Source organism: Sphingomicrobium arenosum (genome assembly GCF_026157085.1).
Classification (GTDB): Bacteria; Pseudomonadota; Alphaproteobacteria; order Sphingomonadales; family Sphingomonadaceae; genus Sphingomicrobium; species Sphingomicrobium arenosum.
Genome location: NZ_JANPVN010000001.1, coordinates 2,122,577 through 2,178,136 on the forward strand (window position 1 = coordinate 2,122,577; position 55,560 = coordinate 2,178,136).

General features: G+C 66.3%; 52 protein-coding genes and 1 pseudogene (2 of these 53 only partly in view). 32 read left to right on the forward strand and 21 right to left on the reverse strand.

What is annotated here, in order from left to right:
• Positions 1–807: the 3' end of a ferrous iron transporter B gene (gene feoB / locus NUW51_RS10675; protein ID WP_265587506.1), read on the forward strand. 1,047 nt of this gene lie to the left of the window's left edge; 807 of the gene's 1,854 nt are visible here — the last part of the coding sequence; its start codon lies beyond the left edge, outside the window; it ends in the stop codon at positions 805–807.
• Here feoB and NUW51_RS10680 read toward each other — a convergent pair.
• The gene (locus tag NUW51_RS10680) at positions 804–2,885 is read right to left on the reverse strand and encodes a TonB-dependent receptor plug domain-containing protein (protein ID WP_265587507.1); all 2,082 of its coding nucleotides are present in this window, start codon (positions 2,883–2,885) and stop codon (positions 804–806) included. The two genes, feoB and NUW51_RS10680, sit on opposite strands and share 4 nt — an antisense overlap.
• Positions 2,886–3,092: 207 nt before the next feature.
• Here NUW51_RS10680 and ssb point away from each other — a divergent pair, with 207 nt between their 5' ends.
• The gene (ssb, locus tag NUW51_RS10685) at positions 3,093–3,584 is read left to right on the forward strand and encodes a single-stranded DNA-binding protein (protein WP_265587508.1); all 492 of its coding nucleotides are present in this window, start codon (positions 3,093–3,095) and stop codon (positions 3,582–3,584) included.
• 3 nt (positions 3,585–3,587) lie between these two features.
• On the opposite strand, the gene NUW51_RS10690 is transcribed toward ssb, so the two are convergent.
• Both NUW51_RS10690 and NUW51_RS10695 read right to left on the reverse strand, forming a co-directional pair.
• Entirely contained in the window at positions 3,588–4,118 is a 531-nt protein-coding gene (locus NUW51_RS10690; RefSeq protein WP_265587509.1) for a YceD family protein, read from the reverse strand.
• Complete coding sequence (locus tag NUW51_RS10695; protein ID WP_265587510.1) at positions 4,115–4,633, reverse strand: ubiquinol-cytochrome C chaperone family protein; 519 nt, start codon at positions 4,631–4,633, stop codon at positions 4,115–4,117. Before NUW51_RS10695 ends, NUW51_RS10690 begins: the two co-directional genes overlap by 4 nt.
• 134 nt (positions 4,634–4,767) lie before the next feature.
• On the opposite strand from NUW51_RS10695, the gene NUW51_RS10700 reads away from it, so the two are divergent.
• From NUW51_RS10700 to NUW51_RS10710, 3 genes are all read left to right on the forward strand, one after another.
• Positions 4,768–5,232 (forward strand): outer membrane protein assembly factor BamE, encoded by a 465-nt coding sequence (locus NUW51_RS10700; RefSeq protein WP_265587511.1) that lies wholly within the window; start codon positions 4,768–4,770, stop codon positions 5,230–5,232.
• Between the two features lie 71 nt (positions 5,233–5,303).
• On the forward strand, positions 5,304–6,065 hold the full coding sequence (locus NUW51_RS10705; RefSeq protein ID WP_265587512.1) for a tryptophan 2,3-dioxygenase: 762 nt from the start codon (positions 5,304–5,306) through the stop codon (positions 6,063–6,065).
• The gene (locus NUW51_RS10710; RefSeq protein ID WP_265587513.1) at positions 6,062–7,228 is read left to right on the forward strand and encodes a kynureninase/PvdN C-terminal domain-containing protein; all 1,167 of its coding nucleotides are present in this window, start codon (positions 6,062–6,064) and stop codon (positions 7,226–7,228) included. The genes NUW51_RS10705 and NUW51_RS10710 overlap by 4 nt, the downstream gene beginning before the upstream one ends.
• On the opposite strand, the gene NUW51_RS10715 is transcribed toward NUW51_RS10710, so the two are convergent.
• Positions 7,225–7,845 (reverse strand): TetR/AcrR family transcriptional regulator, encoded by a 621-nt coding sequence (locus tag NUW51_RS10715; protein ID WP_265587514.1) that lies wholly within the window; start codon positions 7,843–7,845, stop codon positions 7,225–7,227. The two genes, NUW51_RS10710 and NUW51_RS10715, sit on opposite strands and share 4 nt — an antisense overlap.
• A gap of 124 nt (positions 7,846–7,969) precedes the next feature.
• Here NUW51_RS10715 and NUW51_RS10720 point away from each other — a divergent pair, with 124 nt between their 5' ends.
• The 7 genes from NUW51_RS10720 to recF all read left to right on the forward strand — a co-directional run bounded on the left by NUW51_RS10720 (position 7,970) and on the right by recF (position 19,415).
• On the forward strand, positions 7,970–10,282 hold the full coding sequence (locus NUW51_RS10720) for a TonB-dependent receptor (protein WP_265587515.1): 2,313 nt from the start codon (positions 7,970–7,972) through the stop codon (positions 10,280–10,282).
• 73 nt (positions 10,283–10,355) lie between these two features.
• On the forward strand, positions 10,356–11,639 hold the full coding sequence (locus tag NUW51_RS10725; RefSeq protein WP_265587516.1) for a spinster family MFS transporter: 1,284 nt from the start codon (positions 10,356–10,358) through the stop codon (positions 11,637–11,639).
• A 56-nt stretch (positions 11,640–11,695) separates the two neighbouring features.
• Complete coding sequence (locus NUW51_RS10730; protein ID WP_265587517.1) at positions 11,696–12,712, forward strand: hypothetical protein; 1,017 nt, start codon at positions 11,696–11,698, stop codon at positions 12,710–12,712.
• Positions 12,712–13,230 (forward strand): fasciclin domain-containing protein, encoded by a 519-nt coding sequence (locus NUW51_RS10735; protein WP_265587518.1) that lies wholly within the window; start codon positions 12,712–12,714, stop codon positions 13,228–13,230. The genes NUW51_RS10730 and NUW51_RS10735 overlap by 1 nt, the downstream gene beginning before the upstream one ends.
• Positions 13,231–13,391: 161 nt before the next feature.
• The gene (locus NUW51_RS10740) at positions 13,392–16,652 is read left to right on the forward strand and encodes an ATP-binding protein (protein ID WP_265587519.1); all 3,261 of its coding nucleotides are present in this window, start codon (positions 13,392–13,394) and stop codon (positions 16,650–16,652) included.
• Positions 16,653–16,900: 248 nt separating this feature from the next.
• Complete coding sequence (dnaN, locus tag NUW51_RS10745) at positions 16,901–18,001, forward strand: DNA polymerase III subunit beta (protein WP_265587520.1); 1,101 nt, start codon at positions 16,901–16,903, stop codon at positions 17,999–18,001.
• A 358-nt stretch (positions 18,002–18,359) separates the two neighbouring features.
• A complete protein-coding gene (recF, locus tag NUW51_RS10750; RefSeq protein WP_265587521.1) occupies positions 18,360–19,415 on the forward strand; it encodes a DNA replication/repair protein RecF in 1,056 nt (351 codons plus the stop codon).
• On the opposite strand, the gene NUW51_RS10755 is transcribed toward recF, so the two are convergent.
• Positions 19,378–20,670, reverse strand: coding sequence for a DUF2254 domain-containing protein (locus tag NUW51_RS10755; protein ID WP_265587522.1), 1,293 nt, complete (start codon positions 20,668–20,670; stop codon positions 19,378–19,380). The two genes, recF and NUW51_RS10755, sit on opposite strands and share 38 nt — an antisense overlap.
• 119 nt (positions 20,671–20,789) lie before the next feature.
• Between NUW51_RS10755 and NUW51_RS10760 the strand changes: the two genes are divergently transcribed.
• From NUW51_RS10760 to NUW51_RS10770, 3 genes are all read left to right on the forward strand, one after another.
• Positions 20,790–22,211: a S41 family peptidase gene (locus tag NUW51_RS10760; protein ID WP_265587523.1), complete on the forward strand. Its 1,422-nt coding sequence runs from the start codon at positions 20,790–20,792 to the stop codon at positions 22,209–22,211.
• A 181-nt stretch (positions 22,212–22,392) separates the two neighbouring features.
• Positions 22,393–24,816, forward strand: a complete 2,424-nt coding sequence (gene gyrB, locus NUW51_RS10765) for a DNA topoisomerase (ATP-hydrolyzing) subunit B (protein ID WP_265587524.1) — start codon at positions 22,393–22,395, stop codon at positions 24,814–24,816.
• Positions 24,816–25,298, forward strand: a complete 483-nt coding sequence (locus tag NUW51_RS10770; protein ID WP_265587525.1) for a hypothetical protein — start codon at positions 24,816–24,818, stop codon at positions 25,296–25,298. Before gyrB ends, NUW51_RS10770 begins: the two co-directional genes overlap by 1 nt.
• 13 nt (positions 25,299–25,311) lie before the next feature.
• On the opposite strand, the gene pulA is transcribed toward NUW51_RS10770, so the two are convergent.
• Positions 25,312–27,915: a pullulanase-type alpha-1,6-glucosidase gene (gene pulA / locus NUW51_RS10775; protein WP_265587526.1), complete on the reverse strand. Its 2,604-nt coding sequence runs from the start codon at positions 27,913–27,915 to the stop codon at positions 25,312–25,314.
• A 92-nt stretch (positions 27,916–28,007) separates the two neighbouring features.
• Between pulA and NUW51_RS10780 the strand changes: the two genes are divergently transcribed.
• On the forward strand, positions 28,008–28,790 hold the full coding sequence (locus NUW51_RS10780) for an endonuclease/exonuclease/phosphatase family protein (RefSeq protein WP_265587527.1): 783 nt from the start codon (positions 28,008–28,010) through the stop codon (positions 28,788–28,790).
• On the opposite strand, the gene rpoN is transcribed toward NUW51_RS10780, so the two are convergent.
• Genes rpoN through NUW51_RS10805 form a run of 5 tightly spaced genes read right to left on the reverse strand, consistent with a single transcriptional unit; the run spans position 28,787 to position 32,809 of the window.
• Positions 28,787–30,220, reverse strand: coding sequence for an RNA polymerase factor sigma-54 (gene rpoN / locus NUW51_RS10785; protein ID WP_265587528.1), 1,434 nt, complete (start codon positions 30,218–30,220; stop codon positions 28,787–28,789). The genes NUW51_RS10780 and rpoN overlap by 4 nt on opposite strands.
• An 11-nt stretch (positions 30,221–30,231) precedes the next feature.
• The gene (gene lptB, locus NUW51_RS10790; protein WP_265587529.1) at positions 30,232–31,014 is read right to left on the reverse strand and encodes an LPS export ABC transporter ATP-binding protein; all 783 of its coding nucleotides are present in this window, start codon (positions 31,012–31,014) and stop codon (positions 30,232–30,234) included.
• On the reverse strand, positions 31,014–31,544 hold the full coding sequence (locus tag NUW51_RS10795) for an LptA/OstA family protein (RefSeq protein WP_265587530.1): 531 nt from the start codon (positions 31,542–31,544) through the stop codon (positions 31,014–31,016). Before NUW51_RS10795 ends, lptB begins: the two co-directional genes overlap by 1 nt.
• Entirely contained in the window at positions 31,541–32,179 is a 639-nt protein-coding gene (gene lptC / locus NUW51_RS10800) for an LPS export ABC transporter periplasmic protein LptC (protein WP_265587531.1), read from the reverse strand. The genes NUW51_RS10795 and lptC overlap by 4 nt, the downstream gene beginning before the upstream one ends.
• A 9-nt stretch (positions 32,180–32,188) precedes the next feature.
• Positions 32,189–32,809 (reverse strand): ribonuclease D, encoded by a 621-nt coding sequence (locus tag NUW51_RS10805; RefSeq protein WP_265587532.1) that lies wholly within the window; start codon positions 32,807–32,809, stop codon positions 32,189–32,191.
• Between the two features lie 242 nt (positions 32,810–33,051).
• Here NUW51_RS10805 and NUW51_RS12850 point away from each other — a divergent pair, with 242 nt between their 5' ends.
• Together NUW51_RS12850 and NUW51_RS10820 are read left to right on the forward strand one after the other, a co-directional pair.
• On the forward strand, positions 33,052–33,915 hold the full coding sequence (locus tag NUW51_RS12850) for a cold-shock protein (protein ID WP_322597089.1): 864 nt from the start codon (positions 33,052–33,054) through the stop codon (positions 33,913–33,915).
• A 201-nt stretch (positions 33,916–34,116) separates the two neighbouring features.
• Positions 34,117–34,440: a hypothetical protein gene (locus tag NUW51_RS10820; RefSeq protein ID WP_265587533.1), complete on the forward strand. Its 324-nt coding sequence runs from the start codon at positions 34,117–34,119 to the stop codon at positions 34,438–34,440.
• Positions 34,441–34,446: 6 nt separating this feature from the next.
• Here the strand turns inward: NUW51_RS10820 and NUW51_RS10825 are convergent, their stop codons facing one another.
• Positions 34,447–36,033, reverse strand: a complete 1,587-nt coding sequence (locus NUW51_RS10825; RefSeq protein ID WP_265587534.1) for a cisplatin damage response ATP-dependent DNA ligase — start codon at positions 36,031–36,033, stop codon at positions 34,447–34,449.
• A 33-nt stretch (positions 36,034–36,066) separates the two neighbouring features.
• The gene (locus NUW51_RS10830; protein ID WP_265587535.1) at positions 36,067–36,558 is read right to left on the reverse strand and encodes a Dps family protein; all 492 of its coding nucleotides are present in this window, start codon (positions 36,556–36,558) and stop codon (positions 36,067–36,069) included.
• 193 nt (positions 36,559–36,751) lie between these two features.
• On the opposite strand from NUW51_RS10830, the gene rpmG reads away from it, so the two are divergent.
• Positions 36,752–36,919 (forward strand): 50S ribosomal protein L33, encoded by a 168-nt coding sequence (rpmG, locus tag NUW51_RS10835; RefSeq protein WP_265587536.1) that lies wholly within the window; start codon positions 36,752–36,754, stop codon positions 36,917–36,919.
• A gap of 161 nt (positions 36,920–37,080) precedes the next feature.
• On the opposite strand, the pseudogene NUW51_RS10840 reads toward rpmG, so the two are convergent.
• Positions 37,081–37,437 (reverse strand): annotated as a pseudogene (locus NUW51_RS10840) (response regulator); the annotation flags it as partial.
• Between the two features lie 52 nt (positions 37,438–37,489).
• Between NUW51_RS10840 and NUW51_RS10845 the strand changes: the two are divergent.
• The 6 genes from NUW51_RS10845 to NUW51_RS10870 all read left to right on the forward strand — a co-directional run bounded on the left by NUW51_RS10845 (position 37,490) and on the right by NUW51_RS10870 (position 41,441).
• Positions 37,490–37,756, forward strand: coding sequence for a DUF3572 family protein (locus NUW51_RS10845; protein WP_265587537.1), 267 nt, complete (start codon positions 37,490–37,492; stop codon positions 37,754–37,756).
• A gap of 68 nt (positions 37,757–37,824) precedes the next feature.
• A complete protein-coding gene (locus NUW51_RS10850) occupies positions 37,825–38,391 on the forward strand; it encodes an HAD family hydrolase (RefSeq protein WP_265587538.1) in 567 nt (188 codons plus the stop codon).
• Positions 38,388–39,137, forward strand: coding sequence for an SDR family NAD(P)-dependent oxidoreductase (locus tag NUW51_RS10855; RefSeq protein ID WP_265587539.1), 750 nt, complete (start codon positions 38,388–38,390; stop codon positions 39,135–39,137). The genes NUW51_RS10850 and NUW51_RS10855 overlap by 4 nt, the downstream gene beginning before the upstream one ends.
• A gap of 31 nt (positions 39,138–39,168) precedes the next feature.
• A complete protein-coding gene (locus NUW51_RS10860; protein WP_265587540.1) occupies positions 39,169–39,630 on the forward strand; it encodes a RidA family protein in 462 nt (153 codons plus the stop codon).
• Positions 39,605–40,333: a glycerophosphodiester phosphodiesterase family protein gene (locus NUW51_RS10865; RefSeq protein WP_265587541.1), complete on the forward strand. Its 729-nt coding sequence runs from the start codon at positions 39,605–39,607 to the stop codon at positions 40,331–40,333. The genes NUW51_RS10860 and NUW51_RS10865 overlap by 26 nt, the downstream gene beginning before the upstream one ends.
• Positions 40,308–41,441 (forward strand): GNAT family N-acetyltransferase, encoded by a 1,134-nt coding sequence (locus tag NUW51_RS10870; protein WP_265587542.1) that lies wholly within the window; start codon positions 40,308–40,310, stop codon positions 41,439–41,441. The genes NUW51_RS10865 and NUW51_RS10870 overlap by 26 nt, the downstream gene beginning before the upstream one ends.
• A 3-nt stretch (positions 41,442–41,444) precedes the next feature.
• On the opposite strand, the gene NUW51_RS10875 is transcribed toward NUW51_RS10870, so the two are convergent.
• Complete coding sequence (locus NUW51_RS10875; RefSeq protein ID WP_265587543.1) at positions 41,445–42,359, reverse strand: isoaspartyl peptidase/L-asparaginase family protein; 915 nt, start codon at positions 42,357–42,359, stop codon at positions 41,445–41,447.
• A gap of 106 nt (positions 42,360–42,465) precedes the next feature.
• On the opposite strand from NUW51_RS10875, the gene NUW51_RS10880 reads away from it, so the two are divergent.
• Together NUW51_RS10880 and NUW51_RS10885 are read left to right on the forward strand one after the other, a co-directional pair.
• Complete coding sequence (locus tag NUW51_RS10880) at positions 42,466–42,666, forward strand: toxin-antitoxin system HicB family antitoxin (RefSeq protein WP_265587544.1); 201 nt, start codon at positions 42,466–42,468, stop codon at positions 42,664–42,666.
• Positions 42,666–42,932: a hypothetical protein gene (locus NUW51_RS10885; protein ID WP_265587545.1), complete on the forward strand. Its 267-nt coding sequence runs from the start codon at positions 42,666–42,668 to the stop codon at positions 42,930–42,932. The genes NUW51_RS10880 and NUW51_RS10885 overlap by 1 nt, the downstream gene beginning before the upstream one ends.
• Positions 42,933–42,935: 3 nt before the next feature.
• On the opposite strand, the gene NUW51_RS10890 is transcribed toward NUW51_RS10885, so the two are convergent.
• From NUW51_RS10890 to NUW51_RS10910, 5 genes are all read right to left on the reverse strand, one after another.
• Positions 42,936–43,952, reverse strand: a complete 1,017-nt coding sequence (locus tag NUW51_RS10890; RefSeq protein ID WP_265587546.1) for a DUF6624 domain-containing protein — start codon at positions 43,950–43,952, stop codon at positions 42,936–42,938.
• Positions 43,953–44,023: 71 nt separating this feature from the next.
• A complete protein-coding gene (locus NUW51_RS10895) occupies positions 44,024–44,905 on the reverse strand; it encodes a S1/P1 nuclease (protein ID WP_265587547.1) in 882 nt (293 codons plus the stop codon).
• Positions 44,902–45,978: an isoaspartyl peptidase/L-asparaginase family protein gene (locus NUW51_RS10900; RefSeq protein WP_265587548.1), complete on the reverse strand. Its 1,077-nt coding sequence runs from the start codon at positions 45,976–45,978 to the stop codon at positions 44,902–44,904. The genes NUW51_RS10895 and NUW51_RS10900 overlap by 4 nt, the downstream gene beginning before the upstream one ends.
• Before the next feature lie 29 nt (positions 45,979–46,007).
• A complete protein-coding gene (locus NUW51_RS10905) occupies positions 46,008–46,673 on the reverse strand; it encodes an SDR family oxidoreductase (protein WP_265587549.1) in 666 nt (221 codons plus the stop codon).
• 65 nt (positions 46,674–46,738) lie between these two features.
• Positions 46,739–47,752, reverse strand: coding sequence for a CorA family divalent cation transporter (locus NUW51_RS10910; RefSeq protein WP_265587550.1), 1,014 nt, complete (start codon positions 47,750–47,752; stop codon positions 46,739–46,741).
• A gap of 79 nt (positions 47,753–47,831) precedes the next feature.
• Here NUW51_RS10910 and ispG point away from each other — a divergent pair, with 79 nt between their 5' ends.
• The 4 genes from ispG to NUW51_RS10930 are packed head-to-tail and all read left to right on the forward strand — an operon-like array spanning position 47,832 to position 51,384.
• Complete coding sequence (gene ispG / locus NUW51_RS10915) at positions 47,832–48,956, forward strand: flavodoxin-dependent (E)-4-hydroxy-3-methylbut-2-enyl-diphosphate synthase (RefSeq protein ID WP_265587551.1); 1,125 nt, start codon at positions 47,832–47,834, stop codon at positions 48,954–48,956.
• Positions 48,957–48,985: 29 nt separating this feature from the next.
• A complete protein-coding gene (locus tag NUW51_RS10920; RefSeq protein WP_322597103.1) occupies positions 48,986–49,888 on the forward strand; it encodes a histone deacetylase family protein in 903 nt (300 codons plus the stop codon).
• Positions 49,889–49,912: 24 nt separating this feature from the next.
• Complete coding sequence (locus tag NUW51_RS10925) at positions 49,913–50,428, forward strand: retropepsin-like aspartic protease family protein (protein WP_265587553.1); 516 nt, start codon at positions 49,913–49,915, stop codon at positions 50,426–50,428.
• Positions 50,429–50,481: 53 nt separating this feature from the next.
• On the forward strand, positions 50,482–51,384 hold the full coding sequence (locus NUW51_RS10930; RefSeq protein ID WP_265587554.1) for a DMT family transporter: 903 nt from the start codon (positions 50,482–50,484) through the stop codon (positions 51,382–51,384).
• Here the strand turns inward: NUW51_RS10930 and NUW51_RS10935 are convergent.
• Positions 51,381–52,913: an amidase gene (locus NUW51_RS10935; RefSeq protein ID WP_265587555.1), complete on the reverse strand. Its 1,533-nt coding sequence runs from the start codon at positions 52,911–52,913 to the stop codon at positions 51,381–51,383. The two genes, NUW51_RS10930 and NUW51_RS10935, sit on opposite strands and share 4 nt — an antisense overlap.
• Before the next feature lie 114 nt (positions 52,914–53,027).
• Here NUW51_RS10935 and NUW51_RS10940 point away from each other — a divergent pair, with 114 nt between their 5' ends.
• Positions 53,028–55,560: the 5' portion of a TonB-dependent receptor plug domain-containing protein gene (locus NUW51_RS10940; RefSeq protein WP_265587556.1), read on the forward strand. The gene runs 125 nt beyond the window's last position; only the first 2,533 of its 2,658 coding nucleotides appear in the window; its start codon is at positions 53,028–53,030; its stop codon lies off the right edge, out of view.

Consider the following 55,560-nt stretch of genomic DNA (forward strand, 5'->3'; position numbering starts at 1 on the left):
ATCGATGATCCCAAGGACCGGCTGGTGACGATCCTCATCGCGCCGCTGATGACCTGTTCGGCTCGGCTTCCGGTCTATACGCTGATCATCGCCGCCTTCATCCCCAACTTGACCGTGCTGCCCGGCGTGGGTCTGCAAGGTCTGGTGCTGTTCGGCCTTTATGTCGCGGGCATCCTCGGCGCGGTGGTGCTGGGCTCGCTCATCCGGTCGAAGGTGGTGAAGGGCGGCGGCGCGGCCTTCATGATGGAAATGCCCAAATATCAGCTGCCGCGGCTGGGCGATGTCGCGATCGGCCTGTGGCAGCGGGCGTGGATCTTCCTCAAGCGCGCAGGGACGATCATCGCGGCCGCAACGGTGATCCTGTGGGCGCTGGCCTCCTATCCCAAGGCGGGGCCGGGCGAGTTGCAATCCGAAGTCTCCATCGCCGGCAAGATCGGCGATGCCATCCATGTCGTGGTCGAACCGATCGGCTTCAATCGCGACGTGTCGATGGCGCTCCTGCCCGCGATGGCGGCGCGTGAAGTGGCAGTAGCCGCGATCGGCACCGTCTATGCGCTCGATGCCGAGGACGAGGAAGGACTGGAAACGCTGGAGAAGCGCATCGCCGGGCGCTGGAGCCTGGCCACCGCATTGGCCTTCCTCGCCTGGTTCGTTTTCGCACCGCAGTGCATCAGCACCATCGCGGTGACGCGGCGCGAGACCAACGGCTGGAAATGGCCCGCCTTTATGACCGCCTACCTCTTTGTCGTCGCCTACCTTGCGGCAGGCGCGACCTATTGGACGGCGGTGGCGTTCGGTTTGGGCTAGAAGCTGCCGGTCAGCGTGATCGCGACGATGCGCCCATAGCCACGTTTTCGCGTCTCGACATAGTCGATCGGCCCGTCGCGGCGATCAACGTAGACGATGCGCTCATAGTCGTCGCGATTGTCGAGCAAATTCCATAGCCCGACCGTGGCCTGCATCCCGAACACGTCCTTGTGCTGGACCCACATTTCGAGGTCGGGGCGCGGCTTGTCCGAGCGCCCTTGCTGGTCGAGACGGTAATTATAGCCGAACTCGAACCAGTTGATCGAACCGCCCCAGGCCAGCTGGCTGTCGGGAATGTCGTGGCGCAACGACAGGCGGACATGCTCGAACTCGTTGCCGTTCAATTCGCGGCGGGTCAGCAGCAGCGGATCGACGAAGCTGGAATCGCCGCGGTGCGCGTGGATATCGAGCCGCGCGCCCTTCACCCCGAGCGGCGCAAATAGCAGTGTGCCGTCGAGCCCGTAGACGATGGCGGAGGCGTTGCCCGCATTGCCGAGCGCTTCCTCGGTAGGGCTGATGGGAATGGACTCGATTACATTCTCGATGCGGTCGAGTTGGACATAGGGGGTGATATTGCCCCACGCGCCGAGCTTGGTGACCGCCTCGAGACGGCCGCGCCAGCGTTCCTGCGGCACGATGCTGTTGTTGCTTTCGCGATCGCTGCCGTCGACCACGTCGACCGCGGCGAGGAAGCTGAAGAAGTTGAGCTGGTCGACGATGCGTTCGACCTTGGCATTGACGGTGAGGTCAGGGCTCTGGCGCCAGCTCATGGCCGCCGAGCCTTTGGGCCGGAAATAGGCGCGCGAGTCGACGCCGGTCGCGCTGATGCGGCTATATTCGGCGCCGCCATTGAGCTGGAGCGAGAGCGCGTCCGACAAGGGGCGCGAGAGGCTGAGGATGGCTTCGCTGCGTAGTTCCTCGATATCGTTGCCAGGCAGATCGGTGCGGACCGTGTCGAGCGTGTCGAACACGTCGAGCGTGGCGCTCGAGCCGAGGCTGTTATAGGCCCCCTCGAGACTGACTTCCCAGTCGGCCGAGCCGCGTTTCCAGCCATATTCGCCGCGCAGGATGCTCTCGTTTTCATCGACCACCTGCTCGTAGCGGCTGCCGCCCTCGCCGATGACGCGAAAGTCGCTGTAGGTCGGCGAATGTTCGTTGCGCTGGAGCGCGATCAGGCGCAGGCGCCCGCCGCCGAGGTCGAAGGCATAATCGCCGCCGAGCTCGAGGTTCCATTCGTCCTCGCCGCTGCGATAACGCTCCTCGAACGGTTCCTCTCCGACCGGGGAGACGAGGCCATCGGTCTTGTTGCGCGCAAAATAGAGTTCGCCCGCGCCATTGAGATTGAGCTCGTTGCCGTTGGCGAAGGTCTTGGAATAGCTGCCCGCGATGCGCGGGCGGTCACCATCGAAGCGACCCAGTTCGTCGCGTACGAGGAGAAGGTCACCGTCCGCGCTGATGACGGTTTCGGGGCCCCAATTACCCGATCGATAACTGTTGTTGCTAAGGCTCAGCGACCAGTTTGTCGTCAGGCTGCCGCCCGACAGGTTGACGCTGCCATCGAGAAAGGTGTCCTCGATGCGGGGGCGGATCTGCGCCTGGTAGCGCCACGTGCCGCTGATCGTCGTGGCGTCGTAGACGATATTGGCGACCTCGCCCGACAGGCCGGGAACGTCGAGCGTGGCGCCGTCGAGGATTTCGATGCGGCTGACCTTGCGCGCGTCGATGCGCTGCAGCGTGGTGATGGCATCGTTCGACTTGCCTGCGACGCGTTCGCCGTTGAGGAGGATGTTCTGGCTCGCCTGCCCGAGGCCGCGATTGCCCTGGTTGCCGCCATCGACCGAGAAACCCGGGATTCGATTGACCATGTCGAGCGCGGTCTGGGGCGCATATTGGGCAAGATCGGCGAGGGTGTAGACCCGCGCATCGCGCGCCGAGGCGTTGTCGGTGATGAGGCTACCCTCGATCGTGCTGGCTTCTTCGAGGCGCGCGTCGGCAGCGGATTCGGCGGCGCTGGCCGGGGCAGCGAGCGGGGCGAGCAATAGCGGGAGCAACGACACGGTGGCGGCGAAGCGGGTCATGATGGTCCTTGGCAATACGAGCCGGCGAAGCGGCGGTTACAACTGTCGACGAGCGCTCTGACCGGCACCGCAACGAATGCCTAGCGCTGTTCGACGAACGGAGTCTCGGGGCGGTTGGACGGACGAATGGACGGCGGATGATGGACAGTCGCGTGGCCGCACTCTATCGCTCGGATAACGACTGAAAGTTTAGCGGAGAATGACGACATGGCGGGCGTGAACAAGGTGATCCTGGTGGGCAATCTGGGGGCGGACCCCGAGGCGCGCTCGCTCAACAACGGCGGCGAGGTGGTGAACCTGCGCGTCGCCACCAGCGAGACGTGGAAGGATCGCGACGGCAACCGCCAGGAGCGGACCGAATGGCACCAAGTGGTTATCTGGAACGAAAATCTCGGCCGTGTCGCCAAGAATTACCTGCGCAAGGGGTCGAAGGTCTATCTCGAAGGCCAGCTGCAGACCCGCAAGTGGCAGGACCAGAATGGCGCCGACCGTTACTCGACCGAAGTGGTGCTGCAGCGTTATCGCGGCGAACTGGTGCTGCTCGACAGCCGCGAAGGCGGTGGTGGCGGCGGCGGTGGCGGCTATGGCGGGAGCCAGGGCGGCTATGGTGGCGGCCAGGGCGGCGGCGGCAGTGCCCCGCAGCAGCGCCCGCAGCCGGCGAGCTTCGACAATGACCTCGACGACGACGTGCCCTTTTAGGGTCTAGTCGTCCTTGCCGCCGGCCTCGAGTTTCTTCTTGAGGTCGGCGAGCGCCCCGAAGGCGCCGGCTTCCTCTTCGGACAATACCCCCGCCGCGCGCAGCCGCGTGTCGGCATCCTCCACCCGCGGATAGGGGTCGAGCGACAAGGCGAGCGTGTCGATGAGCGCATCGCCCAGCGCGATTTCGCGCCCGTCGTGGAAGATGGTGTCGAGATCATCGACGCCGAGTTCGATCTCGGCATCTTCTTCATGCTCTGGCTGGGGGGCGAAGAGCAGCGAGAAAGGCTCCTCGATCGTCTCGGGCACGGGATCGCCGGTGGCGACGCAACTGTGCGTGACACTGGCTGCCAAGGTACCGTTGACGGTGACGGCCTGCCCCTCGTGCTGGAGCGTCGCGTCGATGGTGAAGCGCTCGACCGATTGCAGCCGCAGCCGCGCGGCGACGTCGGCGCGCTCAGGCTCGTCGAGGTTGATGGCGATGGTCTCGCCGTCCTTCAGCGTGGCAAGCGGGACGCTGACCAAATGGTCGATCACAAATCACCTCGTAGGAGCAGTTGGTCGCTTTCGCCCTCGATGCGTTCGGCAAAGCGGCGCAGCTGTTCGGAGACATAGGTCAGCGCGGCCTCGTCGGGTTCGGCATCGCGAAAGATGCTCCACCGTGCGGCCTCGCGCCATTGGTCGGCGCTGCCTTCGGCTTCCTCGGCGAAACGCCAGCGGTCGACCCGGGCGGCAAGCGCGCCGACCATCGAGCGCACCTGCTTGCCGAGCCCGGCATCGAAGCCTTCTTCGCGCATCTGCGCGTCCATGTCGGCGATAAAGGCCTCGGTCAGCGCGACCGACCCGCGCACCGCTTCTTCCTCGCCGCGCTCGAGCCGCAACACGGTCAGCGCGATCAGTGTCGAGAGGATGCCGAAGCGCCCGTCGACGTCGTCGGCGACCTTGCCCTCGACATACCAATGCTTGTCGCGCGCCTGCGCCACGATGGCGGCATAGAGCGAGGCGGCCTCGGCGCCGGGCGGGGGACGCAGCCATGAAAAGAGCTTGCGCATGGGCTTTCTCCTGATCGCGCCTTCGGCAAGCAAGGGTTCAGCCTTTTCCTTGCAAGCAGGCAGTGAGAGCCGCATAGTCCGGCCCGATAGCGCCCGGCAAGGGCCAGCGACCTTTACGAATCGGAAGATTGAACATGCGTGTACGCCACCTGATGGCCCTAACGGCCCTGACCACCGCGCTCGCCGGCTGCGCGGGCATCCGCAGCGACCAGGGCTATGTCTACAACCAAGAACTGTCCGAGGCGATCGCGCCGGGCATCGACAATCGCGAATCGGTCAAGGCCACGCTGGGCACGCCGAGCTTCGTCGGCCAGTTCGACGACAAGCAATGGTATTATGTCGCGCGCCGCACCGATCGCTTCGCCTTTCGCCAGCCTCGCATAACCGACCAGCGCGTCATCCTCGTCACCTTCGACGAGCGCGGCGATGTCGCCTCGGTCACCGAAACCGGTCCCGAACTGGCCGTGAACATCGATCCGTCGAACGACGAGACCCCGACGCTCGGCCGTGAGAAGAGCTTCTTCGAGGAAATCTTCGGCAACATCGGCTCGGTCAATCAGACCGGCGGGCTCGTCGGCAACGGGCAGCCGCAGCAGTAAGCGAGACGTGGCGAGGGGTCCGGTATCGGGCGCCCTTGCCGCCTCTTGTCACGCGGGCTAGGCCGTCTTCCATGACCGCCATTCCCGACGACCAGACCTATGGCGACTATCTGTCGCTTCCCCAGCTTCTCGGCGCGCAGCATCCGCATAGCGACGTGCATGACGAAATGCTGTTCATCGTCCTTCACCAGACGATGGAACTGTGGCTAAAGCAGATCCTGTTCGAGGTGGATTACGCGTGCGAGGAATTGCGCGCGGACAAGTTCCTGTTCGTCCACAAGGCGCTGAGCCGAGTCAGCCGGATACAGGGCGTGATGACGATGAGCTGGGACATCCTGTCCACGCTCACCCCATCGGATTACATGAAATTCCGCCACCATTTCGGCTCTGCATCGGGGTTCCAGTCGGCGCAGTTCCGCTGCGTCGAATATCGGCTCGGGATCAAGGACCCGCGCTTTCTCAAGAATTACGAACCGGGTAGCGGCGAGCATGAACTGCTGACCGCTGCTCTGGAGGCGCCGAGCGTGTGGGACGAGGCCAATGCAGCGCTGGCACGCGCGGGCTTCGATATTGCCGACGCGGACGCGATCCGGGCGAGCTGGAAGACGGTGTACGAGCAAACCGAGACCTATCCCGAACTGTATGGCCTCGCGGAAAAGCTGGTCGACCTCGACGATGCGCTGGCGACCTGGCGACACAAGCATGTCGTGACGGTCGAGCGGGTCATCGGCGGCCGCAAGGGCACCGGCGGCTCGGCGGGCGCGGCCTATCTGAAATCGACACTCGACAAGCGCGCCTTCCCCGCCCTGTGGGAATTGCGGTCCGAACTATGAGCTACAAGCGGCTGTTCTCGAAGAGTCTCGAGGCCGATCCCGATCGGCTGCATATCGCGGCGCACAGCCACCATTTGTGGCCCGACGCGAGCCGGGTCGGGCAAATGCGCTGCTGGGACGATGCCGCCGCGCTCGCCGATCACAAGTGGGACAAGGTGATGGGCGAGGTGTGGCCCGAGGCTGCCGCCAATGTCGCCGCCGAACTCGGCATGGGCAACGACCAGTGGCGAAGGATCGTCTTCGCCGGCAACACGCATGATTTCATCATCCGCCTCGCCGCCGCCTGTCCGCGCCGCGCTGGCGGACCGCTGCGTATTCTTACCAGCGACGGCGAATTCCACTCGGCACGGCGCCAGTTCGCGCGCTGGGTCGAGGCGGGGGAGATCACGCTGGAGACGGTCGCGGTCGACCCGTTCGACAGCTTTGCCGAGCGCTTCACCGCGAGGGCCGCCGAGGGCGCGCACGATCTCGTCATGGTCAGCCAGGTCCTGTTTGGGTCGGGGCGGGTGGTCGCGCCGCTCGATGCGCTGGTCGAGCTGGGCCAGCCCGAGGGGTCGTGGGTGGTGATCGACGGCTATCACAGCTTCATGGCATTTGAAGCGCCCTTCCCGCGCGGCTGGAGCGACAAGGCCTTCTTCCTTGGCGGCGGCTACAAATATGCGATGGCGGGGGAGGGCATGGGCTTCATGTGCTGCCCCCCGGGCTTCGGACCGCGCCCGCCGCTGACCGGCTGGTTCGCCGAGTTCGAGGACCTCACCCTGCCGCCGGGGATGGTGGGCTATGCCGAGGACGCGATGCGCTTCATGGGGGCGACCTTCGACCCGAGCGCGCTTTACCGCTGGAATGCGATCAAGGGGATGCTGATCGCCGAAGGGCTCGATACGGCCACCATCAACGCGCATGTCGCGGCCCTGCAAGAACAGGCGGTCGAGGCGCTGGCGGGCACGGTGCTGGGCGAGGCCGAACTGCTCAATCCGATCGATGGCGGGCCGCATGCGCGCTTTCTCGCTTATCGTCACGAACGGGCGGCGGATTGGTGCGCGGCACTGAAGGCCGAGGGTTGCGTCACCGACGTGCGCGGCGAGGTGATCCGCTTCGGCTTCGGCCTTTATCATGATGCGCGCGATGTCGACGCGCTCGCGGCGCTAGCGAAGACGCTCTAGCGCAGGCCCTTGGCCAACAGGCGGTTGGCGGCGGCGGCGACTTCGGCAGGGTCCTCGTCGCCCCAGACGGCGAAGCGCAGCCCGAGAAAGACGTTCATTCCCATCAGCGCCCAGGCGCGCACCTCGGCATCCAAGTCGCTGTCCGGCGCGGCGAGGTCGGGGCTGGCATCGAGCCGGTCGCGCATGCGCGCGGCGGTGGTGCGATAATGGCGCTCGAAGCCCGCGGGATCGACGAATTCGGCTTCATCGATGATGCGGTAGACCTCGGCCTGCTCGCGCGCGAAACGAAGGAAGGCGGCAAGCGCGGCCTCCTCGCGCGGTAGCGCCGCATCGACCTCGGCAATGGCGGGACCGACCGCTTGCGCGACCCGCGCCGACATGTCCTCGACCAGCGCCGCGAACACTTCCTCCTTGGAATCGAAGTAGGTGTAGAAGGTGCCGAGCGCGACCTTGGCGCGGCCGGTGATCGAGACGATCGAGGTGTCGGCGAACCCGACGCGGCCGAATTCGACCCGCGCGGCATCGAGGATCCGCGCCCGGGTCGCTTCACCCCTACGAGTGCGCGGCGCCTTCGAGCTGGCCTTGGAGTCAGTTCCGTCGGCGTGCCGGTCGCTCATCTGCTTCCTCTCCCCCATGAGCCGATCATTATCCGAAGTTGAAAGTTGGTTCAACTTTCATTATTGGCGATTGCAAGGGGGAGCATGGTCAGGATGCATCCCCGTCACATCAGGGGAGGAACCCATGCACTCGATCACCCGCCGTCTCGGCGTTTCCGTTTCGTGTCTCGCGCTCGCCGCGCTCTTGCCGCAGGTCGCCTCGGCCCAGTCCGCGACCGATCCCGAAAGCGCGTCTCAGCAGCCCGGTGAACCCGCCGCGACCACTGCATTGAACGCCGAAGGGCAGGATAATGCGAACGATGTGATCGTCGTCACCGCGCGCCGCCAGGCCGAAGCGCTGACCGTCGTGCCGCTGTCGATCTCGGCCTTCAACGAGCGCGCGCTCGATCGCCTCCAGGCGAGCGACACGACGGGGCTGCAGGGCGCGGTGCCCAACCTCAACATCGTGCAGGGACGCGGCTCGTCCAACGCCACCAACATCTTCATCCGCGGCATCGGCCAGCCTGACGCGCTGCAGACCTTCGACCCCGCGGTCGGGGTCTATGTCGACGACGTCTACATGAGCCGCATTCGTGGCACCCAGCTCGACCTGCTCGACCTTGAACGGGTCGAGGTGCTGCGCGGGCCGCAGGGCACGCTTTATGGCAAGAATACCATCGGCGGCGCGTTGAAGCTCGTCACCCGTCGCCCCGGCGACACGCTGCGCGGGGCCGCCTCGCTGGCGATCGGCAGCTATGAGAAGGTCGAAGTGAAGGGCAGCGTCTCGGGCCCTATCGGCGACGGGGTCGCGGCGGGGCTGGCGGCGATGCAGTCGCACCGCAACGGCTATGTCGAGGACGAGGTGCTCGACCGTGATTATAACGACAAGCACACGACCGCGCTGCGCGGCACGCTGGCCTTCGATGCGGGCGCCGACACGCGCATCGACCTTGCCGCCGATTATACCATGGACCGCGCCGCGATGACGGTCGGCCAGCCGATCAATCCGCTGACCGACCTGTTCGGCGGGCCGCTGCTCGATCGACCGGAAAATCCCGATTCCGACGACTATGACTTCACCGGGCGCACCACGCCCACCCTGCCCAATTCGACCGAACTCGATCATTGGGGGCTGAGCGCCATCGTCGCGCACGACCTCTCGCCCACGCTCTCGCTCAAGTCGATCACCGCTTATCGCAACCTCGATACCGACGACTATATCGACATCGACGCAACCGAAGTGGAGACGGGCGACGTGTTCGTCGGCGTCGACCAGAGCCAATTCAGCGAGGAGCTGCAGCTGCTGCTCGACGGCGAAACGCTGAGCGGCGTCTTCGGTCTCTATTATCTCGCCGAGAATGTCAGCTCGCATCAGGAGGCCTATGCCGACGATCTCGTCGGACCGGTGTTGGGCAATCCGACCTTCCTGCGCACCATCGACGATGATCTCGAGACGCGAAGCTATGCCGCCTACGGCAATGTCACCGTCGCGCTGACCGAAATGCTCAACCTGTCGGCGGGCCTGCGCTATACCCACGAGAACAAGGATTATTTCCGTACCACCTCGACCTTCTCCTCGAGCCCGCTGCTGACCAGCCTCGCGCCGTTCGAATATGAGCCCGAGGATAGCTGGGGCGACCTGTCGCCGATGGCCAGCATCGACTTTTCGCCGAGCGAGGATAGCCTCGTCTATGCGCGCGTCGCCAAGGGCTTCAAGTCAGGCGGGTTCAACGGGCGCGCCAATAATCCCAGCGAGACCCGCGCTTATGATCCCGAGACGGTCTGGTCCTACGAGGTTGGCGCCAAGGCGCGCGTCGCCGACATGCTCGATGTCGCGGTGGCGGTCTTCCATAACGACTATACCGACTTCCAGGCGCGCGTCGCGGGCCTGTCCGAAGTCGACGGCATTCCCGAGCCGAGCCTCGCGGTCCTCAACGCTGGCGAGCTGACCATTCGCGGCGCCGAGCTCGAACTGGCGCTGGAGCCGGTCGAGGCGCTGCGCCTCGATGCGCAGATCGGCTATCTCGACGCCGAATATGGCGAGTTCGCCGACGATCGCTATCCGAACGGCGACCGCAGCTTCCAGATGCCCGCCTTCGCGCCCGATTGGACGGCGCGCTTCGGCGCCCAATATAGCGCTGACCTCGGCGCCTCGGGGACGCTGACCTTCGGCGGACAGACGCGCTACAAGGGGGAGCATGCGTTGGCGGTCGACAACACCTATCTCGGCACCGACGAGGTGATCGAGGGGCTGATCCAGGAAGGCTATTGGCTGTCCGATGCTCGGATCGTGTGGGAGAATGGGGCAGGCGACTGGTCGATCGGCCTCTATGGCAACAATCTCACCGACGAGCGCTACAAGACCGACGGGCAGGAATTCAGCTCGATCGGCAACATACGAACCGTCTATTACGGCGCGCCGCGCACCTTCGAGGTGAAGCTCGGCTATCGCTACTAGAACGGCAAGAGCGGAGCGCCGCTCGCCTTTTGCCCCCTAGGCAAAGGGCGGGCGGCCCCGCTAGCTACCTTCCATGGCCAGCACCCCTACCACCACTGCCCCGGCAGCGCGCAGCCCGAACGCCAATGTCGTCCTCGGCATGCTGCTCTTCGCTTATATCCTCAACTTCCTCGACCGGCAGATCCTCGGTATCCTCGCCCAGCCGATCAAGGAGGATTTGGGGCTTTCGGACGCGCAATTTGGCGCCATCGGCGGGCTGGCGTTCGCGCTTCTGTACAGCTTCTTCGGCGTGCCGCTGGCGATGCTCGCCGACCGCACCAGCCGCTCGGGCGTCATCGCGGGCGCCGTGGCGGTCTGGTCGGGCTTCACCGCTTTGTGCGGCACCGCGACCAGCTTCATGCAGCTTTTCCTCCTGCGCCTCGGGGTTGGCGTTGGCGAAGCGGGCGGCGTGGCGCCATCCTATGCGCTCATCGCCGACTATTTCCCACCGCAGCGGCGCGCCCGCGCGCTCGCCATCTTCTCGCTCGGCGTGCCCATCGGGCTTGGCGCGGGGACCGTGCTCGGCGCCTATATCGCCGAATATATCAACTGGCGCGTCGCCTTCATCGCCATGGGGGTGGTGGGCATCCTCTTCGCGCCAATTTTCAAGCTGGTGGTCAAGGACAGGCCGCGCACGATGGGGTCGCCGCAGCGCCTTGCCGACCTGTTCGCGGTGTTCCCGCTGATCGGGAAGAAGCGGAGCTTCTGGCTGCTCGCCTTCGGCGCCTCTCTGTCCAGCCTGTGCGGCTACGGCCTCGCCATCTGGATCCCAAGCGTGCTCATCCGCAGCTTCGACATGAGCCTCATCGGCGCGGGCCAGTTCATGGGCTCGCTGCTGCTCCTCGGCGGCACGATTGGCGTGTTCATGGGCGGCTGGCTCGCCGACCGGCTCGGGACGCGCGACCGCCGCTGGTACGCCTGGCTGCCGATGATCGCCTGGCTGATCACCGCACCGCTCTATGCACTGGGTCTCCTCAGCGAGAGCCTCTGGCTGGTCTGGGCGCTGCTGCTCATTCCCAATGCGCTCAACATCCTGTGGCTGGGCCCGGTCACGACCGCGATCCAGCATATCGTGACGCCGCCCATGCGCGCCACCGCGAGCGGGGCGTTCCTCCTCATCAACAACCTTATCGGCCTGGGCGTCGGACCGCTGCTCATCGGCGGCATCTCGGACGCGCTGCGCGAAACCTATGGGGCCGACAGCCTGCGCTATGCCGCGCTGGCGGTCCTCGGCGTCTATTTTTTCGCCGCGCTTTTGATGTGGTTCGCCGCACGCCGCCTCCCCAATGACTGGGTCGAGGAAGCGCCAGCGTGCTGAGCGATCGGGAACGTCAAACCGCCTTTCGTCGTTCTGTCCGGCGAAGGAGATTTGACATGCGTAACATTCTTTGCGGTGTGGCCGCGGCAGCGCTGGCGGTAAGCCTGCCCGCCGTCGCCACCGCCCAGCCCGAGGGCAAGGGCAAGCCCGAAAAGGCCGAACGCGGTGGCAAGCCCGATCGCCAGCAAGCGCGCGGCAACGGCAATGGCCGCGGCAACGGCAATGCCGATCGACGCGGTCCGCAACGCCAGGAAGCGCGCGGTAATCAGGATCGTGGCAATCGCGGCAATGGCAACGACCGTGTCCGCGTCGCCCGCGACAATGATGACCGCCGTGGGCCGCCCATGCGCGCCAATAACGGGCGCGGCAACGATCGGGTCGTGGTGCGCGACGTCGAACGCCGAGTCGCCCGTCGAGGCGATGACCGCGACATCTTCGATTATCGCCGGAGCGACTATCGTTATGGCAGCGGCCAGGGAATGATCGACGGCTGCCCCCCGGGGCTGGCGAAGAAGAACAATGGCTGTCTCCCGCCGGGCCAGGCCAAGAAGATGTACGGCCAGCGCGTCCCGACCGACTATGCCGAGCGTCGCCTGTCGGGCGTCCTGTCCGACTGGTTCGGGCGCGATGATCGTTACGACTATCGCTATGGCGACGACTATATCTATCGGCTGGGATCGAACGGGCTGATCAACGCCCTCATCCCGCTCTACGATCGCCGCGGATATTATTATCCCGTCGGCACGCGCTATCCGAGCGCCTATGACAGCTACAACCTGCCCTATCAGTATCGCCGCTATTACGACGATCCCTATTATCGCTACGGCGACGGGGCGATCTATAGGGTCGATCCGGAGACCCAGCTCATTCGCTCGGTCGTCTCGCTGCTGACGGGCGACCTCGGCGTGGGCCAGCCGTTGCCCTCGGCCTATTCGGTCTACAACGTGCCTTATGCCTATCGCGAGACCTACTATGACAGTCCGCAGAACATGTATCGCTACAGCGACGGCTATATCTATCGTGTCGACCCCACCACCATGCTGATCGCCGAAGCGATCAAGGCGGTGCTCTAATGAAGGTGCTGGTAAAGAGCGCGCTGGTCGCGCTGCCGCTGACGCTCGCGGCCTGTGGCGATACCGGCGCGACCGAGGAACCGGTCAGCCAGGTCGATGCCAATCCCGAAACGCTGGCGGGCGCGATCCCGGCCGACAGCCGCTTCGCCGAGGCGCTCGGCGCGGCGGGGCTCGACAGCCTGTTCGAGGGGCCCGAGCCCTATACGGTGCTCCTGCCCCCCGACAGCGCCTTCCCCGAGACGCTGCCCGAGGACAAGGAAGAGTTGGCTGCGCTGGTGACGCTGCACATCCTGCCGGGCACGATCCTCGGCGAGGATATTGCCGCCGCGCTCGACAAGGCCGAGGGCGGCGAGCTGACCTTGCCCAGCTATGGCGGCAGCGATCTCGTCGTGCGCCGCGATGGGGAAGAACTGACCATCGCGCCGTCGAGCGGCGGTGCGGCCGTGGCGCTGACCCCCGGCGACGGTCCGCTCGAGGATGGCGCAGTCCATCAGGTGGCGGGACTGCTCGGCGCCTGACGGACTGGCGCACGCCGCCTGATAGGTCCGGAACGGGACCAATTGGACGGGTGGCGCGCCCTCTAATGTCCTAAGCCCTTCTCGCGATTGCGGGAATCGGGGGCGTCGCCATCAGACCCGATGGCGCGCCCCCGATCCTCGCCAACCCGCGAGGAGGAAGCATGAAACATGTCCGCCTGCCCACGCCAACGAGCGCTGGAGAATTGCGCGCCGATCCAGTCGAGGCGACGGCGGCATCGGCGGAGATAGCGGCGGCCCTCAAGGGGCTGTCGAAGACAGACCGCGATGATCAACCCGACAGCGCCAAGGCGGGAAAAAAGTCCGATACGGTTACGGACAGCGCCGGGCTGCTGGCCGATACCGACGACAAGGGTGCTGGCAAACAGCCAATTGTCGGGGCGGCGCCTGTCGCAGCGAACACGCCGGCCGATAAGGCCAGCGCGCTCTATCGTCTTCGCGACTTGGCACGATGGCGCCCTGTGGCCGAGCTGCGGCATGCGTTGGACACGCCGCTTATCCCGATGGCGGTGGCCGCGCTCGGCTTGGCGGGCCTCCTGATCGGCCTGGCCGTTCCGCACCCGCTTTCTCCAATATGGATACCGGCCGCAGCGGGACTTTTTCTTTTCGGTGGGGTGCTGGAAATGCTGTCCCTGCACCGCCGCCAGCAGTGCGCGGCAAAGGATCTCGCGGCTAGTCGGCGATTGGTGAAGGCGATTGCCCATCATGCCTCCGCCGCCATCCTGCATTGCGATCCGGCCGGCACACCGGTCTGGGCAAATGCGGCGTGGCGCGACTTCGCCCGGCTGGGACCGGACGAGGCACTCGATGGCATGTGGCTGTCGCGGCTCAACCCCGCCGATGCGGTGCAGTTCGATCTCCTGTGGTCGCGGGTGCAGATCACCAAGGAAGATGCCGAGCTCGAGGTGAGCGCCCCCCATCCGGCGGGAAGCGAGAATTTTGCGCTCTCGATCCATGCGCTGGTCGAAGGACAGCGCTGTATCGGTTTCCTCGTCACGCTCGACGATATCACCTCGCGGCGGCGCAATGCCGAGGCGCTCGAACGATCGGAGCGGCTCTATCGGCTCGTCGCCGAGAATAGCCGCGACATCATTTTGCGGCTCGACCTCGAGGCCAAGGTGCTCTTCGCGTCCTCCGCTGCCGACCGCGTGCTTGGCCATGCACCGGCGGCGCTTTCCGGCCAATCGATCCGCCCGCTGGTACACGGGCACGATTGGCCTGTCTTTACCCATGTCCTGTCGGACTTGCTGATCGGCTCGGAGCCGCCCGAATTGCGGTTCCGGCTTCGCCACGCGGACGGGCGCTGGCGGTGGGTCGAGGCGATGTTCCAGCTGGTCTATGATCGCACCGGTCACCCGCGCGAGATGATCGCGACGCTGCGTGACATCCACCGCCGCCAGCTCACCGAGGACATGATGACCGAAAGCGCGGCCAAGCTGCGCGACACCAACCGGCTGCTCACGCTGGCCGAGGAACTCGCGGGCGTGGCGCATTGGCGCTTTTCCTTTGCCGACGGCGGGTTCGACCATGGCCACCAGCTGTATCGGATGCTCGGCCAGGTGCCCGGCAGGCTGATCGAGGCGCGCACCCTTCTACGCCATCTCGACCCCGCGATGCGGTCGAAACTGTTCAATGCAGTGCGCGAAGCGCGGCGGCGCCGGTCGAGCGTGGAATGTTCGATCCATTTCGCGGTTGGCGAGGACCAACGTCATGCGCGGCTCGCGCTGCAGGCCGAACGCGATACCAAGGGGCAGGTCGTCGGGCTCATCGGGATCACCAGCGACATCACCGAGGAACGCCGGGCGCGGCGCGAGATGATCGACGCCCGCGATGCCGCTCGCGCGGCGGCGAGCGGCAGGGCGCAATTTCTCGCCACCATGAGCCATGAAATCCGCACCCCGATGACGGGCGTGATCGGCATCATCGACCTGCTGCGAGACAATCCCGACGCGCGGGCGCGGGCGGCGCATCTCGAGACGCTGTCCGCAAGCGCACAGCATCTCCTGTCGATCCTCGACGAAATCCTCGACTTCTCGCGCCTCGACGGCGGGCATCTAGAGCTGGCGCAGGCGGATTTCCGGGTGGAGACATTGGTCGCCGAGTTGATTGACCTGTACGCGCCTGGTGCGCGGGCCAAGGGGATCGGGCTTCGTCTCGAGGAGGATATTGGCGCCCCCCTTCCCGCCTGCGGCGACCCGCAGCGGCTGCGCCAGGTACTGTCCAACCTCTTGTCCAACGCCATCAAGTTTACCGAGGCGGGCGAGGTCGTGGTCGAACTGTCGCGACGTTCGCGGATCGACGAGCAGTGCTGGACCATCGCCGTGCGCGACAGCGGAATCGGCATGGCGCCCACCGCCATTCCGGCGCTGTTCGAACCCTTTGCGCAGGCCGATGACAGTCTGTCGCGCCCGCGTTCGGGTACCGGTCTCGGTCTCGCCATCGCACAAAGGATCGCCAAAGTGATGGGCGGTGATATCGCGGTCGAGAGCGCGCCGCGGCAGGGCAGCTGCTTCACCCTGACACTCGCGCTGCCGGTCGGCGAAGAGCCCGCGGTCGCGACCACGCGGGCGAGCGCGGCGCCTTCTCGTCTGCTCGACCTGCTCGTCGCCGAGGACAATGCGGTCAACCAGATGCTGATCCGCACCATGCTGGGCGCGCGCGGACATCGCGTGACCTGCGTCGGCGACGGGCTCGCGGCCGTGGATGCGGTGCGCGGCGGCTATTTCGATGCAGTGGTGATGGACATGCAGATGCCCGAAATGGACGGCATCGCCGCGACGCGGCAAATTCGCGGAATCGAAGGTGCACGAGGAAAGCTGCCGATCATCGCCTTGTCGGCGGACGCCTCGCCCGAGCGGCGCCGCTTCTATGACAATGCAGGGCTCGATGCCTTCCTCACCAAGCCCATCGACCGCGACGCCCTCCTCGCGACGATCGAGACTCTGGTCGGCGCGCGCGATGGTGACAAAGAGGGGGAGGGCTCCCCGCCGCGTGTCGCCGGCGACGTTCCCGGGAAAGCGGCCAAGGCCGACGAGCGAGCTACCGACACGTTGCTCGACCATGACCGGCTCGATGCGTTGGACAGCGCGCTTGGCGCGACGCGGCTCGACAACCTTCTCGGCCTGCTGCGTGTCGAACTCGAGCTGCGCCCGGCGCAGATCGAGCGGGCGATCGAGGCAGGCGACTTCACCAAGCTCGCGAGCGAGGCGCATATCCTGAAGGGGGCCGCTGCCAGCGCAGGGGCCTGCCGCGTCGCCAAGGTAGCGGCGAGGCTCGAGGGGGCGTTGGGCGAAAGAAGCGCGCGGACCTTGCTCGCCGACCTCGATCATGTCGCGGAAGCGACGCTCGGGGCGGTCGAAGAAGAGCGCGCTGCCCGCCAGACGCAGGCCGCCCGTAGCGCCTGACGCCGCCGCCGCGTGATCGCATCCACCGCTGTCCGCGTACCGAGCGCCCGATTGCGCCCCAGTCGTCGAATTCGCGCGTTCGACGGTCGATCACGACGACGGCGGCGCCGGGTTCTGTAAACTCGCCACGCGGCCCGCGATCATCCCGCCCGCAAAGGGGCTAGCGCATCATCCCCTGCGCGCTATAACGAAAGACTATTCGGTCGATCCCGGCCGCAACACGACCATTTTTCGGGGGCTTGCAGCACATGAAAGCGACGTTGGAACGGGCGGTTCTCCTCAAGAGCCTCGGCCATGTTCAATCGGTGGTGGAGCGCCGCAACACCATTCCCATCCTGTCCAACGTGCTGCTCGAGGCGGGCGACAATGGGCTCCGCCTGATGGCCACCGACCTCGACCTCCAGGTCGACGAGACCGTCGCCGCCGAGGTCAGCCAGCAGGGCGCGACCACCGTGCCCGCGCACACCTTCTTCGACATCGTCCGCAAGCTGCCCGAGGGTGCGCAGGTCGAACTGACCGCCGCCGATGGCAAGATGCAGGTCCTTGCCGGGCGTGCGCGCTTCAACCTCCAGACGCTGCCGCGCGACGATTTCCCCGTCATCGCCGAGGGCGAATTGCCGCACCGCTTCGAACTGCCCGCCGCGACGCTGCGACAGATCATCGACAAGACGCGCTTCGCCATCTCCAACGAAGAGACGCGCTATTATCTGATGGGCATCTTCTTCCACGTCACCGACGATGCGATGAAGGCCGCCGCGACCGACGGCCACCGCCTCGCGCGCGTGACGGTCGAGAAGCCCGAGGGCTCGGACGGCATGCCCGACATTATCGTGCCCAAGAAGTGCGTCGGCGAATTGCGCAAGCTGCTCGACGAGGTCGACGGCACGGTCGAGGTCTCGCTGTCGGATAGCAAGATCCGCTTCGGACTCGGCGCGGCGGTGCTGACGTCCAAGCTCATCGACGGCAAGTTCCCCGACTACAATCGCGTCATCCCGACCGCCAACGACAAGCTTTTGAAGCTCGATCCCAAGAGCTTCATGGCGGGCGTCGACCGCGTCGCCACCATCGCCAGCGAGAAGACCCGCGCGGTCAAGATGGCGGTTTCGGACAACACGGTGACTCTGTCGGTGACCAGTCCCGAAAATGGCGTCGCGGTGGAAGAAATACCTGCCGACTACAAGAATGACGGGCTCGAGATCGGCTTCAACGCGCGCTACCTCATGGACATCCTCCACGAGATCGAGGGCGATACGGTCGAAGTGCATCTCGCCGATGCGGCGGCACCGACGCTGTTGCGCGAGAAGGACGACAGCCCCGCGCTCTACGTCCTGATGCCGATGCGCGTCTGAACCGCCGAGCGCTCCCGCGTCGAGGGACGCGGAAGACCGGCCGGCGGGGCGCGGTAGCGAGCCCGACCGACGCGGCTCGCGGCCGCACGCGAGCCTCATGACTACGATAGTGTCATGTGCCCGAGAGTCTTCGGCTTTCCCACCCTCACCCGAGCGCGCCAAGGCGCGCCACCCTCTCCCGCCAGCGGGAGAGGGGGTTTTTCGCCGCTTATTCGCTGGAATGCGGCGCGCTGCGCTGGCGTCGCGAACTTCCAGACAGGCCGCTTCGCGGCGGGATTGATGCGATTACGAGCAGTTATCAGGGCGGTGCCCGTCCCCCATGCTTGATCCGGGACCGGTCGCGGGCCAAGCAAGTAAGGTGATCACGCGCCTCTCCCTTACCGATTTTCGCAATCACGCCGATACGCTGCTCGAACCGGGGGCGGGGTTCAATGTGCTGACGGGGCCCAATGGGGCGGGCAAGACCAATGTGCTCGAGGCGATCAGTCTGCTCTCGCCCGGGCGCGGTTTGCGGCGCGCGGCGCTCCGCACGATGGCGCGCGGCGACGGGGACTTAGGGTTCGCCATTGCCGCGCGGCTGGGCGACGGCGCCGATGTCGGCGTGGGGACGCAGGCCAATGCGCCCGACCGGCGCGTCGTGCGGATCAATGGCGCTGCGGGGGCGGCATCAGCGCTGGCCGAGCGGATCGCGATCCTCTGGCTCACCCCCGCCATGGACCGCCTGTTCCTCGAGGGCGCGGCAGGGCGGCGCGCCTTTCTCGACCGGCTCACGCTGGCGCTCGAACCCGATCATGCGCGCAACGCCAGCATCTACGAGCAGGCGATGCGCGAGCGCAATCGGCTGTTGTCGGAGGAAGAGCGGCCCGATGCGGCGTGGCTCGACGGGCTTGAACTCAAGATGGCTGAAGCTGGTCATGCGCTCCACGATGCGCGCGCCCGGACGGTGGCGGTCTTGGACGGCGCAGGCGGGGGCGATGACGATTTCCCGGCCGCGCGTCTGTCGCTCGAAGGCTATGATGGCGGCGACCTCGCACGGTCGCTGGCGGAGGGGCGGCGGCGCGATGCGGCGGCGGGGCGGACGCTGTCGGGCCCGCATCGCAGCGATCTTGCCGTGACCTATGGCGCCAAGGGGCAGGCGGCGGCGGACTGTTCGACCGGCGAACAGAAGGCGCTGCTGCTCGGGCTCGTGCTGGCCCACGCCGACAAGGTGCGCGCGCAGCGTGGGCTCGATCCGGTGCTGCTGCTAGACGAGGTGGCAGCGCATCTCGATCCCGATCGTCGCGCCGCTCTCTACGACCGGCTGGCCGGACGGGGACAGGTGTTCATGACCGGCACCGAGCCTGCCTTGTTCGACGCGGTGGGGGAAGCAACGCGGTTCAGCGTGCGCGGTGGCGCTCTGGTTCGGGATCGGTAGCGCCGAAGGCCGCTTCATGCGCCTCGCACAGCCGCTCGCGGTCGTCGGGGTGATCGAGATTGTCGAGGGCGCGATCGCGGGCTTGTTCGGCGACGTGACGAAAGGCGTCCCTTGCTTCGCCTGCGCGCGTCGCGATCGAACCCAGCACGTCCTGTAGGCGCATCTGCACCTCGACGAGACCGGCGCCGTCACGGGCGATGGGGATGACGAGGTCGCGCACCATTTCCTCTAGGCTCAAGGCTGGTTCGACAACGCCGCCGAGGTCGCGGCTGCCGCCTTCGTCGCAGGCATCGATGAACCGGTCGAAGACGCGCAGGCCAGCGGCGAGTACGGCGATGGCGGTGCCGGGGTCGTTGACGGCGGGCGAGAGAGCGCGGCTGGCGATTTCACCCAGCACGGTGATGCCGAAGCGCGGATCCTGGTCGAAATCGCGGCTGTCGGTGACCGTGAAGGCACGTTTGAGACGGCGCGGCAGGTCGTCGCAATCCTCCTCGGCCTCGTCGGGGACGGTCTTGGTCCAGGCAAGCGGGCGGTCGCGCCCGACGAAGGTACCCGCCGGGGCGCCGACATGGACGATCACGCCGCAGCGTTCCGCGAGCTCGGAGAGCTTCGAGCGGTCGACATGGGCGACATAGCCGCTGCGGTCGGGAAAGGCGGCGCAGCCCGCCCGGCCGGCAGGGTGACGCGCGTCGCGCCCGGTGAGTTTGAGCGGCCCCTTATAGTCCTCGACGGCGCCGCGCGCCTTCTTCTCGACCCGCTCGATGGTGTCGGAGACACGTCCGAAATGGGTCAGTTGGCCGATCCAGCGCAGCAGCACGATGGAGATCCATGCGATGACGATGACGGTGCCGACGAGGAGCACGGCGCGGCCCTGGACGCCGTAGTAATTGGCCTTGAGCGCGATGATGCCGACGATGGCGAACAGGAACGCGCCGAGGAAGGTCGAGAGCGCGTTTTGCGCGGCGGCATCCTCGACCAGCAGTTCGGTAGCGCGCGGCGTGCCATTCTGGCTGGCGCCAGAGAAAGCGGTGACCATCGCGGTCAGCGAAAAGGTGGTGACCGCAAGCATGGAGGAAGCGAGGACGGTGAGGACATTGTCGACCGCATCGGCGCCGATCTTGCCGAATTCGTAGGGGATGAGCGGCGCGAGCCGCTTCGCCGCAAGCGCCAGCAAGACCGACAGGAACGCGATGAGCGCAGCGCGGAACCAGATCCGCTTGGTCAACTGCATGATGAACCAGCGCCAGCGTGACATCGGCGGTAAACTCCTTCTTTTGCCCATAACGAGGCAGCGGCGCTTTCGTCGCATCGGGATTGACGCTAGCCTTCGAGCAGAAAGAGGCGGCGATGCGGCTGGACCGGCGGGAAATGCTGATGGCAAGCGGCGCTACCGCGATGCTCGGCGCTATGCCGGTGAAGGGCGGGGTGGCCGCCAGCGACGCCGATATCGCGGTGCGCCTGCTGCATCGTTATCATCCCGGCTTGCTGCGGTATCAGACCGACGGGGAATGGCAGCGCAGCGTCGCGGGCTTTCGCCACCGCTTCGGGACGGCGACTTCGCTCGACAAGCAGTTTCTCGCGCTGGCCCGGCTGCTCGGCAGGGTGCGTTGCAGCCATACGCACATCAATCCCACCAACCAGTCGGAGACGATGGTCGCCGCGCACCTCGGCGCCGCGCGGCTGCTGCCATTCAACTTCACCTGGCATGGGTCGCGGATGATCGTGACGGACGACCCGCACGGGCTCGGGCTGGAGGCAGGGCAGGAAATTTCTACCGTCAATCGCGTGCCGGTCCGAGGCCTGCAGCGCGCATTGCTGGGCTATACGCGTGCCGACGGGGCGCTGGACGACAAGCGGCGCGCGCTGCTTACGGTCGGCGAAGCACGGCAATTCGAGACCTTCGACTGGTTGACCGCCCCCATGCGCCTCTGGGGCGAGCGAGTGCTGATCGGCCTCGGGGGGAAGATGCGCGTGCCGGAGGAGCGCATCTTCGACACGATCACGCTGGAAAGGCGCCGCGCGCTGGCACCGCCGCCCTTGCCGCGCGATGCGGCCACAGCATGGTGGACGATGGAGAAGCGCGGCGGCATCGCGGTGCTGAGGATGCCGAGTTGGGCGGTGTTCAATACGGATTGGGAGTGGCAGGGTTGGCTCGATGCGCAGCTCGACGCCATGGCGGGCGACGGGACGCGCGGGCTTGTGATCGACCTGCGGGGTAACGAGGGCGGCTATTTCGATTGCGGCCGCGCGCTGATCGAGCGGATCGCCGGGGCGCCTGTGCCCTTGCCTGCGGAGGAGCGGCTGACCCGGCTCGGCACCGTGGCCGATGAGGATCGGCCCTATCTGACGACATGGGACGACAGCCTCTACACGGTCGGCGCGGCCTTCCCCGACGCTGGCGGCGGGATGCGGCGGGTGCCCATCGAGGGCGAGCGGGTCATTCGTCCGCGAGGGGCCCGCTTTGCGGGCGCCGTCGCGCTGTTGGTCGGGGCCGACAATAGCTCGGCCACGGGGATCTTCGCGCAGCTGGTCAAGGAAAACCGGCTCGGACTGCTGGTGGGGCAGGAAACGGGGCGAAATCAGCGCGGCGGCAATGGCGATGCCTTCTTCTTCGCGCGCCTGCCGGCGAGCGATCTTTCGTTCGACATTCCTCTGGTGGCGAGCCACGTGGTGGGCTTCCAACCCAATGCCGGGACCCTTCCCGACGTCCCCGTGCCGCTGGCCGCGACGCTGCGATCCGACGGGGTGGATGTGATGCTCGAGGCAGCGCTCAGGAGCCTTGGCGTTCGGGGCTGATCGCCGGGCGCTTTCCCTTAGCGAAAACAGGGCCGAAAGGCTTGGTTTCGCACGCGCTTTCTGCCATAAATCCAAGATGAAATTCGGGCCCTTCTCCTCCCTGCGCCGACCGCCGCTCCGCGGCTAGGGCGCCCGGCCTCGAAAATCCCTTCCAAACCATTGAGAAATCGACAGAAAATCCATGGCTGAAGAACAGAATAAATCCGATTATGGCGCCGACAGCATCAAGGTACTCAAGGGCCTCGACGCGGTGCGCAAGCGTCCCGGCATGTATATCGGCGACACCGACGACGGATCGGGCCTTCACCATATGGTTTTCGAGGTCTCGGACAATGCCATCGACGAGGCGCTGGCGGGGCATTGCGACCGGGTGCTGATCGTTCTCAATGCCGATGGTTCGGTCAGCGTCGAGGACAATGGCCGCGGCATTCCCGTCGACATGCACAAGGAGGAGGGCGTGTCGGCGGCCGAGGTCATCATGACCCAGCTGCACGCGGGTGGGAAGTTCGAGAACACCAGCGACGACAACGCCTACAAGGTGTCGGGCGGCCTGCACGGCGTCGGCGTGTCGGTGGTGAATGCGCTCTCCGAATGGCTCGAGCTGACCATCTGGCGCGACGGCAAGGAGCATTGGATGCGCTTCGAGCATGGCGATGCGGTCGAGAGCCTGCGCGTCGTCGGCGAGGCGGAGGGCAAGAAGGGCACCAAGGTCACCTTTCTGCCGAGCCCTGCCACCTTCAAGATCGTCGAATTCGACTTCGATCGGCTCGAGCACCGTTTCCGTGAACTCGCCTTCCTCAACTCGGGTGTGCGCATCCATCTTGCCGACGAGCGGCATGACGAGCGCCGCGAAGTCGAAATGTATTACGAGGGCGGGATCGCCGCCTTCGTGAAATATCTCGACCGTGCCAAGACCGCTCTCTTGCCCGAACCGATCGCCATCACCGGGCAGCGCGACGATATCGGCATCGAGGTCGCGCTCGAATGGAACGACAGCTATTACGAAAATGTCCTCTGCTTCACCAACAACATTCCGCAGCGTGACGGCGGGACGCACCTCGCGGCCTTCCGCGCCGCGCTGACGCGCACGCTCAACACCTATGCGGATCAGACTGGGCTCTTGAAGAAGCAGAAGGTCAGCCTAACGGGCGACGACATGCGCGAAGGCCTCACCGCCATCGTCAGCGTCAAGCTGCCCGACCCCAAGTTCAGCTCGCAGACCAAGGACAAGCTGGTAAGCTCCGAAGTGCGCCAGCCGCTCGAAAGCCTGATGGCCGACAAGATGCGCGAATGGCTCGAGGAAAACCCGCAACATGCCAAGGACGTTATCCAGAAGGTGATCGATGCGGCGGCGGCGCGCGAAGCAGCCAAGCGGGCGCGCGAAATGACGCGCAAGGGCGCGATGACGGTCGCGAGCCTGCCGGGCAAGCTCGCTGACTGTCAGGAAAAGGATCCGGCCAAGTCCGAACTTTTCCTGGTCGAGGGCGACTCCGCCGGTGGCTCCGCCAAGCAGGGCCGCGATCGCAAGACGCAGGCGATCCTGCCGCTGAAGGGCAAGATCCTCAATGTCGAGCGCGCGCGCTTCGACCGCATGCTGGGATCGAAGGAAGTCGGCACGCTCATCCAGGCGCTCGGCACCGGGATCGGGCGCGAGGACTTCAACCTCGAGAAGCTCCGCTACCACAAGATCGTCATCATGACCGACGCCGACGTCGACGGCGCGCATATCCGCACGCTCCTGCTGACCTTTTTCTATCGCCAGATGCCCGAGCTTGTCGAAGCCGGGCACCTCTACATCGCGCAGCCGCCGCTCTACAAGGTCGCGCGCGGCAAGAGCGAAGTGTACTTGAAGGACAATGCCGCACTCGACGATTATCTCGTCGATGCCGGGATCGACGGGCTGGTGCTCGACAGCGATACGGGCAGCCGGTCGGGCGCCGACCTGCGCGCGCTGGTCGAGCATGCGCGCCGGATGCGCACCGTTCTCGGCTATGCGCCGCGCAAATATGATCCCGCGATCATCGAGACGCTGGCGCTGGCGGGCGTGCTCGAACCGGGGATCGATGCGAAGGCCTTCGATGCCGCGGTCGAGCGCGCGGTGGGACGCCTTCAGGCGGGCGACCTCGAGGCCGCATGGAGCGCAGGCCGCGACGGCGAAGATCTCGTGCTCAGGCGCGAATGGCGCGGCGTGACCGATGCGATCCGCTTCGGCGCGGGCTTCCTCGGTTCGGCGGAGGCGCGCAAGCTGGCGACCCTCGCCAAGGAAGAGGCCGACAGCTATCTTACCCCCGCCGTCCTGCGCAAGGGCGATGCCGAGGATGGCAAGACCACCGCGATCAACCGACCGACGGGGCTGCTCGACGCGGTGCTCGCCGCCGGACGCAAGGGGCTGTCGATCCAGCGCTACAAGGGGCTGGGCGAGATGAACGCGGACCAGCTGTGGGAAACCACGCTCGACCCCGAGGTGCGCTCGCTGCTCAAGGTCGAGGTCGACCAAGCCGATGTCGCCGACGAGATCTTCACCCGCCTGATGGGCGACGTGGTCGAACCGCGCCGCGAGTTCATTCAGGACAATGCGCTGAACGTCGCCAACCTCGACGTCTGATGCGCTTCGCCCTGCTCCTCCCGCTACTGCTCGCCGGTTGCGCGCCGGTCGAGACGGCGGCGGAGACGCAGGACGAGATCGAGCGCGTCGCCCTGGAGCGCTTCTTCACCGAGGCGCGCGAGCTCGAGGGGCATCTGGCAAAAGCGTTCGCCTGCCTCGAGCTGGGCGAGGTCAAGACGACTGCGCGGCGCGATGCCCCCGACGAAGTCATCGCGGCGCTGGCGGGGGAGTGGGGTGTCCCGGTCTATCCCGCTTCTGCCTGTTCGACGGGCGAAAATGGCGTCATCGTCGCGCCGAATGGGGTGACGGGCGGCAAGATGCTCCGCGTGTCGAGCCTCTCCTGCTCGCCGGTCGATCGGCGCTGCGAGGCCAGCATCTCTTACTATGTCGCCAACCTTGCGGCGGGCGGCACGGAAGTGACGCTCACGCACGAGGGCGGCGCCTGGGTCGTGCGGCGCAGCGAGAGCATGTGGATCAGCTGAGAGACCTGCGCCCTCAATCCTTCACCACGAACACGGCCGTCGTCAGCGATGGCACCGCGTCGGGGCGTGCGGCGCGCAGGACGGCATCGTCCGAGGCAGCCTGCACCGGGTGGAGCGCATAGGCGGCGGGATCGGCGTCGAGGGCCTGTGTTTCCCGGGTGGCGTTGAAGACCACCATCAAATCTCCCGGATCGCCCTCGCCGAGCATCATCACGATGAGGCCCGGTATCTGATCGGGCCCCGTGTTGAGGAAGCGCAGTTTGGCCTGCACTTCCTCGGCGCTTTTCATGCGGAATAGCGGGCTGGCCATCCGGAGGGCGAATAGTTCTTCGAGATGAGCGGTGGCGCGCGCGATGTCGGATGACGTCATTTCCAGCCGCGGGTCGGCGAGGAGAGCCCGGGCGTGCGGCCAGTCGACCTCATTGTCCTGTTTGGGCGGTAGCCCGCGGCCCCAATGGTGGCGCTGGCCCGAGAAATCGACCGCGTTGAACCAGTCGCCGCTATTGTAGCTGTTGTGATCGAGGCTCTTGGTCCGCAGCAATTCCTGCCCGGCGTGGATGAAGGGCATGCCCTGCGCCAGGACGATCAGGCTGGTGGCCATGTTCTGCCAGCGAACGCGCTCTTCACGGCTGATGTCGCGGGGCAGGCGCCAGGCATTGTTGTCGAACAGCGTCGGATTGTCGTGCGCGGCGGCGTAATTGACGCTTTCCTGCGGGTCGGAGACGTAGCCCACGGGGTGGCCGTCATAATCGAGCTCGCGCGCGGCTTTCAGCGTGCCATCGGCGCTGATGAAGCGATAGTCGGCGAGGCTGCCGGCGAGCCCGGCGCGGACGTGATCGGTGAGGGTGAGGAGCCGTGCACGCGCCGCGGCATCGGCGCTGGTCATCGCATTGGGCGCGGTAAAGAGGCCGCTGGCGAAGCCTTGCGTGGTTATTGCCTCGTCGCCGCGGCTGTTGTAGCGACCGCCGCGAAGGGCATCGCGGAAGCGGTCGTTGAAGGTGCCGATCCCGCTGCCCGCGCCCATATTGGCCTGGTCGGCCTGGACGAAGCGGGCATCGCCGCCGACCTCGCCATAATCCCAACCTTCGCCATAGATGAGGAGGTCGGCACCATCGACGCCGTCCTTCGCGAGGGTGAGCTGCGCAAGGTCGGCCTTCTCGGCGAGGATGTGATCCTTCGCATGGTGCGCCATGAGGTCGAAGCGAAAGCCCGAGACCTTGTAATCGCGCGCCCATACCATGAGCCCGTCGCGCATCAGCTTTTCCATCATCACGCGCTCGGTCGCGGTGTTGGAGCAGCAGGTCGAATTGGCGACGCTGCCGTCTTCCATCAGCCGCTGGTAATAGCCCGGCACGATGCGATCGAGCACGGCGCGATCCGATTGGCCGTGGCCGGGGGTGTGGTTGAAGACGACATCGAGCACGGTGCCGAGCCCGATGGCATCGAGACCCATCACCATCGCGCGAAACTCGCGGATGCGCGCGGTGCCGTCGGGGTCGGAGGCGTAGGAGCCTTCGGGCGCGAGATAGTGCAGGGGGTCGTAGCACCAGTTGAAGCCATCCGTTTCGTCGGCGGCATCGAGGATCTGCTGCTGGACTTCGCTGGCAGGTCCGTAATCGTCGAGACCGACGGGTTCGACGCGATGGTCCGCGCGCTCCTCGATCGAGGCGCAGTCATTGGTGGGCAGTAGATGCACGTCACTGAGGCCAGCATTGGCGAGGCGCGACAGGTGCTTCACGCCGGCGGTCGCGGGGTCGGCGAAGGCGGCGTATCGACCGCGCTTCTCGACCGGAATCCCAGTGTCGCCGATCGAGAAATCGCGCACGTGGAGTTCGTAGATGGAGCGGTTCTCGGCCGCACCGTCGAGGTCGCGCGCAAAGGCGTCCCATCCCTCGGGCTTGGTCGCGGGGTCGTCCATGTCCACGATCAGCGTACGCCCCGCATTGGCGGCAAGGCCGAGGGCATAGGGGTCGGTGACCATGTTGGTCTCGATCCGGCCCGTGGTGGGGGCGTGGACCTCGACTTCGTAGAGGTAATAGGCGCCTTTCCAGTCAGGCTCGCCCGTGACGGACCAGACGCCCGAGGCGGGGTCCTCGGTCATCGGCCGGACGGCTCGGGCAGGTCCGGTGGGGGTGTCGAACAGGTGGAGTTTCACCGAGCGGGCGGTGGGGGCCCAGAGCGCGATGGCGAGGCTGCCGTCGTCGGCAAAACGCGCGCCGAGCCGTGCGCTCTTGGCGGCATCGGCATAAAGCGCATCGAGGACCGGGCCGATCTGAAGCCCCGTACGATCGAGCGCAACCGGGCCTTTGAGCATCTGGCGAACGTCGTCGCGCGCGGCATCGAGCCGCCACAAGGCGAGGCCTTCGAGATGCGGGTGGGCGGCGGCGAGCGCGCCGTCGACCTTGCCTGCAGGCGCGAGAGAATGGCGCATCGTCCCGGCAAGCAAGGTCGGTGCGATCACGCCGTCGTAAGCGATCAGGTCGGGGGCGAGCCAGTGCGCGCGGGCATCGCCGGGGCGCACCCAGTCGGTGGCGGCGCTCTCCACCGTGACCGGCGCGCAGCCGCTCGACGCCACCAGTGCGGCGACCAGCGCGCCCGCTAGATACCTACCCCGCATCACTCGCTCCTCTTTTCCTGACGGACGCGACCATTGCGGGCGGGCGGGCGTTCGGCAATCTGTATAGGTATGCAGACCCCCGAAAGGACTCGATGAACCTCACCATTGCCTCGTTCAACATCAGGAAAGCGCTCGGCACCGATCGCAAGCGCGATCCCCTGCGCATCTTGAAGGTGCTCGAAGAGGTAAACCCCGACATCGTCGTCCTGCAGGAAGCCGACAAGCGCGTGGGTACACGCGGCGCGGCGCTGCCGCACGAGCTGGTTGCCGAGCACGGCCATTGGCGCCCGGTTCCGGCGGCACGCAGCCATGACAAGCTGCTCGATCTCGTGCCCCAGCATCCGCTGACGCAGCCATTCCTCGACCGGCTAGATACGCGCAATTTGGGTTGGCACGGCAATGCGATCCTCGTGCGCGAGGACCATGAGGTGGAAGAGGCGATGTGCCTCGATCTGCCCAGCCTCGAGCCGCGTGGGGCGCTGCTCGCGCAACTGACGGTGGACGGCCAGCCGCTGCGGGTGATCGGCGCGCATCTCGATCTGTCGGGTCTTTATCGGAAACGGCAGGTGGCGCATCTCCTCGAGACGATCGAGGCGCTGGGGCATGATCGTCCGACGATCATCGCGGGCGACACCAACGAATGGCGGACGGGGGCGAACAGCCTCGATGCGCTGGAGGAGCGCTTTGCCTGCGCGGCCTGCGGTCCGAGCTATCATACGCGAAAACCCATCGCGACATTGGACCGGATCTTCGTCGACAAGAGGCTGACCGTCTTCGAGAGCGGCGTGCACCGCAGCGTCGCAGCGAAAGCGGCGAGCGATCACCTGCCGGTCTGGGCCAAGGTGGGGTTCGCGCCGCCGGTGAAGGCCGACTAGCCGCCCTGCATCTTGCGTTGGCGGCGGCGCTGGACGCTCGATCCGATGCCCATCGCTTCGCGATATTTGGCCACCGTGCGGCGGGCGAGGTCGTAACCCTGCCCCTGGAGCAGGGTGACGAGCGCATCGTCGGAGAGGATCTTGTCTTCCTCGTCGATCAGTTTCTTGATGGCGGCCTTGACCGCGAGCGCGCTGGCGCCGTCCTCGCTGTCGGCCGAACCGACGCCCGAGCCGAAGAAATATTTAAGTTCGTATAGACCGCGTTCGCAGAAGAGATATTTGTTCGAGGTCACGCGGCTGACGGTGGATTCGTGCACCTCCACCTTCTCGGCGACAGCAGCGAGCGTGAGGGGTTTGAGCGCCGACACGCCCTCGCGGAAGAAACCTTCCTGCACTCGCACGATCTGGATCGCGGTCTTGAGGATGGTCTGGGCGCGCTGGTCCAGCGCCTTCACCAGCCAGTTGGCGCTTTGCAGATGGTCGGCGAGCCAGGCTTTCGATGCCTTGTCCGATGCGCCGGCCTTCAGTTCGGCATGATAAGCGCGGTTGACGAGAACGCGGGGGAGGGCGTCGGGGTTGAGCTCCACCTCCCAACCATCCTTGCCCTCGCGCACGAGGACGTCGGGGACGATCTCGGTCGCGGGGGTGGAGGAGAATTGGCAGCCGGGCTTGGGGTCGTAGGCGCGCAATTCGCGGACCATGTCGGCCAGGTCTTCCTCGTCGACGCGGCAAATGCGCAGGAGATCCTTCATGCGGCCCTTGGCGAGGAGGTCGAGATTGTCGATCAGTCGCGCCATGGCGGGGTCGTAGCGGTCGGCGGCCTTGGCCTGCAGCGCGAGGCATTCGGCGAGGCTGCGCGCGGCGATGCCCGGCGGGTCGAGATCCTGCACGAGCGCGAGCGCTTCTTCGAGCTCGGCCTCGGGCGCCCCGAGACTGTCCGCCAGATCGATCAGCGATCGCTCCAGATAACCTGTGTCGGCTAGGCTGTGGACGATGGCTTCGGCGAGCGCCCCGATGGAGCCGCCCGTGCCCGACAGCTGGTCGAGCAGATGCTCCTTCAGACTGTGCGGACGCGATTCAAGGCGGTCGAAGTCGAACGCCTCGCCTGCCTCGTTCATCGGCAGGTCGGGGAGGCTGTCGGTGTCGCGCGCGGCCTCGCTAGCGTCATAGTCGAGCGCGGACTCGCCCGTCGAAAAATCATCGGCGCCGGTGGGGTCGGGGGCATCGTCGAAGCCGTCACCGACATCGTCTGTGGTTGCCTCGGGCTTGTCGCCGCCTTCCTCGAGCAGCGGGTTCTTGGCCAGTTCCTCCGCAACCACGGCCTCGATCTCGATGCTCGACAGCGCGAGCAGCTTGATCGCCTGCTGCAGCTGCTGGGTCATGACCAGCGACTGCGTCTGGCGAATATCGAGGGAGGGGCCGAGCGCCATGTGCGTCGGCCCTAGAGCGCGAAGCTTTCGCCGAGGTAGAGGCGCCGCACTTCGGCGTCGGCGACGAGTGCTTGAGGCGTGCCCTGAAACAGCACCTGCCCGTCATAGATGATGCAGGCGCGATCGACGATGTCGAGCATCTCGCGAACATTATGGTCGGTGATGAGGACGCCGATGTCGCGCTGCTTCAATTCCTTGATGAGGTCGCGAATGTCGCCGATCGACAAGGGGTCGATGCCCGCGAAAGGTTCGTCGAGCAGCATGATCGACGGGCTGGCGGCGAGCGCGCGGGCGATCTCGCAGCGGCGGCGCTCGCCCCCCGAGAGCGCCATCGCCGGGCTCTGGCGCAGGCGCTGGAGCCCGAATTCGTCGAGCAATTGCTCGAGCCGGGTCTCGCGCGCGGCGCGGTCGGGTTCGGAAATTTCGAGGACCGAGAGTATATTCTGTTCCACCGTCAGGCCGCGAAAGATCGAGGTTTCCTGCGGCAGATAGCCGAGGCCGAGGATGGCGCGGCGATACATGGGCAGGCCGGTGATGTCGTTTCCGTCAAGGACGATGCGACCCGAATCGGGGCGGACGAGACCCATGACCGAGTAGAAGCTCGTGGTCTTGCCCGCGCCATTGGGGCCGAGGAGGCCGACGACCTCGCCCCGCGCCACCGCCATCGACACGTCCTTCAGGACGACATTCTTGCCATAGCTCTTGGCGATCGAATTCACCTGGAGGCCGCGATAGGCGACTTCCTCCGGGACTTCGGAAAGGTCGGTCCGATGGAGGTCGGCCTGATCGTGCATCAATTGCGATCCGGCACGGTGAAGCGGCCGGTGACGCGCCCGCCGCGCTGGTCCACGCCGCGCGGACCGCCGTCGATGACCGCGCGGCCCGAATCGAGATCGATGGTCAGGCGCGAACCACGCAATTCGTTGCGGCCCTGGCGCAGCTCGACATCGCCGACCAGCGTGATGATGCCGCCATCGAGGTCGTAGACGGCATAGTCGCCGCGCGCGGTCTCGGCACCTGAGGAGACGGTCACCCCGCCCGAGGCGTCGAGCCGCTGGATGTCGATCCCGCCCTGCGAGGCGTAGGCGATCCTGAGCCGCGCGGTGCGCAGCGTGAGGCCCGCCTGCTGGACGACGACATTGCCGACGAACAGCGCACGATCGTCGCGGTCCTGCACCTCGATGCGATCGGCCGCAACCTCGACGGGCGCGCTGATGTCATGACCCGCGAGCGCCGAATTGGTGTCCTGCTTAAAGGCCGACGCACCGGTGGCGGCGGCGAGCAACAGGGCGGCGATGATCGATTTGGCATGCATATTGCTCATCTGACCGCCCCTTGCGCGATTTTCAAGCGGGCACGGCCCGTCAGTGCGACCGAACGGTCGTCGAGATCGGCGGCGAGCCCGCCTGCCGTGAAGGTGCCGAGCCGGGTTGCGCCCGAGACCGCGCCGTCGGACCGCAGCATCTTGGTATCGAGGTCGAGCGTGACGTCGGCGGTGTCGAGGCGATAGCCGTCGGGGCCAGTGACGCTGAGCCGGCCGGGCACGGCGATGATCTTGCGTTCTATGTCGTAGCGCGAGCGCGGGGCGCGGACGATGACAGGGCCGTCCTCGGTATCGAGCCGCGCCGCCATGCCCGCGATGTTGACGATCGGCACGCGGCTGGTTTCCTGCACCGCCTCATTGGCGACGATGAGGAATTTGCGCCCCTCGTCATCTTCGCCGCGATAGCGGGCCTTTTCCACCCGCATCCGCTCCTCGGCCTGGTCGACCTCGGTCTTGTCGAGGATAAAATTATTTTCCTCGCGATTGGAAAAGGGCGCGATCGTGAGGACGAGGAATATCGCCACGAAGGCGGCGGGCAGGAGCCATTTGGCGAGGCGGACGAGCGAATCGTGGCGGCTGCCCGGCTCGGCCCAGCGGCGCTTTTGCGCGCGTTCCTCTCGGGCCAGCTGGCTCATGCCTCTCCCTTAGCTGTGCGCCAGCAGGTCGACCTCGTCCCAACCCTCGAGGTCGAGCAGCGCTCGCGTGGGAAGGAAATCGAAGATGCCCTGCGCCAGTTCCATCCGGCTTTCCCGCAGGAGGCGGCGGTCGAGCTCTTCCTTGAGGCGATGGAGGAAGCGCACATCGGAAGCGGCATAGTCGCGTTGGGCCTCGGACAGGTCGGGCCCGCCCCAGTCGGATGACTGCTGCTGCTTGGAAATGTCTTCGGACAAGAGCTCCTTGACCAGTTCCTTGAGGCCATGGCGGTCGGTGTAGGTGCGCACGAGGCGGCTCGCGGTACGGGTGCAATAAAGCGGCGCCGCCATGATGCCGAGATAGGCAGCCATGATGCCGATGTCGAAGCGCGCGAAATGATAAAGCTTGAGGCGGTCCTCATCGCCGAGCAGCGCCTTCAGATTGGGCGCGGCATAGTCGGAATCGGGCGAGAATCGGACGAGATGTTCATCGCCGTTTCCGTCGGACAATTGGACGAGGCAGAGGCGGTCGCGGCCGGGCATGAGACCCATGGCTTCCGTATCGACCGCGATGGGCCCGTCGCCGAAGGTGACGTCGTCGGGGAGGTCTTCCTCGTGAAAATATACCGCCATTCCCGCAGCTTCCTCTCGTAGATACTCTGTTCTGGCGCGCTCATAGCCGGACCCCGGTGCGAGGACCAGACCCCCTGCCGCGGCGAAATGCCACGAAACGGTAGGAGTGACATGGTTTATCGTGTAAGCATGATCATGAATGCGGGCCGAATCCCGGATTCTTTCGCGGCGGGGGGATGGTCCCGGTAGGCCCCTGTCGCTCACGAGTTTTTCCGGGACGGAATGATAAAGTCTGGACGGGCATGGGTTACGATAGAGGGCGTAAGGGCGACCGCGGTGGACGTGGTCGTGACAAGCGTGAAGGCGGTTTCTTCGGCGAAGACAATTACCAGGAACGCGGCGGTTTCGACGACCGTAGCGGCGGTGGTGGCGGCGGCGGCTATCGCGGCGCTGGCGGCGGCGGTGGTTACCGCGGCGGCGGCGGCGGCGGCGGCGGCTATGGCGGCGGTGACCGCGGTGGTGGCTACGGCGGCGGCGGTGGCAGCGGCTACGGCGGCGGCGATCGTGGCGGCGGTTACGGCGGCGGCGGTGGCGGTGGCTATCGCGGCGGCGGTGGCGGCGGCGGCGGCGGCTATCGTGGCGGCGGTGGTGGCGGCATGCCCCCGCAGGTCGTCGGCGAAGGCAAGGGCGTCGTCAAATTCTTCAATCCGCAGAAGGGCTTCGGCTTCATCGTTCGCGATGACGGCGGCGAAGACGTCTTCGTGCACATCAGCGCGGTCGAGCAGGCGGGTCTTTCGGACCTTGCCGACGGCCAGCCGCTCAACTTCACCCTCGTCGATCGTGGCGGCCGCATCAGCGCGACCAACCTCGAGATCGAGGGCGAGCCGATGGCGGTCGAACGTGGCGGCGGCGGCGACCGAGGCCCGGGTGGCAACACCCGCGAGCTGACCGGTGAAACCGCGACCGGCACCGTGAAGTTCTTCAATGCCATGAAGGGCTTCGGCTTCATCCAGCGTGATGACGGCCAGCCCGATGCCTTCGTGCATATTTCGGCGGTCGAACGCGCCGGCCTTCCCTCGATCAACGAGGGCGACCGGTTCGAATTCGACCTCGAGGTCGACAAGCGCGGCAAATATGCCGCCGTGAACCTGAAGCCCTCGAGCTAGGGTTCGTACAGCGACCGAATGAATGACGCCGCTCCCTGACAAAGGGGGCGGCGTTTTTCGTGATGGGCGTGCGGCCCGATGCGTCGTCTGTCCACCACGACTGGTCTCACAAAAGAAAAAAGAGTGGTTGTGATGCAGCCGCAGGCATGAGAGCCTGCGCCGCAGATCAACCCTAACTTCCTAAAAAACCGGAGACTTTTCATGCTGACCCTCATGGCCCTCGCGCTTCAGGGCGCGCCGATCAGCGACGCCACCAGTCTCGAATATGACCTGCAGTGCGTCTCGGCGCTGTCCTTCGCGGCGCAGCAGGAGGGTGCGGACCGCGCCGGCCTGGTGCCGCTGTCGACCTTCTATCTCGGGCGCATCGATGCGCGCGGGGTGAGCGACGAGGCGATCGTTGCGGCGGCAAAGGCGGCCATGCCCAAGCTACAGGGCGCCGATGTCGGCGCGGTGCTCGAATCCTGTGCGGGGCGGATGGACGCCGCCAATTCGCGCATCGACGCGATCAATCGCGCCAACGGCTAGGCCGCCTCAGGTCACCAGCTTCTCGAGGCCGGCGATGGTGTCGGCCTCGTGCGCGGGCTTGTCGTCGCGGATGCGGGCGATGCGGGGGAAACGCATGGCGAGCCCCGACTTGTGCCGCGCCGAGGCGTGGATCGAATCGAAAGCGACCTCGAGGACAAGACTCTTGTCCACCTCGCGCACCGGCCCGAAGCGGTTGACGGTGTTGTTGCGCACGAACTTGTCGAGCCATTTGAGCTCCTCGTCGGTGAAGCCGAAATAGGCCTTGCCGACGGGGAGCAACTGGCCGTCCTCGGTCCAGCAGCCAAAGGTATAGTCGGAAAAGAAGCTCGAGCGTTTGCCGCTGCCGCGCTGGGCATACATCATGACGCAATCGGCAGTCAGCGGGTCGCGCTTCCATTTGTACCACAGGCCGGTGCGGCGCCCCGCGACATAGGGCGAATCGCGGCGCTTGAGCATCAAGCCCTCGACGCCCGAATCGCGGGCTTCGTCGCGCAGGGCCTCGAGATGGTCGAAGGAGCGCGCCTCGACGATCTCGCTGAGGTCGAAACGGTCGGGGTCGAGCCGGGGCAGGAAGGACTCGAGTTTCTCGCGGCGGTCGCTCCAGCCCAAAGCGCGCACGTCCTCCTTGCCGTGGATGAGGATATCGTAGAGGCGAACGAAGGCGGGTGCCTCCTTGAGCATCTTCGCGCTTACCGTCTTGCGCCCCAATCGTTGCTGGAGCGCGTTGAAACTGCCCGCTTCGCCGCCCTGATAATCGCCGCGTATCAGCAATTCGCCGTCGACCACGCCCTCTTCCTCGAAGGCGGCGCAGACGTCGGGAAAGCTGGCGCCGATATCATCGCCGGTGCGGCTATAGAGGCGGGTCTCACCGCCCGCGCGCACGAGTTGGACGCGGATCCCATCCCATTTCCATTCGGCGGCATAGTCGGCAAGGTCGATGCGCTCGTCATCCTCGAGCGGGTGGGCGAGCATGAAGGGCCGGAAGACGGGCAGGTCGGCGACGTCGGGCGGCTCGGTCCGCCCCTCGGCCCAGTCGAACAATTCGGTGAAGGGGGGCGCAAAGGCGTGCCAGACCTCTTCGACCTGGTCGACGTCGAGCTCGAAGGCTTGCGCAAAGGCAACCTTGGCGAGGCGCGCCGAGACGCCGACACGAAGCCCTCCGCTCGCCAGCTTGATCAGCGCATAGCGGCCCGAGGGGTCGAGATGGTCGAGCATGTCGGCCAAGAGGCGCGGCGCGTCGGCTTTCTTCGCCGCCGACAGCTGCGCGACCGCGTCGGACAGGCGGATGGTGCCATCGTCGATCATCGGTCGCCCGTCGGCGGCTTGGTCCCACAGGAGCGAGATCGTCTCCGCCGAATCGCCGACATAGTCGCGGCTCATCTTATAGAGAACGGGGTCGATCCGCTCCTCGGCCAGCGCGCGGATGGCGGCGGGTTTGACATGCGGGATATCCAGCGTATTGGTCAGCGCGGCAAGCGCCAGCCCGCGATCGGGATCGGGCTGGCTCTTGAGATAGTCACCGATCCGGCGCAGCTTGGCATTGCGGCTGCGCGTGTAGGTGAGGTCGTCGAGGAGCTGGCTGAACGGACGCATGGAGGCTCAACCCCTCGCCGCCGCGATTCGCTCCTACCCCTTTTGGGCGGCCTCGAAGAGGAACCAGGCGCGTTCTTCGGCGGCGTCGGTCCATTCATCGACGATGGCGCTGGTCGCATTGTCCTTGGCCGCGTCGGCGACATCTTTCAATTCGCGCAGGGACTCGACCAGCGCGAGATTGTCGTCGCGCAGTTCCTTGAGCATGGTGGCCGGAGCCACAAACTCCTCGTCATTGTCGGACAAGGTTTGGTGGCGGGCGATGTCGCCGATCGAGCGCAAGCTGGTGTTGCCCGTCTTGCGCACGCGTTCGGCAATGGCGTCGGTGGTGCCGAGAATGGCGGCCGCCTGCTCATCGAACATCAGGTGATAGTCGCGAAAATGCGGGCCCGAGACGTGCCAGTGAAAATTTTTGGTCTTGAGGTAGAGCGCATAGCTGTCGGCAAGCACGCGGTTGAGGCCCGAGGCGACATCCTCGATCTTGTTGGACTTGAGGTCGGTCGGGGTGGCCAGCTTGGCGGTCGTCATTGTCTTTCTCCGTTCAAATCGTCTCTTGGGCAGTCAACGAATGGCCGGGGCGCCGGGTTCTAGGGAGTTTGTCGCTCACAGGGATCGACCCGCTCACTTGACAGAATCGCGTCAATGCGACAAAGACGCGCTCGATCCGGGGCGGCCTGTTGCGCCGCCTTTCTTTTTTCACTGTTTTCTAGCGGGATAGACCATGGCCAAGCCGGCAACCGTCAAGATCAAGCTCGTCAGCACTGCCGACACGGGCTTCTTCTATGTCACCAAGAAGAATCCGCGGAACATCACCGAAAAGATGAGCTTCCGTAAATATGATCCCGTCGTGCGCAAGCATGTCGAGTTCAAGGAAGCCAAGATCAAGTAGTCCGGCTCGCTCGTCCTTCGGGAGGAGCGAATCGCCTTGATCGACGCACCGGTTCAGCCGGCAGCGGGAGGAACGGGGTCGCTTGCGGCCCCGTTTTCCTGCGTCTGCGAAACGGGCGCGGTGGCTTCCTCGGGACAATCCTCGGGAAGCGGGCCCTCGGCGAGCAGCGCATCGACGGTTTCGGCGAAACGCGCCACCGAGATGGGCTTGGAGACATAGGCCTGCGCACCCGCCTCGCGGATACGCTCGTCGTCGCCCTCTCCGGCATAGGCCGTCACCGCCATGATCGGCACGCGGCACAACTCCGCATCGGCGCGCAGGAGACGCATCAGCTCCATGCCGTCGACATGGGGCAGCTGGATGTCGGTGATGACGAGGTCGGGTTTCAGCTCGCGCGCGACGTCCATCGCCTCGCGGCTGTCGGTCACGCCGCGCGTGTCATGGCCATGCGCATTCAAAAGATCGCAGAACAGCTTGATGTTGAGGGCATTGTCCTCGACAATCATGATCCGAGCCATGTGGCGCACCCCGTTCACGCGAAAACCAACCGTTCCTCAGGCGCAATAGGCGATGATGCCCGAAAATCCAAACGATCCCCACATCTTGGGCCTTCGGGCGCTCGCCGCGACTCTGGGCGAACAGCGCAGGGCCGAGCGCTTGCTCAGCACCACCGGCCTCAGCGTCGAAGCGCTGCGCGCGGGAGCGAGCGATCCGACGATGCTGGCCGCCACCCTCGCTTTTCTCGAGGCGCACGAGCCTGACCTTCTCGACGTTGCCGCCGAAATCGGGGTGAGACCCGAGGAACTCGTGCGCGCCCATGCGTTGCTCGACCGATGAATAGGACGACGTCACGCGGCCAATCGCGGCCATTACTCATTTGCGACTGCGACGAGGTGCTACTGCACATGGTCGCACATTTCGAGGACTGGCTCGCCGAGAGCGAGGGAATCCGTTTCAACCTCGAGAGCGGCAAGTTCGCCGATGGGCTGACCTATCATGAGGGCGGTCATCTCGTGCCCGAGGAAGAGGTCTGGCCGCTGCTCGAGAAATTCTTCCGCGGCGAGATGCATCGCCAGACGCTGGTGCCGGGTGCCGCCGAGGCGCTGGGGGCGCTGGGCGAGCAGGGCGATATCGTCATCCTCACCAACATCGGCCATGAAGCGCATGGCTTCCGCGTCGAGCAGTTGAAGGGCTTCGGTCTCGATCACGAGGTGGTGACCAATCGCGGCGGCAAGGGACGCCCGGTGATGGAGCTGCTGCGAAAGCATCACCCGAGCCGGGCGGTGTTCGTCGACGACCTGTCGGTCCAGCACCGTTCGGTCGCCAAGCATGCGCCGGGCGTGAAGCGGCTGCACATGGTCGCCGAACCGCGCCTTGCCCCTGCCGTGCCGCCATCGCGCCATGCGCATGCGCGAATCGACGACTGGGGCCTGGCGACACAGTGGATTCTCGACCAATGGGGGAAAGCATGAGCCGTACTGCCTTCATCACCGGGGCGACCTCGGGCATCGGCGCAGCCTCGGCGCGCGCGCTCGCGGGCGAGGGCTGGCGGATCATCGGGCTGGGGCGCCGCAAGGACCGATTGGAGGCACTGGGCGAGGAATTGGGCGATGGCTTGCTGCCGATCACCGGCGACATGCGCGACCTCGAGGACCTGCAGCGCATCGTGCGCCAGCTGCCCGAGGATTGGCAGGGGGTGGACCTCCTTCTCAACAATGCCGGGCTCGCGCCGCCGATGGACGATTTTCAGGACGCCGAGCTCGAGGCGCAATTGAATGCCATGCACACCAACATGGACGGGCTGGTCACGTTGACGCGGGCGCTGCTGCCGAGCCTCATCGAGCGCAAGGGCAGCATCATCAACCTGTCGAGCGTGGCGGGAAGCTATCCCTATCGCGGCGGCGCGGTCTATGGCGCGACCAAGGCCTTCCTGACGCAATTCGGGCTGAGCCTGCGTAGCGATCTGTCCGGCACCGGGGTGCGCGTGGTGTCGATCGAGCCGGGCATGGTCGAGACCGAATTCACGCTGGTGCGCAATGGCGGCGATCACGCCGCGTCCGACCAGCTTTATGCCGACATGGCGCCGCTGACCGCGCAGGACATTGCCGAGACCGTGCGCTGGTGCGCGATGCTGCCCGCTCATGTGAACATCAACCGGCTCGAAGTCATGCCGACCAACCAGAGTTTCGCGGGCTTTGCCGTGCACCGCGAGTCTTGACGCTGACACGCGCAGGAGGCAGGGCGAGGCCATGTCGATCGAAGCAAAACTGCAAGAGCTGGGCATCACCCTGCCCGAACCCGCCGCCCCGGTGGCGTCCTACCTTCCCGCGGTCGAAGCGGGCGGTTTCCTCCACGTCTCGGGCCAGATCTCGATGCGCGAGGATGGCTCGCTCATTCTCGGCACGCTGGGCGAGGACGTCAATCTCGACGGCGGCATCGCGGCGGCGCGGCGCTGCGGGATCATGTTGATTGCGCAGATGAAGGCGGCGCTGGGCGACCTCGACCGGGTCGAGAAGATCGTCAAGCTGGGCGGCTTCGTCAATTCGGCGAGCGACTTCACCGACCAGCCCAAGGTCGTCAACGGCGCGTCGGACCTGATGCAGGAGGTGTTCGGCGAGGCCGGGCGTCATGCGCGCTCGGCAGTCGGCGTTAACACCCTCCCCCTCGGCGTCGCGGTCGAGGTCGATGCGATCGTCAAGATCAGGGACTGATCCCCTCGATCCCGGGCCGGGTGGGTTCGCCCACCGCGGCCTGCATGACGAATCGATTCCGGAAAATTCGCTGGCAGCCTTCGAGGCGGCGATCGCGCGGGGCTGCGGCATCGAATGCGATATCCAGCTGTCGGGCTGCCACACCGCCATGGTCTTTCACGACCGCGACGGGAGGCGTTTGTGCGGTAACGAGCACCGGCTGGCGGACCATGATGCGCAAACGATCGGCGGATGGTCGATCGGCACGTCCGCCGAGCGGGTCCCGAGCCTCGCGCAGTTGCTCGAGCTGGTCGACGGGCGCGTGCCGATCCTCGTCGAATTGAAGGAAGAGCACCGCAATGGCGAACGGGTCGCGGCGGCCGCTTTGCGCGCGCTCAGCGGCTACGAGGGGCCGGTCGGGGTGATGAGCTTTTCCGCGCGGGCGATGCGCTTCGTGCGGATCACCGCGCCCGAGGTGCGGCGTGGACTCGTTCTGTCGGACCGTGACGTCGCGCTGCGACGCTGGGACAAGAGGCAACGCGCGCAGCCGCAGTTTCTCGCGGTGAAGGTCAGCCTCGTCGACCGGGGTTGGGTGCAATCGGCGCGCGGCGAGATGCCGGTCTACAGCTGGACCGCGCGCACGCCCGAACAGGCGGCAAGGCTTGCCAAGTTCGTCGACGCCCCCATCTGGGAAGGCGATGGCGACCCGCGAACCCGACCCTGAATTGAGCGCGCGGCTGCTGGCGTCGATCCATGGCGTCTCGGCAGATCGGTGGGACGCGCTGGCGGGCACGGCTGATCCGTTCGTCGGCCATGCATTTCTGTCGCTCCTCGAGGATACCTTGAGCGTCGGCGAGGGGACGGGATGGTCGCCGCTGTACATGCTCGTCGATCGCGAGGGCGAGGTCGTGGGCGCGGCGCCCGCCTATCTCAAGGCACACAGCCAAGGCGAATATGTCTTCGATCACGGCTGGGCCGATGCCTATGATCGGGCGGGCGGCGACTATTATCCCAAGCTCCAGGTGGCGGTGCCATTCACCCCCTGTCCGGGACCCAGATTGCTGGGGGATCGGGCGGCGCTTATCGCGGGGCTCGAGGCGGCGGCGGTACAGAACGGGCTGTCCGGGGTTCATGCGACCTTTATCGAAGAGGCCGACCGCGAGGCGTTCACAGCGCGCGGCTGGCTGGTCCGCGAAGGCGTGCAGTTTCATTGGCGAAACCGCGGCTATGCGACGTTCGACGACTTTCTCGCCCAGCTGTCGAGCAATCGGCGCAAGAATATTCGCAAGGAGCGGGCGCGCAGCGTGGAGGGGCTGGAGATCGAGACGCTGCGCGGCGCCGAGATCGGACCCGAGGCGGTCGAGGCGATGTGGCATTTCTATCAGGATACGGGGAGCCGCAAATGGGGCTTCCCCTATCTGACGCGCGCCTTTTTCGACGGCATGGTCGAGGCGCTGGGCGATGCGCTGCTGCTGTTCCTCGCGCGCGAGGAGGGGGTGCCGGTGGCAGGCGCGCTCAACCTCGTCGGCGCCGACACGCTCTACGGGCGCTATTGGGGGACGGTGGTGGACCGGCCCGGATTGCACTTCGAACTGAGCTATTATCGCGCCATCGACTGGGCGATCGCGCATGGGCTCAAGACCGTGCAAGCCGGCGCCCAAGGCGAGCATAAGCTGATGCGGGGATACGAGCCCGTTCGCACCTATAGCGCGCATTACCTGCCCGACCCCGGATTTCGCGCGGCGGTGGCGGATTTCCTCGAGCGCGAGAAAGTGGCGGTGACGCAGGAGTTGGCGTGGGCGGCCGAGCAACTGCCCTTCCGCAAGGGCTGAACCCTATTCTTCGCCGAAGACAGCGACCTCGCGGGTCCCGTCGTGCGCGGCAAGGCCGCGGTACATGCCGGGCGTGGTAAAGCTCCATGCGGCATCGCCCTCGGGGGAGACTGCGATGAGGCCGCCAGTGCCACCCATCTCGCTGATCTCGGCCAGCACGTCGTCGAGCGCCTTTTGCAGATCATGGCCGCAAAAACGCATGCGCGCGCAAATTTCGTGCGCGGCGGCGGCGCGGATGAAGATTTCGCCGAGCCCGGTGGCCGACACGGCGGCGGCACGATCGTCGGCATAGGTGCCCGCGCCGATCAAGGGCGAGTCGCCGATGCGGCCCCATTTCTTGGCGGTGAGCCCGCCCGTCGAGGTGGCGGCGGCGACATGGCCGTTTGCATCGACCGCGACCGCGCCGATGGTGCCATATTTGATCTCGGCATCGAAGGCGTCGTGGCCGCGCGCGAGAAGCTCGTCCAATTGGCGGCGCCGCTCGGGGGTGACGAACCAGCTGTTGGCAACCTGTTCGAGCCCGGCCTCGCGAGCGAATTCGTCGGCGCCTTCCTTCGCGATGAGGACATGCGGGCTGTCCTCCATCACCTTGCGCGCGGCGCTGATCGGGGCCCGCGTCGAGCGCAGCCCTGCGACCGCCCCGGCGTGGCGGCCGTTGCCGTCCATGATCGCGGCGTCGCATTCGACATGGCCGTCGGCGGCCAGCACGCTGCCACGCCCGGCGTTGAAGGCGGGATCTTCCTCGAGCACTCGGGCGGCGGCCTCGACCGCATCGACCGCGCTGCCGCCGTCAGATAGGATCGCCGCGCCCGCTTCGAGCGCATCGGACAGGCCGGCGCGCGCATCGCGTTCGTGCTGGGGGTCGAGATGGCCTGGCCGCATCGCGCCGGAGCCGCCATGGATCATGAGCTTCCACATGGCGACCGGCCTAGACCGGGTAGAGGCAATTTGCCAAGGCGCGTGGGTTAAGACGGCGACAAGAATATCTGATATCTATTTTTCATTCACCGCGTTATGAACGCGCATGGCCCAGCGCAAAGCCTATCCCCTGCGGCTCGACCCCGCCCTGTTCGACAAGATCGAGATGCTGGCGGGAATCGAATTGCGCTCGACAAATGCCGAGATCGAGGCCCTATTGGTCGAGGCCCTGCGCGCGCGCGGCGTCAGGGTCGATGCGCCGCCCCCGGTGCGGCGCGGACGTCCGCGCAAGCAGGAGGGCGAGTGATGAAAGACGGGTCGAACGGCTGGTTCTATGCCAAGCGCTACGGCTATGGCGCGGGGTGGCCGCGAAGCTGGCAGGGCTGGGTCGTACTGGTGCTTTATCTTTCCTCGGCGCTGGCCGCCGCCTTGCTCCTCGCCGAGAGCAGCATGATCGCCTTTATCGCGGTGATGGCCGCGCTGACGGGCGCGTTCCTCATCATCGCCAAGAGGACAACGACGGGCGGCTGGAAATGGCGCATGGGCGAGGACCGCGAAGGCGGCACCTGGTAGGCGTCAGTCTGCGTCGACAGCGCAGGGATTGCCCGAGGGCAACCTGTGGAGCCGCTCGAGATAGTCCTCCATCGGGTCCATTCCCATCTCGGCACGCCGCTCGGCGAGACCCTCGGGGTCGATGAGCCCATTGGGGATGTGCCGCTCGCCATCGCATTGATGCGGGTCGCGGAATTGCGAACCGTACAGCTGTTCCCCGCGCAATTCGATCATCACCCGGTCGGTGAGCATGGCGACCTGGTGCGGCTTGACGTTCCCGCGAGCAAGCGCCGCGCGCATGGCGTCGAGCGCGTCGAGCTGGAACCACGGCACCCCGTCGGCATGCTGGACGGTATAGAAGAGCGCTGTCTGCTCATCGACGGTCAGCGTGTCGGCCGCTGGCCATCCATCGGCGAGTATCGGTTTGACCAGCGTGACATTCCGCCGGATCTCGCGGTCGATGGCGTCGCGATAGACCTGCCACGCCAATTTGCGCTCTGCCGCATCCAGCCCGTCGCGAGGGGCGGCGAAGAAATCGCTCATGAAGAATTGATCGGTCGTCTCGACAAGCGGCGAGACCACACGCGCATAATGCGGGGACGCGGGGTCGGGCGTGACGGCGCGCACGGCATCGATGACGGCATAGCGGTGGGCGAGATACGCTTCCCAGCGTCCGAGTGCCTCAAGGAAGGTCGCGCGATCGTCGAACTCTTCGACCGTCTCGCGCCAATCGGGGTGGAGCGCGCCGCATTCAGCGATGGAATAGGTGATCGGCTGCGTTTGCTCCATGCCCCGCTTGGCCACCTCGGCCTCCGAACGCGCCTGGCCCCAGTCACGGCATTGAGCATGCCAGGCCATCGCCTCGGCATAGAGGACGCGTTCTTCGGACGGGGCGTCGGCGAAGGCGCCGCCGAGCCACTCGAGCCCGCCGCTGCGCTTGAATTCGCCATGCTCCGCCAGATAGGGCGCGAGCGCTTCGGGCGGCGCGGGCGCGGGGCCCGGGTCGGTGAAAGCGATGGCGACAGCAATAGTCAGCAGCATGAACGTCTCCCTCTGGCGCGAAGGCTATGGGGAGGAAGGGGGCTGTCGCCCGGCTTTCTACGAACAGCGGGTCAGAAGCGACGGAAGCGAGGGGCCGTGCCGTCGATCAGCGCCTCATCGAGCAGGCGGGCAAGGCGCATGCCGCCCTTGACCGCGCTCACCCGCATCACCGGGATCAGCGTCTCGATGTCGGCCTGGCTGAGCACCGGGCGCTCGACCTCGGCATCGCACGGGTCGGCATCGAGGAGCAGCGGATAGGCATAGTCCTTCGACACCGTCCACATCTCGCGGCTCCAGTCGACGACGTCGCCTGCCTTGAAACCATCGAGCTCGGCGCGGCTATACCCGGTGACGATCCCCTCCGGCCCGCCAGGAGGCGTGGTGAAGCTGCGCTCGGCGAGATAGCCGTCCCAGATGGCGTGGAGATTGGTCTCGGGGATGAGGCCGTAATGGGCGTCGACCGCATTGCCGCCGCGGTCGGCCATGTCGCCCGCGTGCATCGGCTGGTGCAGGTCGCCGACGAAATGGAGGAGGAAGGCGAGCGCCTCGACGCGCACGCTGGTGGGCAGGCTCTTGTCAGCGAGCAGGCGGGCGTTGCGCTCGACCTGTGCGGCGACGCAATTGCCGCCCTCGCAGGGCGGGCCGAGGTCGAAGGGCTTGCAGATGTTGACATTCTGATAGTGCCACGGCGAGGCATAGCCATAGCGGTCGGGCATGCCCTTGATACAATCGGCCCAGATGCTGGCGAGTTCGACGGTGTCGATCGGGCATTCGTCGGTCTCGAGCCGATCGCCCTCGGCAAGCAGCGCGAGGATCGCGGCGCGCGTTTCGGGGCGTACCTCATTGAGGGCGATGCGCGCGACGAGGCCGTGGCCATATTCCCAATAAGCGGCGGCCGGGCTCGCGATGAACAGCGATGCGGCCGTGCACAGGGCCGCGAGGAAACGGATCATTCTTCGTCCTTGTAGATGGCGACGGCGCGCCAGCCTTGGCTGGTCGAATGGCCGCGATACATGCCGGGTGTGTCGAAGCTGTAGATGGGCGCACCAGTCGAGGAAAGTCCGATAACGCCGCCCGATCCGTCGAGTTCGCCGACGCGGGCGATCAGGTGATCGGCAGCCCGCTGCAGCTGTTGATGCGGGGCGAGCGGGATGATCAGCGTCGTGCCGCGTTTCGCCAATTCCTCGGCGGGCGGCGTGGCGGAAACGTCCATCGTGCAGATGGCGTGAGCGACCGACAAACGGATGAATTTCTCGCCCGTCCCCGTCGCCGAAATGCCGCAGCGGTCGTTGGCATAGGTGCCCGCGCCGATGATGGGCGAATCGCCGATGCGGCCCCAGCGCTTGCCGGTCATGCCGCCGGTCGAGGTGCCAGCGCTGATGACGCCATGCACGTCGAGCGCGACCGCGCCGACGGTGCCGAACTTATGGTCGATGTCGAGCTGGCTGAGCTGTTCCTGCGCCTCTACATGCGCCTTGTAGCGAATCAGCGCGTCGTGGCGCTCCTGCGTGTAGAAATAGGCGGGGTCGACCTGTTCGAGGCCCTTTTGCGTCGCGAAGGTGTCGGCGCCTTCGCCCGAGAGGAGGACGTGGGGGCTGTCCTCCATCACCGCGCGCGCCGCGAGGATGGGGTGGCGGGTGGTCGACAGGCCCGCGACCGCGCCGGCCTCCAGCGTGTCGCCGCGCATGATCGAGGCGTCGAGGCTGTTGGTACCTTCCCAGGTAAAGACCGCGCCGCGCCCCGCATTGAAATTGGGGTCGTCCTCTAGCAGCGTGATCGCAGCGGTCACGGCGTCCATCGACGAGCCGCCATCGCGTAGCACCGCTTCGCCTGCTCGCAGAGCCGCATCGAGCGCGGCGCGAATTTCGGCATCCTTCTCGGCGCTCATATTCTCGCGCAGGATCGTGCCCGCGCCGCCATGGATGACGATCGACCAGCGCGGTTCGGAAGTCGGCGCTTCATCGTGATGGTCGGCGGCGTCGGTGGCGGCAGCAGTGGCCAGCGTCAGGGCGATCAGAAGCGACATGAAGGTCTCCTAGCGGGTCGGCAGCGGCGCTACCACGGGATGTTGGCGCCGTCATAGGCCACGAAGCGACCCGTATTGTCGAGAGTGGTTTCTTCGATCCGCTGCCTTAGGCCCGAGACGCTGGTCTTGGTGTCGATCAAGGCATTGGGGCCGCCCATGTCGGTCTCGACCCAGCCGGGGTGGAGCATGGCGACGGCGATCCCGTCGCTCCGAAAATCATGTGCGAGGCTCTTCCAGGCTGCATTCACCGCCGCCTTGGACGAGCGATAGGGGATGGAGCCCCCCGACGAATTGTCGGCGATCGAGCCCATCTTGCTGGTCAGCACGACCATCTTCTTCTGCTCGGACTTGGCGACATTGGGGCGCAGGCGCTGGGCGAGAAGGGTGGGGGCGATGACATTGACTTCCATCAGCTCGAGCCAGCCGTCGCGTTCGGGCTCGCGCGGGCCGTAGATGCCGGCATTGTTGATGAAGACGTCGACCACCTGATCGCCTAATTCGCCCATGAAGCGGTCGACCTCATTTGCATCGAGGACGTCGAGCCGGTGCGCGCGCACGCCCTCGATTCCGCCGAGGTCGGCGATGTCGCCCTGGCTACGTGCGGTGGCGATGACGTCCCAGCCGTCGGCGGCATATTGAGTCGCGAATTCGCGGCCGATGCCGCGGCTGGCGCCGGTGATGAGGACGGTGGGCATGGCTCTGGTCTCCTTGAAGCTTCAGCCCGCCAACGCTGGCAGTGCCCCGCAAGGTTCCAGAAAGCTCAGTGGCGATGGCCGGTCCACCAGCGCCAACCCATGTAGGCGCCCCATTGCAACACGAGCAGCAGCCCGCAGATCCACACCACGTTCCAAAAGGCGTGGCTGTCGTTCGTGCCGGGCATTCCCGCGACATTGATGCCGAGGAGGCCGGTGAGGAAGCCCAACGGCAAGAACACCGAGGCGACGAGGGTGAGGAGCGAATTGGTGCGCTCCGACGAGGCCAGGGCGCGGGCGCGCAGTTCGTCCTGCAGCACCAGCGCGCTTTCCTTCGACACGTCGATATCGTCGAGATAGCGGCGCAGGCGCTCGATCGTCTCGCCGATCTCGCGCCGGTCCTCGACGTCGAACCAGGGCAGGTCGGCGCGGGCGATGGCCTCGAGCGCATTGTGCTGAGGTCCCATGTGGCGCTTCAGGGCGAGGCAGTTGCGGCGGATCGCGCTCGTCTTCGACAGGATCATGTCGCCTTCATTGTCGAGGTCGGCCTCCTCGAACCGGTCGATGACCTCGTTCATGTCGACGATCGCGCGGTTCATCCGGGCGACGAGATGCTCGACCAGTTCGGTGACGAGCGCGCCGGCATCGACCGGTCCGATGCCCCTGTCGAGCAGCCCGACCACCTCGCGCGGGGTCTGGAGCGGGTCGCGGCGCAGCGTCACGAAAATGCGCCCGTCGGTCCACAGCTGCATCGAGATCATGTCCTCGGGCTCGGCGTCGGGATTGAAGTTGATGCCGCGCAGGACCGCGATGAGCGTATCGCCCTCTCGGGTGGCGCGTGGGCGATTGCCGTCGTCGATGAGCATTTCGGCGATGGGTTCGGGCACGGCAAGCCGCGTCTCCAGCCACGGCTCGACGTCTTCGTGCGTGCGGCACAGGTGGATCCACAAGAGTTCGCCGGGCGCGGGCTCGGCGTGACGGGCCTCCCCCCAGTCCAGCGGGCGGGCGCCGCCCTGGCCATCGAGCAGGCGGGCGAAGAGCAGCGGGCTGGTCGCGTCGGGCGCGGCATCGGTGTCGGTCATGATGGCGAAACGAGCATTGCCGCGACATGGACGCAAGTCCCGCCTTGGGTTCGTCATTTCCTGCGTCTATATCATCCTCATGTCCGCAATCCGTCCGTGGCGCACGATCGAGCGCCGAACCTCTCGCCAGATCATGGTCGGCAATGTCCCCGTCGGGGGCGATGCGCCGATTTCGGTGCAGACCATGACCAACACGCCCACCTCGGATGCGAAGGCGACGATCGACCAGATCCGTCGCTGCGAGGAGGCGGGCGTCGACATCATCCGCGTCTCCTGTCCCGATACCGACAGCACGGCGGCGATGCCTGAGATCGTGAAGGCCGCCAACGTGCCGATCGTCGCGGACATCCATTTCCACTACAAGCGCGCCTTGGAAGCCGCCGATGCGGGCGCGGCGTGCCTTCGCATCAACCCCGGCAACATCGGGTCGGACGAACGGGTGAAGGAAGTCATCCGCGCGGCCAAGGCCAATGGCTGCGCGATCCGCATCGGGGTCAATGCGGGCAGCCTCGAGAAGCACCTGCTGGAAAAATATGGCGAGCCCTGTCCCGACGCGCTGGTCGAAAGCGCGATGGACCATATCAAAATCCTGCAGGACCATGATTTCCACGACTATAAGGTCGCGGTGAAGGCGAGCGACCTGATGCTCGCGGTGGCGGCCTATGGCGAACTCGCCGCGCAGGTCGACTGCCCGCTACACCTCGGCATCACCGAGGCGGGCGGGCTCATCGGCGGGACGGTGAAGTCGGCGCTCGGCATCGGCTCGCTCTTGTGGGCGGGCATCGGCGACACCATCCGCGTGTCGCTGTCGGCCGAACCCGAGGACGAGGTGCGCGTCGGTTACGAGATTCTCAAGTCGCTCGGCCTCAGGTCGCGCGGCGTGCGGGTAGTGAGCTGCCCGTCCTGTGCGCGCCAGGGTTTCGACGTCATCCGCACGGTGCAGACGCTTGAAGAGCGGCTCCAGCATATCAAGACGCCGATGAGCCTTTCCGTGCTCGGCTGCGTCGTCAACGGCCCCGGCGAAGCGCGCGAGACCGATATCGGGGTAACTGGCGGGGGCAACGGCAGCCACATGGTGTATCTTTCGGGCGTGAAGGACCACCACATCCAGGACGAGAGCATGGTCGATCACATCGTCCGTCTCGTCGAGGAAAAGGCGGCGAAGATCGAGGCGGGAGAGGCCGAGGCCTTCGTGCCGCATTAGTGCTCCACGTCGTCCACCACGCCGATTACATGGCACCGCACCCGGCGCGCGGCACCTTCAAGTTCGACAAATATATGCTGGTGATGGAGGCGCTGCGGAAGAGCGGCGCGGCGATCACCGAACATGCGCCGCCGCCGATGCCACGGCATTGGCTCGAGGCGGTGCATGATCCCGATTATGTCGCCGAGGTCTTCGAGGCGCGCGTTCCGTACGACAAGGAACGGCGGATCGGTTTTCCGGTGACGGCGCGAATCCGCGACCGCGTGCGCCATACCAATGGCGGGACGTGGCTCGCGGCCCGGCTGGCGATGGCGCATGGCTATGCCGCCAATAGCGCGGCGGGAAGCCACCATGCGGGCTATGACACGGGCGCAGGCTATTGCGTATTTAACGACCTCGCGGTGGCCGCCAATCGCCTGATCGAGGAGGGCGATGCGCGCCAGATTCTCATCGTCGATCTCGACGTCCACCAGGGGGACGGCACCGCTAGCCTGACCGCGGGACGCGGCGATATCGTCACCTTTTCGATTCATGCCGAGAAGAATTTCCCAGTGCGCAAGGCGGCGAGCGACGTGGATATCGGCCTGCCCGACGGCACTGGTGACGACGCCTATCTGGCAGTGCTGGCGCGCGAATTGCCCGCGCTGGTCGAACGGGTGGCGCCCGATCTCATCCTCTACCAGGCCGGGGTCGACCCGCATGAGGGCGACAAGCTTGGACGGCTGGCGCTGACGCATGACGGGCTCGCGGCACGCGACCGGTTGGTGGTGCGGACGGCACGCTCGTGCGGCGTGCCGGTCGCCAGCGCATTGGGCGGGGGCTATGGCGAGGACCAGCGCGAAGTGGCCGCACGTCATGCCGCCTCGATGCTCGCCATGGCCGACGAAAATCGCGGCTTTCCCGCGCCGTTCGGGGTCGCAGCGCTTTCTTAAGGGCTGGCGCGCTATGGCAGGCGCATGAAGGGCTTTGCCGCCATGATCTGCCTGTTCGCTCTGGTCGTCGCCGTGGCGATGCCCGAGGCACCCGGCGTCGATCAGGGCGGGGCCGGCGAAATTCTGGTCGATGCCGCCGACGCGGCGCCATCTTCGACAGCGAGCCATGCCAACATCTACGGTGCCGTCGCGTTCGAACGGGGGCCGGGCGGTCATTTCTACACCAGCGCCGAGGTCGATGGTCGCGGCGTGCGTTTCCTCGTCGATACCGGAGCGACAGGGGTCGTACTGACCGAGGCCAGCGCAAGGCAGGTCGGCATCGCGCTCGATCCTGCCAGCTACCAAATCGTCGGGCGACAGGTCTCGGGCGAAATTCGCGGCCAGTTCGTCACGCTGTCCAGCGTGCGCGTCGGCGACAAAAGGGTCGACAATGTCGCCGGGGTCGTCGTCGAGGGCGCGCAGGAGAATTTGCTCGGCCAGTCCTATCTCACCCGCGCCGGGCGGATCGAGATGGACGGCGATACCATGACCCTGCGCTAGTCGTTCGACGAGCGAGGATCGACAAGCAGCGAGTGACACGGCAATGGCGGGCCGTGAGCCAGCACCGTTCCTCTTCGCTATCCGCCTTTTTCGGCGCGGTCCTCGCCATCGGTTTCCTGTCGGCAATGGATGCCGCAATGAAAACGGTGAGCCTCGACTATGGCGCCTATGCGGCGCTGGCGTGGCGCACCGTGATCGCGACTCCGCTGCTCGCCATCCCCTATTTCCTGTGGCGCAACGGGCCGCCGAGCGCGCGCAGCATGCGCTTCCATCTTCTGCGCGGCACGATGATGGTGCCGATGAGCTACACCTTCTTCTTTGGCCTCGTGTACGTGCCCATGGCGCAGGCGATCGCGCTCGCCTTCGTCTCGCCGCTCTTCTCGCTGTGGCTGGCGCGCGTTCTGCTCAAGGAAGAGGTGGGGCGAAGCGTGCTGTCGGGTTCGATCCTCGCCTTTTGCGGCGTGAGCCTCATCTTTTTCGGACAGGCGCAGGCCGACCTCGGGCGCGAGGCGCTGCTCGGCAGCCTGTCGATCCTCGTCTCGGCGATCCTTTACGCCTTCAACATCATCCTGATGCGCCAGCAGAGCCAGGAGGCCGGACCGATCGAGGTCGCTTTCTATTATTTCGCCGTTTCGGGGCTCGGCTTCTGGCTGGTGGCGCTGGTGGTCGGCGCGCCGCCGCTGCCGCGCGGCACCCCGGTGGCGATGGGGCTGGCGACCCTCCTCAGCATCTGCGGGATGATGGGGCTGGCCTGGGCCTATGCGCGCGCCGAGGCGAGCTATCTGTCGACCAGCGAATATTCGGGCTTCCTGTGGGGCGCCTTCTTCGGATTCGTCGTCTTCGACGAGGTGCCGAGCGGCTGGACCGTGCTGGGCGGCGCCTTCATCGTAGCGGGCAGCTGGATCGCCGCACGGGTGACGCCCGAGCCTGGCCCGACGCTTGAAGCGAGCCCCTAGCGCACCGGTTCGAGCGCGGGCGCGATCGGCGCCAGATCGAAGCTCGAGGCGTGAAATTGCGGGCGCGGCAAGTCGCCGCGCAGCTGCTCATAGGCATGGCCGAGCGCGAGGATGGCGGGATCGTCCCACTTGGTGCCGACAAAGCTCAGCCCCACCGGCAGGCCGCGCACCAGCCCCATCGGCACGGTGAGGTGCGGATAGCCTGCCCATGCCGCGAGATAACCGGCACCCCCGCCATGCCAATCATCGCCATGGACATGGTCGATGAGCATCGCGGGAGCGGTCGTGGGAAAGATGAGCGCGTCGAGATCGTGCGCGGCGAGCAGGCGGTCGATACCCTCGGGGCCCGCCCAGTTAAGGTTGGCGGCGACACCCTCGACATAAGCGGGATCGTCGATCCGGGTCTTCTCCGCCTTCTCGAAGATGGACTGGTCGAAAATCGCAAGCTCGCGCGGATTGGCGGCGTTGAAGGCGATGAGGTCGGCGAGGGTTCGTGTCTCGACGCTCGCGGGGGTCGAGGCGAGATAGCGGTTCAGGCCATCGCGAAATTCGGTGAGGAGGATTTTGTAGCTGATCTCGCCGTCGAGCCGTTCGGCGCCGATCTCCTCGATGCTGACGAGGGTCGCACCGGCGGCGACAAGCTGCGCCTTGGCGGTATCGAAGGCGGCGTCAGTGCCGAAGCCGGTGGCAAATTCCAGCACGCCGAGGCGTTTGCCTGCGAGGCTGGCGTCCCGGAGCGCGGCGACGAAGCGGCCGCGATAGGCATCGGCGCGCGCGGTCGCCGGGTCGGCGGGGTCGCTGCCCGCGATGGCGTCCATTACCCAGGCGGCCTGATCGACATAGCGCGTCATCGGGCCAGCCGTATCCTGCGTGACCGAAATGGGGACAATGTGGGTGCGGCTGACCATGCCGACCGAGGGCTTGAAGCCGACGACGCCGTTCATCGCGGCGGGGCAGGTGATCGAGCCATTGGTCTCGGTCCCGATGGCGATGTCGACATAGCCCGCCGCGACCGCCGCGCCCGAGCCTGACGAGGAGCCGCAGGGGCTGCGGTCGAGCGCCCAGGGGTTGAAGGTCTGGCCGCCGATGCCCGACCAGCCACTGTTCGAATTTTCCGAGCGGAAATTGGCCCATTCGCTGAGGTTGGTCTTGCCGAGGATGACGGCGCCGGCGCTGCGCAGGCGGGCGACCAATGGGGCATCGCGGCCCGTGACATTGTTGGCGAGCGCAAGGCTGCCCGCCGTCGTCGGTAGCGGGCCGGCGGCCTCGATATTGTCCTTGAGGAGGACGGGCATGCCCGCGAGCGGGCCGCCAATGCGGGCGGCGTCGATAGCGCGCGCCTGGTCGAGCGCGGTGGGGTCGATGGCGATGACCGCCTGGACCGCATCGTCATGGCGCTCGATCGCCGCGAGGGCATCCTCGGTCCGCTGCTCGGCGCCATCGGCGCGGGGCGTGATGATGGTCGGCGTACTCGCGCAGGCGGCGAGCAGACAGGCAATGGAGGGCGCCAGCATATGGACCTTTTGCATAAGACACTTTTCCTGCGACCGATTGTTACGAGAAGGCAATTGCATGTTGTTCAGCAACTGGCCAGTGCCGCGCTGTCAGGCCGAATGCGGCGCGTTGCGGGAGTTTCAAGAACGATGGTCAGCCAGCTCGCGATCAGCATCGCCTCGCTCCTGTTGATGCAGGACGCCGCCGCGCAGGAGGCGGGCGCGACCGTCCCCGAGGACGACAGCGACCCCATCATCGTCACCGGCACGGCCCCGCGCGGCTCGGTGCTGGGCGATGTCGAGCCGATCCTGACGCTCGATGCGCGCGACGTGCGCGCCACGGGGGCGACCAGCGTCAGCGAATTGCTCGAGGTGCTCGCGCCCGAACTGGGCTCGACCCGAGGCCGGGGCGGCGGGCGACCGATCATCCTTGTCGACGGGCGGCGCATTTCAGGCTGGCGCGAGATGCGCGACCTGCCCACCGAGGCGATCGAGCGGGTCGAGGTGCTGCCCGAGGAAGTGGCGCTCAGCTACGGCTATCGCGCCGACCAGCGGGTCGTGAATTTCGTGCTGCGCGAGAATTTCTATTCGACCACGATTGAGACGGAAGTGCGCTTCCCCACCTCGGGCGGGCGCATGGGGGGCGAGTTCGAGGTCGGTCGCCTGATGCTCAGCCCCGGCAAGCGCACCAGCGTGGACGTACAGTATGAACGCGACGGGCTTTTGACCGAGGACGAACGCGACATCGCGCTCGATCCGGTCGAAACGGTCGACGGCCCGATCGACCCGCGTCCATTTCGTAGCCTCGTCGGCGCGACCGAGACCTTGCAGATCACCGGGGTGGCGAAGCGCCCGCTGGGCGAGGCATCGGCGACCGCGACGGCAGGGTTTGAAGAGACCAATGTGAAGAGCCTGCTCGGACCGTTGGTCGCCACATTGGATGTGCCTGCCGACAGCCCCTTTGCCGACGGCGAGGCGGTGCGCGTGGTGCGTGATGCGCAGGCCGGGGCGCTGACGCGCAATCGGCGCAGTCGCGGCGGCTCGTTCGAATTTGCGGTCAATTCGGCGCCGGGCGACTGGCGCTGGTCGACGACGGGCAGTCTCGAATTGTCCGAAACGCGCACGCGCACCGATGAGGGCGCCGACGTCGGCGTCCTGCAGGCGGGGCTCGATGCCTTGTCGCCGGGCTTTGATCCTTTTGGCGTTCTCCTGTTCGACACGCTGTTGCCCCGGAGCGAAGCGCGCTCGCGCACGCTGCGGGCCGAAGTGGACGCGCAGCTGTCAGGCATCGTCATGGAAACGGCGGCGGGGGAGTCGGCAACCACGCTGACCGCGCGGGCGACCCATCTAGGTATCCACAGCGAGGAGCGGATCGAGACGCTCCTGAGCGAGACGACGCTCGAGCGACAGCGTCTCGCCGCGACCGCGAGCCTCGACGTGCCGCTGCTCGATGCCAGCGCGGTGGGCGACTTGTCGCTCAACCTCAACGCGGAGGTCGAGGAGCTGTCGGACTTCGGCCTGCTGACGCTCTACGGCGCGGGCGTGAATTTCAAACCGACGCGGCGGCTCGATCTCATCGTCAGTGTCACCGTAGAGGAGGGCGCGCCGAGCCTCAGCCAGCTGGGCGACCCGCGGATTACCGACCCCGCCGCGCGCGTGCTCGATCTCGTCACCGGCGAGACCGTGCTGGCGGCGGTGACGACGGGTGGTAATCCGGCGCTTCTCGCCGACCGTCGGACGGTGTGGAAGCTGGGCGCAGGCTATGACATATCGATGAAGGACGAGGACTGGTCGCTCGATCTTCGTGCCGATTTCACCTCGAGCCGGATCAGCGATCCGATTCAGGGCTTTCCCGAACTGACCCCGGCGATCGAGGCGGCCTTTCCCGAGCGGGTGACGCGCGATGGGGACGGGCGGCTGGTGGCGCTCGACATCACCCCGATCAACGTTGCGGAGGAACGGCGCGACACGCTGCGCTGGGGGTTGAATTTCAGGAAGCGGCTCGAACCCAATCCGCCATCCGAGGCGACCATGGCCCGTTTTCGCGAACGGATGCGGGGTATGCGCGGACGCGGCAGCGGCGGCGGCGAGCGTCCTGCAGCCGCCGGCGGCGAAGGGCCGCCCGCGCCGAGGCAGGGCCAGCAGTCGCAGCAAGGCGGGCAAATGCAGCAGGCCAGCGGCGGCGGCGAGCAGGCAGCAGGGGGCGAGCAGCAGGCCCGTCGCGGGCGCGGCGGGGGTGGCGGACCGATGGGGCGCTTCGGTTCGTCGCGTGGGCCCCATGGCGGGCGGCTCTACGGGTCGATCACGCATGAGGTGAATTTCACCGACGAGCGGCTGATCGACGAGGACGGACCTCTGCTCGATTATCTCGACGGCGCCTCGCTCGGGCGTTTCGGCGGACGTTCCCGTCACAAGGTTGAGAGCCGCTTCGGGCTGTTCAACAACGGGTTCGGCGCGCGCGTGAGTGTCGACTGGTACGGCCCTACGCGGGTCGATACCGGCGTCGGCGAACTGCGCTATGACGATTACGGGACGGTCGACCTCAGGCTCTATGCCAATCTTGGCGAGCGGATGGACCTGTTGTCGCGCCACCCCTGGCTGCGCGGCTCGTCGGTGCGGATCGGGATCGACAATCTGCTCGACGAGCGCCCGCGGGTGACCGACGAGACGGGCGCGGTGCCGC

Bases quoted from the DNA above. Each gene is read 5' to 3' on its own strand.
- NUW51_RS10680 (WP_265587507.1), bottom strand. From the start codon at position 2,885: ATGACCCGCTTCGCCGCCACCGTGTCGTTGCTCCCGCTATTGCTCGCC.
- ssb (WP_265587508.1), top strand. From the start codon at position 3,093: ATGGCGGGCGTGAACAAGGTGATCCTGGTGGGCAATCTGGGGGCGGAC.
- NUW51_RS10695 (WP_265587510.1), bottom strand. From the start codon at position 4,633: ATGCGCAAGCTCTTTTCATGGCTGCGTCCCCCGCCCGGCGCCGAGGCC.
- NUW51_RS10700 (WP_265587511.1), top strand. From the start codon at position 4,768: ATGCGTGTACGCCACCTGATGGCCCTAACGGCCCTGACCACCGCGCTC.
- NUW51_RS10705 (WP_265587512.1), top strand. From the start codon at position 5,304: ATGACCGCCATTCCCGACGACCAGACCTATGGCGACTATCTGTCGCTT.
- NUW51_RS10710 (WP_265587513.1), top strand. From the start codon at position 6,062: ATGAGCTACAAGCGGCTGTTCTCGAAGAGTCTCGAGGCCGATCCCGAT.
- NUW51_RS10715 (WP_265587514.1), bottom strand. From the start codon at position 7,845: ATGAGCGACCGGCACGCCGACGGAACTGACTCCAAGGCCAGCTCGAAG.
- NUW51_RS10720 (WP_265587515.1), top strand. From the start codon at position 7,970: ATGCACTCGATCACCCGCCGTCTCGGCGTTTCCGTTTCGTGTCTCGCG.
- NUW51_RS10725 (WP_265587516.1), top strand. From the start codon at position 10,356: ATGGCCAGCACCCCTACCACCACTGCCCCGGCAGCGCGCAGCCCGAAC.
- NUW51_RS10730 (WP_265587517.1), top strand. From the start codon at position 11,696: ATGCGTAACATTCTTTGCGGTGTGGCCGCGGCAGCGCTGGCGGTAAGC.
- NUW51_RS10735 (WP_265587518.1), top strand. From the start codon at position 12,712: ATGAAGGTGCTGGTAAAGAGCGCGCTGGTCGCGCTGCCGCTGACGCTC.
- NUW51_RS10740 (WP_265587519.1), top strand. From the start codon at position 13,392: ATGAAACATGTCCGCCTGCCCACGCCAACGAGCGCTGGAGAATTGCGC.
- dnaN (WP_265587520.1), top strand. From the start codon at position 16,901: ATGAAAGCGACGTTGGAACGGGCGGTTCTCCTCAAGAGCCTCGGCCAT.
- NUW51_RS10755 (WP_265587522.1), bottom strand. From the start codon at position 20,670: ATGTCACGCTGGCGCTGGTTCATCATGCAGTTGACCAAGCGGATCTGG.
- NUW51_RS10760 (WP_265587523.1), top strand. From the start codon at position 20,790: ATGGCAAGCGGCGCTACCGCGATGCTCGGCGCTATGCCGGTGAAGGGC.
- gyrB (WP_265587524.1), top strand. From the start codon at position 22,393: ATGGCTGAAGAACAGAATAAATCCGATTATGGCGCCGACAGCATCAAG.
- NUW51_RS10770 (WP_265587525.1), top strand. From the start codon at position 24,816: ATGCGCTTCGCCCTGCTCCTCCCGCTACTGCTCGCCGGTTGCGCGCCG.
- pulA (WP_265587526.1), bottom strand. From the start codon at position 27,915: ATGCGGGGTAGGTATCTAGCGGGCGCGCTGGTCGCCGCACTGGTGGCG.
- NUW51_RS10780 (WP_265587527.1), top strand. From the start codon at position 28,008: ATGAACCTCACCATTGCCTCGTTCAACATCAGGAAAGCGCTCGGCACC.
- rpoN (WP_265587528.1), bottom strand. From the start codon at position 30,220: ATGGCGCTCGGCCCCTCCCTCGATATTCGCCAGACGCAGTCGCTGGTC.
- lptB (WP_265587529.1), bottom strand. From the start codon at position 31,014: ATGCACGATCAGGCCGACCTCCATCGGACCGACCTTTCCGAAGTCCCG.
- NUW51_RS10795 (WP_265587530.1), bottom strand. From the start codon at position 31,544: ATGAGCAATATGCATGCCAAATCGATCATCGCCGCCCTGTTGCTCGCC.
- lptC (WP_265587531.1), bottom strand. From the start codon at position 32,179: ATGAGCCAGCTGGCCCGAGAGGAACGCGCGCAAAAGCGCCGCTGGGCC.
- NUW51_RS10805 (WP_265587532.1), bottom strand. From the start codon at position 32,809: ATGGCGGTATATTTTCACGAGGAAGACCTCCCCGACGACGTCACCTTC.
- NUW51_RS12850 (WP_322597089.1), top strand. From the start codon at position 33,052: ATGGGTTACGATAGAGGGCGTAAGGGCGACCGCGGTGGACGTGGTCGT.
- NUW51_RS10820 (WP_265587533.1), top strand. From the start codon at position 34,117: ATGCTGACCCTCATGGCCCTCGCGCTTCAGGGCGCGCCGATCAGCGAC.
- NUW51_RS10825 (WP_265587534.1), bottom strand. From the start codon at position 36,033: ATGCGTCCGTTCAGCCAGCTCCTCGACGACCTCACCTACACGCGCAGC.
- NUW51_RS10830 (WP_265587535.1), bottom strand. From the start codon at position 36,558: ATGACGACCGCCAAGCTGGCCACCCCGACCGACCTCAAGTCCAACAAG.
- rpmG (WP_265587536.1), top strand. From the start codon at position 36,752: ATGGCCAAGCCGGCAACCGTCAAGATCAAGCTCGTCAGCACTGCCGAC.
- NUW51_RS10845 (WP_265587537.1), top strand. From the start codon at position 37,490: ATGATGCCCGAAAATCCAAACGATCCCCACATCTTGGGCCTTCGGGCG.
- NUW51_RS10850 (WP_265587538.1), top strand. From the start codon at position 37,825: ATGGTCGCACATTTCGAGGACTGGCTCGCCGAGAGCGAGGGAATCCGT.
- NUW51_RS10855 (WP_265587539.1), top strand. From the start codon at position 38,388: ATGAGCCGTACTGCCTTCATCACCGGGGCGACCTCGGGCATCGGCGCA.
- NUW51_RS10860 (WP_265587540.1), top strand. From the start codon at position 39,169: ATGTCGATCGAAGCAAAACTGCAAGAGCTGGGCATCACCCTGCCCGAA.
- NUW51_RS10865 (WP_265587541.1), top strand. From the start codon at position 39,605: ATGCGATCGTCAAGATCAGGGACTGATCCCCTCGATCCCGGGCCGGGT.
- NUW51_RS10870 (WP_265587542.1), top strand. From the start codon at position 40,308: ATGGCGACCCGCGAACCCGACCCTGAATTGAGCGCGCGGCTGCTGGCG.
- NUW51_RS10875 (WP_265587543.1), bottom strand. From the start codon at position 42,359: ATGTGGAAGCTCATGATCCATGGCGGCTCCGGCGCGATGCGGCCAGGC.
- NUW51_RS10880 (WP_265587544.1), top strand. From the start codon at position 42,466: ATGGCCCAGCGCAAAGCCTATCCCCTGCGGCTCGACCCCGCCCTGTTC.
- NUW51_RS10885 (WP_265587545.1), top strand. From the start codon at position 42,666: ATGAAAGACGGGTCGAACGGCTGGTTCTATGCCAAGCGCTACGGCTAT.
- NUW51_RS10890 (WP_265587546.1), bottom strand. From the start codon at position 43,952: ATGCTGCTGACTATTGCTGTCGCCATCGCTTTCACCGACCCGGGCCCC.
- NUW51_RS10895 (WP_265587547.1), bottom strand. From the start codon at position 44,905: ATGATCCGTTTCCTCGCGGCCCTGTGCACGGCCGCATCGCTGTTCATC.
- NUW51_RS10900 (WP_265587548.1), bottom strand. From the start codon at position 45,978: ATGTCGCTTCTGATCGCCCTGACGCTGGCCACTGCTGCCGCCACCGAC.
- NUW51_RS10905 (WP_265587549.1), bottom strand. From the start codon at position 46,673: ATGCCCACCGTCCTCATCACCGGCGCCAGCCGCGGCATCGGCCGCGAA.
- NUW51_RS10910 (WP_265587550.1), bottom strand. From the start codon at position 47,752: ATGACCGACACCGATGCCGCGCCCGACGCGACCAGCCCGCTGCTCTTC.
- ispG (WP_265587551.1), top strand. From the start codon at position 47,832: ATGTCCGCAATCCGTCCGTGGCGCACGATCGAGCGCCGAACCTCTCGC.
- NUW51_RS10920 (WP_322597103.1), top strand. From the start codon at position 48,986: ATGGCACCGCACCCGGCGCGCGGCACCTTCAAGTTCGACAAATATATG.
- NUW51_RS10925 (WP_265587553.1), top strand. From the start codon at position 49,913: ATGAAGGGCTTTGCCGCCATGATCTGCCTGTTCGCTCTGGTCGTCGCC.
- NUW51_RS10935 (WP_265587555.1), bottom strand. From the start codon at position 52,913: ATGCAAAAGGTCCATATGCTGGCGCCCTCCATTGCCTGTCTGCTCGCC.